Here is a 55,733-nt window from a genome sequence, read left to right as displayed (position 1 = left end):
GGCAAGTTCCTGCCCTATCATCACCGCTTCCAGTTCGGCTCGGTCGCCGATTACCTAGCCGAGACCTTCGGCACCAGAGGCTCGCCGATCTCGCTGTCGACCGCCTGCGCCTCCGGCGCCACCGCCATCCAGCTCGGGGTCGAAGCGATCCGCCGCGGCGAGACGGATGTCGCGCTGTGCGCGGCAACCGAAGGTTCGGTCAATCCGGAAGGGCTGGTCCGTTTCTCGCTGCTCTCGGCGCTCTCCACGCAGAACGATCCCCCGCAGGGCGCCTCAAGGCCGTTCTCGAAGAACCGCGACGGATTCGTGATGGCCGAAGGGGCCGGAGCGTTGGTGCTCGAAAGCTATGATGCGGCGGTCGCGCGCGGCGCCAACATCCTTGGCGTCATCGCCGGCTGCGGCGAACTCACCGACTCCTTCCACCGCACCCGCTCCTCGCCGGACGGCAAACCGATCATCGGCTGCATCCGCAAGGCGCTGGCGGACGCGGGCATGGCGCCGGAGCAGATCGATCACATCAACGCCCACGGCACCGCGACTCCCGAGAACGACAAGATGGAATATATCGGGGCGTCCGCCGTGTTCGGCGAGCACACCAGCAAGATCCCGGTCTCCTCGAACAAGTCGATGGTCGGGCACACCATCTCCGCCGCCGGCGCGATCGAGGCGATCTTCTCGCTGCTGACGCTGGAGCATCAGCGGATTCCGCCGACCATCAACTACGAGGTGCCGGATCCGGCGATCCTGTTCGACGTGGTCGGCAACAAGGCCAGGGATGCGCGCGTCACTGCCGTGATGTCGAACTCATTCGGCTTCGGCGGGCAGAACGCCTCGCTGATCCTGACCCGCGAACCGGCCTGATCGCGCCCGATCGACCGAAATGACTCTGCTGGCCCGGACCAAGGCCCGATTTCGCCAGGCCTCGAAGTCGCTGGGCGCGTCCGCGGTGGGCGCGCTCACGGTCGGCATGCTGCGCACCACGCGCTATTTCGATCCAATCAAGACCGCCGACCTGTTCGCGAGAATCGCCCAGCTGATCGGCCCGCGCTTGCGCGAGCAGCGAATCGGCCGCGACAATCTCAGCGCGGCTTTCCCCGAGAAATCTCCGCAAGAGATCGAGGCCATCCTCGCCGGCGTCTGGGACAATCTCGGCCGGGTCGGCGCCGAGTTTGCCCATATCGACAAGATCTGGGACTATGTCGAGGAGCACCCGGAGGCCAGCCGGATCGAGCTGCCGGATCGCACCTATGAGCTGTTCCACCAGCTGCGGCTCGATGGGAAGCCGGCTCTGATCTTTGCCAGCCATCTTGCCAATTGGGAGATGCCGGCCCTCGCCGCGGTCGCCCATGGGCTCGATGCCGCGATCCTCTATCGCAAGCCGAACATCGCTTCCGCCGACCGCATCATCCAGGAGATGCGGCAGGTGAACATGGGCACGCTGATTCCGGCGGGCCGCAACGCGCCGCTCCAGCTGGCGGAAGCGCTCAGGAAGGGCCAGCACGTCGCGATGCTGGTCGATCAATGGTGGAGCAACGGCGTCGAGGTCACGTTCTTCGGCCGCAAGACCCGCGCCAATCCGACGTTGGCGCGCCTGCTCCGCCAGGTCGAATGCCCCGTGCACGGCGTGCGCATCATTCGCCTTCCGAACCACCGGTTCCGCGCGGAGCTGTCGGAGGAAGTGAAGCCGGTGCGCGACGCGAACGGCGACATCGACATCCAGGGCACCATGCAGGCCATCACCTCGGTCATCGAGGGCTGGATCCGCGAATATCCGGAGCAATGGCTCTGGCTGCATCGCCGGTGGCGATAAGCGACAGAGGAAAATTCCTCCGCAAGGAACGCGCGAGGGCATGTCATGCTCCCTGCCTCCGATCTTGTGCAACAAAATACTTACGCAGCCTCCAACCTCTCGCTACGCTACGCGTGCTGCACGGGCCAGCCGGCGGCGGCGCGCATCGCGATGCTGCGCAAAAACTAACGAAATCACTCCGGTCTCGGAGACACGAAGGAGGAAGTGCGGGATGTTTTCACACGTGATGATCGGGACCAACGACCTCGACAAGGCCAAGGCATTCTACGACAGCCTGCTTGGCACGCTCGGCGTCAAGCCCGCCTGGGTCGACGGCCATCGCATCTTCTATCGAACGCCGACGGGCGTCTTCTCCGTGTCCAAGCCGATCAACGGCCAACCGGCAACGCCCGCCAATGGCGGCACGATCGGTTTTACATCAAGCTCGCCCGAACAGGTTGACGCCTGGCACGCGGCCGGTCTCGCTGGTGGCGGCACGACCTGCGAGGACCCGCCGGGCATCCGCGACGGCTCCACGGGCAAGTTCTACCTGGCCTATCTGCGCGACCTCGACGGCAACAAGCTCTGTGCGGCGCATCGGATGGGGAGTTAGTTTCGACGGTCATTGCGAGGAGCGAAGCGACGAAGCAATCCAGAATCTTGTTGCGGTCCCGGATTGCTTCGCTATCGCTCGCAATGACGACGGCTTGTGGTCACTACCGCCCCGTCTTCACCCGCGTCCAGAGACGGTTGATGACGCGCTGGGTCGCCGAATCGCGCGCGGTGATATCGAACAGTTTCGAAAGCGTCGCCTCGTCCGGATAGATGTTCTTGTCGCTCAGGATCTTCGGATCGATCAGCTTCTGGCTCGCCAGATTGCCGTTGGCATAGGACAGAAAATCCGAATTCTTGGCGGCGACGTCGGGCCGGTAGAGATAGTTGATCAGTTCATAGGCTTCCGCGACATGCTGGGCATCGGCGGGGATCGCGAGATTGTCAAAGAATAGCTGCGCGCCCTCCTTCGGAATCGTGTAGCCGATTTCGATGTTGTTCTTGGCCTCGGCCGCACGGCTGCGCGCCTGCATGACGTCCCCCGAATAACCGACGACAAGGCAGATCTCGCCGGTCGCGAGCGCGCTCAGATATTCCGACGAGTGAAACTTGCGAATGTAGGGCGCAATCTTGCTAATGAGATCTGCCGCCTTCTCGAGGTCCGCCTGTTTGGTCGAATTGGGATCGAGCTTGAGATAGTTGAGCGCCGCCGGGAAGACATCGTCGGCGGCATCCACCATGTGGACGCCGCAATCCCTGAACTTGACGAGATTTTCCGGCTTGAACACAATATCCCAGCTGTCGATCTTGGCGCCGGGACCGAGAATCCTCTCGATCGTCTTCACGTTGTAGCCGATGCCCGTGGTGCCCCACATGTAATTGGCGGCATAGAGATTGCCGGGATCATAGGTGGCGAGATGCTGCACCACGAAGGGCCAGGCATTGGCCAAGTTCGGCAGCTTCGACTTGTCGAGCGGCTGGAAGACCTTGGCCTTGATCTGACGCTGCAGGAAGTAGGCGGTGGGCACGACGACGTCGTAGCCCGACTTGCCGGCCAATAGGCGCGTCTCCAGGGTCTCGTTGGCATCAAAAGTGTCGTAGACCACCTTGATGCCGGTCTCTCTGGTGAAGTCCTCCAGGACTCCCGGCGCCATGTAGTTCGACCAGTTGTAGAAGTTGACGACGCGCTCCTCGGCGCGCGACGGCGGCGCAAGAAGCGCCAGCGCAGCGGCAACGAGAGCGAGAGAAAGCCGTTTGCTGCTGCAGGTCATATCGATCATCCCTTAGCGCCGGTGGATCGCATCGGAGAGACGCTCGAGCGCCGTATCCAGCGTTGCATCCTTCTTGGCGAAGCAGAAGCGCACCACCGAGGTCACCGGGTTCTGCTCATAGAAGGCGGAGACCGGGATCGCGGCAACCTTGTAATCGGTGGTGATACGGCGGCAGAATGCTTCGTCAGTCTCGTTCAGCCCGAGCGGCGACAGATCGACAGTGAGGAAATAAGTCCCCTGCGCCTTCAGCACGGGAAAGCCGAGGCTCTCGAGTCCGGCGGTCAGGCGGTCGCGGCTCCTGGCAAGCTCCGCGCGCATGTTGAGGAAATAGTCATCGGGCTTCGACAGCCCGTAGGCCACCGCGACCTGAAGGTTGGGCGCAGTCGTGAAGGTGAGGAACTGGTGCACCTTGGCAGCGACACGCAGCAGATGCGGCGCGGCGCAGACGAAGCCGATCTTCCATCCCGTGAGCGAGAAGATCTTGCCGGCCGAGCCGACCTTGATGGTGCGGTCGCGCATGCCGGGAATCGTGATCAGCGGGATGTGCTCGCGGCCGTCGAAGGTCACGTGCTCCCAGACCTCGTCGCAGATCGCGACCGCATCGAATTCCTGGCAGTAGCGCGCGAGGAGCTCGAGATCCTCGCGCGGATAGACGACAGCGGCCGGATTGAGCGGATTGTTGAACAGCACCGCCTTGGTCTTGTGGCTGAAGGCCGAGCGCAGCATCTCCTCGGACAACCGCCAATGCGGCGGCTCCAGCCGCAGCAGCTTCGGAATGCCGCCCGCCTGGCGAATGATCGGCAAATAGGAGTCGTAGACCGGCTGGAAGCAGATCACCTCATCGCCCGGCTCGACCACTGACAGGATCGCTGAGGTCAGCGCCTCGGTGCCGCCGGAGGTGACCATCACCTCGGTCATCGGATCAAGCTCAAGCTTGTGCCAATGCGCGTAGTGCGAGGCGATCGCCAGGCGCAGCTCCGGCAGGCCCATCATCGACGGATACTGGTTATAGCCGTTCAGCACCGCATCGGCCGCGGCGCGCCGGATGTCCTCAGGGCCGGGATCGTCGGGAAAGCCCTGGCCGAGATTGATGGCGTTGTTGTCGCGCGCGAGCTGCGACATCGCCTCGAAAATGGTGACGGGCAGGTCGGCGAAGACCTTGTTCTGGGAGATCATAATTGGGAGATCATGAAAGAGGTGTCAGCCGCCGGTCTTCGTCGGCAGGCCCGCAGCCTTCCAGCCGAGCATGCCGCCCGCAAGATGCTTGTCATAGGACAGGCCCGCCGATTGCGCCGCCATCGAGGCGGTCACCGAGCGCTTGCCGGAGCGGCAGGCGAACACGACCTCCTTGCCGGCGGGATCGGGAATGGCCTTGGGATCGAAGCTCGACAGCGGCACGACGATGCCGTCCGGATAGGCCTCCACCGCGACCTCGTTCGGCTCGCGCACGTCGACGAGAAGATAGCGTCCTTCCGCGATCCCCTGCGCCACGTCCTGCGGCGTCAAATCGTGCACCACTGCCACGCCATCCTCCAACCTTGATTGGGGCACTGCAAGCCCCTCTGCTGCTGCCAAACTCGCCCCGGCCGGTTGAAAAATCAAGCTTTACCGCTGCATGGCCGGCGCAGCGCCCCATGCGGCGCGCCTTTCAGATCGCCACGTCAGATCGTGACTTGAGTGCCGACCTCGACCACGCGTCCGCTCGGAATCTGGAAGTAGTCAGTCGCATCATTGGCGGTGCGGCTGAGCGCAATGAAGAGATGATCCTGCCAGCGTGGCATGCCGGAATGCGCCGCCGGCTTCAGGGCGCGGCGCGACAGGAAGAACGAGGTCGACATGATGTCGAACTGCCAGCCGAGCTTGCGCGCAATCGCCAGCGCCCGCGGCACGTTCGGCGATTCCATGAAGCCGAACCGCAACGTCACCTTCGAGAAGGTCGGGCTGACCTGCTCGAGGCGCACGCGCTCCGTGGGATCGATGCGCGGGGTCGTCGCGGTCTCGATGGTGAGGATGACGTTCTTCTCATGCAGCACCTTGTAGTGCTTGAGACTGTGCATCAGCGCGGTCGGCGCGCTCAGGGGATCGCTGGTCAGGAACACGGCCGTGCCGGGCACCCGCTGCGGCGGGCGCTTCTCCAGCATCGCCACGAGATCGGCGAGCGGGAATTCCAGCTTGCGCGACTTCTCGAACAAGAGCCGGCTGCCGCGCCGCCACGTGTACATCAACGTCATGACGAAACCGCCGAGCGCCAGCGGCACCCAGCCGCCTTCCAGCACCTTGAGCAGGTTCGCGGTGAGAAAGGTCAGGTCGAGCAACAGGAACGGTGCGATCAGCGCAGCGGCCGCCACGGGCGACCATCTCCAGACCTTCCAGATCACGACGAAGCCCATCAGTGCCGTGACCACCATAGTCCCCGTGACGGCGATGCCATAGGCCGAGGCCAGCGAGCTCGATGACTTGAACATCAGCACCAGCAGGATCACGGCAATCAGCAGCAGCCTGGTGATGCGCGGGATGTAGATCTGTCCGGAATGCGCCTCCGAGGTATGGCGGATCTCGAAGCGAGGCATAAGACCGAGCTGGATCGCCTGACGGGTCAGCGAATAGGCACCGGTGATGACGGCCTGGCTGGCAATCACGGTCGCCACGGTGGCGAGCGCGACCATCGCGATCAGGAGCCAATCCGGGAACATCAGGAAGAACGGGTTCTCGATCGCCTTTGGGTCGGCGATCACGATGGCCCCCTGCCCCAGATAGTTCAATGCCAGCGACGGCAGCACGATGAACAGCCAGGCGGTCTGGATCGGCCGTTTGCCGAAATGGCCGAGGTCGGCATAGAGCGCCTCGGCGCCGGTCACGGCCAGGAATACGGCGCCCAGCGTGATGAAGCCGATGATGCCGTGATGAAGCATGAACGACACGGCGTAGAACGGATTGATCGCCCACAGCACTTCCGGCCGGCGCATGATGGGTGCGAACGCCGCGATCCCGATCACCAGGAACCAGATCAGCATGATCGGCCCGAAGAAGGCGGCGACCTTGGCGGTGCCGCGCGCCTGCACCGCGAACAGTGCGACCAGAATGAGGACAGTCACGGGCACGACATAGGGGTCGAGCGACGAGGTGACCAGCTTGATGCCTTCGACCGCCGAGAGCACCGAGAGCGCCGGCGTGATCACTGCGTCGCCATAGAACAAGGCGCCGCTGATGATTCCGAGCAGGACGATCGCGCCCGCGCCCCTGGAGATGCCGCGCTGCGCCAGCGCCATCAGCGCCAGCGTGCCGCCCTCGCCATTGTTGTCGGCGCGGAGCAGGATCACGACGTATTTGAGCGTCACCACCACGATGAGCGCCCACAGGATCAGGGAGATGACGCCGAGCACCGCCTGCGGCGTCGCTTGGCCGCCATTGCTCGCCGCGTTCACGGCTTCGCGCAACGCGTAGAGCGGGCTGGTGCCGATATCGCCGTAGACGACACCGATGCTGCCCAACGTAAGCGCCGCGAAGCTGGCGGTCGAGTGGGCTTCGGCATGCCCGTTGGTCGCCGGCGGGGTGTCCGCGGCGGGAGCTGCGACGTTACTCGTCATGGGAAGTGGGGCCTCAAAATCCTGTCACGGCACCATGTGCAATGCGACGGGGCTTATAGCCCTGCGCTTGCTGCATAGCCTAGCCCTATTTTGAGCCATCGGCCTGCATTAACGCATATCTCAGGCGCTCCGGCACGTCCTTCGCCTTAAATCGTTACCTGAGTACCGACTTCAACCACCCGGCCCGTCGGAATTTGAAAATAATCCGTGGCGTCGTTGGCTGATCGGCTGAGCGCAATGAAGAGATGGTCCTGCCAAGCCGGCATGCCAGACTGGGGTGAAGGTTTTAGAGAGCGGCGCGAGACGAAGAACGACGTCGACATGATGTCGAACTGCCAACCAAGCTTGCGCGCCACTGCAAGCGCCCTCGGCACATTCGGCGACTCCATGAAGCCAAAGCGCAACCGCACCTTAGAAAACCTGTCGCTGATCTTCTCCATGCGGACGCGCTCCGCCAGATCGACCCGCGGCGTCTGCGCCGTCTCGATGGTCAGGATGACATTGTGCTCGTGCAGCACCTTGTTGTGCTTGAGATTGTGTAGCAAGGCGGTCGGCACCGAGGCGGGATCACTGGTGAGAAACACCGCGGTCCCCTTCACGATGTGCGGCGGCCGCTTCTCCAAGCTCACAATCAGCTCATTCAGCGGGACTTCGATTTTGCGCGTCTTGAACATCAGCATCGCCGAGCCGCGCCGCCAGGACCAGATGGTCACGAGCATCGCAGCACCGAACAGGAGCGGCACCCAGGCCCCCTCCAGGAGCTTGAGCAGGTTGGCGCTGAAGAAGGTCACGTCAACGATAACGAAGGGCGTGATCACCGCCGCGGCCACCGCAGCACGCAGGTTCCAGAATTTCCAGATCACCACGAAGCCCATGATGCCGTCGGCGACCATGGTGGTGGAAACCGCGATGCCATAAGCGGAAGCGAGATTGCTGGAGGTCCGGAACAGAAAGACCAGCAGCATCACGCCGATCAGGAGCAGCCGGTTCACGCGCGGCAGATAGATCTGCCCAGCATGGGTCTCCGACGTATACCGCACCTCGAAACGCGGCAGGAGGCCGAGTTGCACCGCCTGGCTGACCAGCGAATAGGCGCCGGTGATCACGGCCTGGCTCGCGATCACGGTCGCGGCCGTCGCGAGCCCCACCAGTGGCAGCAGCAGCAGGTCTGGCACCATCCGGTAGAACGAATTCTCGATGGCGCCGGGATCGGACAGGACCAGGGCGCCCTGCCCGAAATAGTTGATCAGCAGCGATGGAAGCACGAAGAACAGCCAGGCCGACTGGATCGGCTTGCGGCCGAAATGGCCGAGATCCGCATAAAGCGCTTCGCCGCCGGTCACTGCGAGAAACACGGCCCCCAGCGTGACCAGACCGACGGCCCCATGCGAGAGCAGAAACTGCACTCCATAATACGGATTGATCGCCGCCAGCACGGAAGGATCATCACTGATGTGGACGATCCCCATCGCGGCCAAAGTCGTGAACCAGACAACCATCACAGGGCCGAAGGCGGATGCCACCAGCGCCGTTCCCTTGCTCTGAACGGCGAACAGCGAGACGAGGATGAAAACCGTAAGCGGCACGACATAGTGCTCGAGCGCGGGCGTTGCGAGCTTCAGGCCTTCGACAGCCGAGAGGACCGAAATCGCCGGCGTGATCATGGAGTCGCCAATGAACATCGAGGCTCCGACGACGCCCAGCGACAACAGGAACAGGCTTCGCCTGCCCAACGCCCGCTGGCCGAGCGCCATCAGGGACAGTGTCCCGCCCTCGCCATTGTTGTCGGCCCGCAGCAGCAGCAGCACGTATTTGGCGGTGACCACGATGAAGAGCGACCACAGGATCAGGGAGAGCACGCCGAGCACGATGACCCGAGAGACCGGCTGGCCCTGAGCAGCGCCGGTGGCAGCCTCGCGAAAGGCGTAGAGGGGCGAGGTGCCGATGTCGCCGAACACGACGCCGATGCTGCCGAGCGTCAAAGCCCAAAAGCCCGATGTGCTCGTGGCTTCGCGTCCGTCGGTCGATGTGGCGCTGACCGTCATGTCGCTCGAGATCGCACGTTCCCCGTCTGGCCCCGCGCGTTTGGACGCATCATGGCCCCAGGTCAATATCTACCATAGCAGGAGCTTGGTTCTTCGGCTGTAACGCCGGAAGCACTTGCCTCATAGTCTCGGTCCGGCCCCGAAGAGCCGCAGACATACTGAGACGAAGATTTAGGTTCGTCCCACTCGCAAGGTGAATTGAAGATCCGGTCAGCCTATCCGCAGGCGCTTCATTGGACCTGAAACCAAAGCCGCACTGCAATCAAAGGCTTGTCAGTGCTTTTATCCAAATTTCGCAAAACGAGCGCACTGCGATACGGCTCGGATGCCGCAGATGCAGCATTACGGCTTCAGATTGGGGGGCAGCGGCGGATCCTCGCGCATCAAGGTGATGGTGACGCGGCGATTGGCCGAGAGCGAGGGATCATCCGGGAACAGCGGCTGGGTATCGGCCTTGCCGGCGACGGCGAAGATGTGGCTCGGCGGCAGACCTTCTCGTTCCAGGATCTGCCGCACCGCATTGGCCCGGTCCGCCGAGAGGTCGAACGCGCCATAGTCGCTCTTGTTCGGGACGAAGCCCGCGGAAGTGTGGCCGGTGATCTGGACGCGCAGCGGGGTCGCCTTCAGCGGCGCGGCGAGCTTCTCGATCAGGCGCCGGGTGCGGTCATAAGGAACCTTGGAGCCGTCGGCGAACATCGAGCGGCCGTCCTGGTCGACGATCTCGAGATTGAGCCCCTGCTTGGTCTCCTCGAACATGATGTGCTTGGAGATCTCCGTCATTTCCGGCATGTCCTGCAGCGCCTGGCGCAGCGAGGCCGCGGCCAGCGCAAACTGGCGATCGGTCTTGATCTTCGCGCCGTTGCTGTATTGCCGCTCCTCCTGTTCGGGGCTCGGCGTGTTCGAGGTCTCCTCGGGCGAGACATGGGCCGCATTCTTCAGCCGCGGGCGGGTCGGCAGGCCATCGGACTCGACAATCCCTGAGTAGCGCGCCTCGCTCTGCACACCGAAGGCGTCGCGCATCGAGCCCGCGACGATCTTGAGCTTGTTGTTGTCCATGGTCGAGAACGCGACCAGCATGACGAAGAAGCTGACCAGAAGGCCCATCAGGTCGGCGAAGGTCACGAACCAGCCGTGACCGCCGCCATGCGCATCGCCGCGTTTCTTCTTGGCCATCGCTCAAGACTCCGAAAGCCCCTGGACGGATCAGGCCGGGACCGGCTCGCCCTCGGCGTGGCGATGCTTCTCGGGCAAATAGGCCAGCAGCATCTCACGCACCAAAGCCGGGCTCTTGGAGTCGCGGATCATCAGGATGCCGTCGATGATCAGCGTGCGGTTGGTCTCCTCATCGAGCAGCTTGCCATGCAGCTTGTCGGCGATCGGCAGACAGATCAGGTTCGCCACCAGCGCGCCGTAGAGCGTGGCGAGCAGCGCGGTTGCCATGAACGGGCCGAGCTTGGACGGGTCGGTCATGTTGGCGAACATCTGCACCATGCCGATCAGCGTGCCGACCATGCCGAAGGCCGGAGCGCAGTCACCGACGGCGCGATAGATCTTGCTGCCCTCGTCGAGATGCATCAGGAAATTGTCGCGGTCGCGCTCGAGATTGTCGCGGATGAATTCGAGATCATAGCCGTCGGCGACGTAGCGGATGCCCTTGGCCAGGAACGGCTCGTCGGTCTCGACCTTTTCCAGGCCGACCGGTCCCTGCTTGCGGGCGATCTCGGCGATGCGGGCGAGTTCGTCGACCAGTTCGCGAGCCGACAGCCGGCTCATCGTGAAAACGTATTTGATGCCGAGCGGCACGCCGTGGAGAATCGCATTCAGCGGGAATCGGATCATGGTGGCCGAGAACGACCCGCCGAAGATGATGATCGCGGCGTGTTCGGAGACGAACATTTCAAGATCGCCGCCGAGAAGCATCATCGTCGCAATGACGATCACGCCCGCCACGAGCCCCGCGCCCGTCATAATATCCATGACTTGAACTCCACCGCGTACGCCAACCCGACCGACCATGCCGGACGGACGCGGCTCATTCTGGAACCGCGCGTGTTGACCCTACGTGGCCGCCATTAAAGACGCGTTACCGGTAGGCATAATGATCGGTAAACAGGACTGCAGCACCGTGCATGCGGCGCGTGTCGCCGATTCAACGTCAGCCAGGAGCTTGCCAGCGGCAACCTCCTTGCGCGCCGTCATAATCCCGTAAGTTTCCGGCTCAGCGCACGCAGCCGCTCGCGCGCGGCCCGATCATAGGCCTGCGGATTGGCGCGCGCCTCCTGCAGTCCATTGAAGAACAATCCGCTGCGGCCGGCGACATCGTCGCCTTCGATCAGGTGCAGGATGGCCTCACCGCCCTGCTCGACAGTCGAAATCGGCGTGATACCGCCGTCACGCACCATCGTGGTGTTCATATAGGTCGCCGGATGCAGGGCGTTGACCGTGACACCGGACTCCTTCAGCTCCGCAGCCAGATCGATCGTGAACATGATCTGCGCCAGTTTGCTCTGCGCGTAGGCGCGGCCGCCGCTGTAGTTCTTCGTGATCATGACGTCATCGAAGTCGATCGGCTGCTGGCCGAGCGAGGCGACGTTGACAATGCGCGACGGCGCTGCCGCTTTCAACAGCGGCAGCAACAAATAAGCCAGCAGGAAGCCTGCGAGATAGTTGACAGCAAAGCGCAGCTCGAAACCGTCAGCGCTCTCGCGCCGCTCGCCGCTGCCCATGCTACGCGAGCCGATGCCGGCATTGCTTACGAATACGTCCAGCTTGTCATGGTCGGCCCGGACCGCGTCCGCAAGCTGCCGCGCGCCGGCCAGCGAGGACAGATCGGCCTGATAGAACACCGGCGCGGCGTGCCCGCCGCGCACGATCTCCTCGATCAGGCTTTGCGCCCGCGCCGCATCGCGGCCGTGAATGAGGACATGGGCGCCTTCGGCCGCGAGCCGCGCTGCGACATAACGTCCGACGCCATCGGTCGAACCGGTGATCAGGATGGTCTTGCCGGTCATGTCCATCGCGAGCGCCTCTGGGTTAGTGAATCTCCGCCGAGCGCCGCAGCGCGTCCTTCAGCTTCTCGAGCGAGAAGTCCTTGGAGCGCGCGATCTCCAGGATCGGCGCCTCGCGGCGCCCGCACAGCTCCGCGGCCTCCGGCACCTTCTCGGCGAGCTCATGCGGGATCACGATCGCGCCGTGGCTGTCGGCGTGGATCAGATCGTCGGAGCGCACCGTCATGCCGGCGACGCGAACCTCGACGCCGAAGCTCTCGGCATGCACCCAGGCATGCGACGGCCCGATCGAGCCGGCCAGCGCCTGGAAGCCGGGCGCCCATTGCGGGACGTCGCGGATCGAGCCGTCGGTGATGACGCCAAGGCAGCCGAGCGCCTTGTGGACGTTGCTCTGCACCTCGCCCCAGAACGCGCCATAGCCGACGTCGGGGCCATCGATGTCCTGGATCACGCTGATGCGCGGGCCGAAGCCGGTGCCGACATATTCGTAATAGTCGATGCGGCGCTTGGCCTGCTCGTCCGCCGGCAGGCTGGACTTCAGCACCGAGCGGATCGTCACGGTGCGCGCATAACCCACCATCGGCGGCAGCTGGGGAAACGGGCAGACCAGCGGCTTGGTGGTGAAGCCGATCAGCCGCCGCTCCGGCGCCACGATCTCCATCGCATTGCAGATCGTCGGCGTGTCGTAGCGCGCCAGCGCTTCGAGAATGGACGGATCAAGCGGGGCAGCAAAACTGGTCACAGGCGTCTCTCCGGATGAGGCGAACGGCATTCATGGGCCGCTCTTGCACAAGCGGTATAGCCGACGCGATCGCCCCCGGCAAAACGCGGACGAGCGCTGCTGCAATGCGCTGACTTCAGTGCAGCCGCTCCGGCGGCCTGTCTTCGTCGGGGCGAGGGGCGACCGGCGGAGTGACCAGCGCGCTGGTCGGTTGCGCCGTGGCGGTGGACGCAGCCGTCGCGCCCGACGCTCCGGCATAGCGCGCGGCCTGGTCGCGATACGACTTGAAGCCCAATGGCAGGCTGAGAATGTAGAGGATCGAGCCCGCGGACAGGATCTGCCAGGGATAGACCACCAGCAGCGCAACAAAGAACACTACGGCTACGAAGACGGGCAGCACCAGCTCGGGCGGCACCCGCATGCGCATCGACTTGCCCGAGAACACTGGCAGGCGCGACACCATCAGGAACGCGATCAGAAGCGTGTAGAACGCGGTCAGGAGCGCCGGAGGCTTGGGGACGCCGAGAAAGCCGAGATAGATCGGCAGTAGGACGGTGATCGCGCCGGCCGGCGCCGGTACGCCGGTGAAGAAGTTCGAGGCGAAGGGCGGCTTGTTCGGATCATCCATGGTGGCGTTGAAGCGCGCCAGCCGCAGGCCACCGCTGATCGCGTACATCATCGCTGCGATCCAGCCGCCGTCGCGCAGCTCGCTCAGCTGCCAGAAATACAGGATCAGCCCGGGCGCCACGCCGAAATTGACGAAGTCGGCCAGGCTGTCGAGCTCGGCGCCGAATTTCGACTGGCCCTTGATCAGGCGTGCGACGCGGCCGTCGATGCCGTCGAGAACCGCGGCGAACACGATGGCGCCGACCGCGAGCTCCATCCGTCCCTCGGTGGACAGCCGGATCGCGGTCAGGCCGGCGCAGATCGCCAGCAGCGTGATGACGTTGGGCACCAGCATCCGCACCGGAATCGGGCGAAACCGGCGGCGACGCAGTTCTGAAGAGGTCGGATCGTAAGCCATCATGACACCGCAATATAGCTGTGAAGCGCCCATTGCACCATGGCGGGCAAAGGCACCATCTCATGGGTCATGCCGGCCCAGCCGGCGGTTCAGATGCTCCGGAACGTCAGTCCCGGATCGGACTGCCTGAAATCGGCCAGGATGGTCTCGCCGGCGAGTGAGGTCTGTCCCTCCGACACCAGCGCCACGGAGCCCTCGGGCAGATAGACGTCGACGCGGGAGCCGAAGCGGATCAGGCCGAAGCGCTCGCCGGTGCCGACGTTTTGTCCCTCGCGGACGAAGGACACGATGCGCCTTGCGATCAGGCCCGCGATCTGGACCACGCCGACACGACCGTGCGGCGTCGAGATCGCCAGCGAGTTGCGCTCATTGTCCTCACTCGCCTTGTCGAGCTCGGCATTGATGAAGACCCCCGGGCGATAGGCGATCCGCTCGATCCGCCCGGTCACCGGGCTGCGGTTCACATGGACATTGAACACGCTCATGAAGATCGAGATGCGCAGCAGCGGCCGGTCGCCGAGACCGAGCTCGGCCGGCGGCAATGCCTGCGAGATCATGGAGATGCGGCCGTCGGCGGGCGCCACCACCAGCCCGTCGCGCTGCGGCGTGACCCGGATCGGATCGCGGAAGAACAGCGCGCACCAGATGGTGAGCACGGTGCCGATCCAGCCGAGCGGCGTCCAGATCCAGAACAGGATCAGGCTGACAAGCGCGAAGCCGCCGATGAACGGATAGCCTTCGGGGTGGATCGGCGGAATCTGGGCACGAATGGAATTGCTGATCGACATGGCCTGTTTCGTTGCGCTGGTGTTTGACCGGCTGTTTCGGGCGCGAACCGTGCAGTGAGTTAGGTGGCCGCTGACAAAAGGTCAAAATGAATCATTTGCAAGGCGCCGCTGCAACCGGCAGGCGAGCGTCAGTCATTCTGCCGCCTCTTCAGTGGACGGCAGCGCGCGGCTGACCGCCTCCTCGGCGTCCTCGCCCATCTGCGCCAGCCGCTCGCGCGCTGCCTCCGCCTCGCGCTGCCGGTTCCACATCCCGGCGTAGAGGCCGTCCCGCGCCAGAAGCTCGGCATGAGTGCCCCGCTCGGCGATCCGGCCCTGGTCGAGCACGATGATCTCGTCGGCCGCGACGATGGTCGAGAGCCGGTGTGCGATCACCAGCGAGGTGCGATTACGCGAGACCCGCTCCAGCGCTTCCTGGATCTCATGCTCGGTGTGGCTATCGAGCGCCGAGGTCGCCTCGTCCAGCACCAGGATCGGCGGCGCCTTCAGCACGGTGCGGGCGATCGCCACTCGTTGCTTCTCGCCGCCCGACAATTTCAGTCCACGCTCCCCGACCTGGGTCTCGTAGCCCTGGGGCGCGATGCGGATCAGGCCGTCGATCTGCGCCAGCCGTGCCGCCTCCTCGACCTCCGCATCGGAGGCGCTCCAGCGGCCGTAGCGAATATTGTAGCGGATGGTATCATTGAACAGCACGGTGTCCTGCGGCACCATGCCGATCTGCGAGCGCAGCGAGGTCTGGGTGACGGTCCGGATGTCCTGGTCGTCGATCAGGATGCGACCGCCTGAGACGTCGTAGAGGCGAAACAACAGCCGCGAGATCGTCGACTTGCCGGCGCCCGACGGTCCGACGATGGCGACCGTCTTGCCGGCCGGCACGTCGAAGCTCAGCCCCTTGAGAATCGGGCGATCCGGCTCGTAGGCGAAGCGCACGTCCTCGAAACGGATGTGACCCGTGCTGACCACAAGCGGCCCGGCATCGGGCGCATCCTTGACCTCGGGATCGCGCGACAGCACGCCGAACATCATCTCGATGTCGATGATCGCCTGCTTGATCTCGCGGTAGACCATGCCCATGAAGTTCAGCGGCTGATAGAGCTGAATCATCATGCTGTTGATCATAACGAAGTCGCCGACCGTGTTGTGCCCACTGCGCACGCCATAGGCGCACATCATCATGGCGGCGGCCAGACCGATGGTGAAGATGACCGCCTGCCCTGCGTTCAGCACGGCAAGCGAGGTGTAGGTCTTCACGCTGGCGCGCTCATAACGCTCCATCGAGCGGTCGTAGCGCTCGGCCTCGCGCGCCTCGGCGCCGAAATATTTGACGGTTTCGTAGTTCAGCAGCGAGTCGATCGCCTTGGTGTTGGCCTCGCTGTCGGAATCGTTCATCCGGCGGCGGATCTCGATGCGCCACTCCGTCGCGTAATATGTATAGCACAGATAGGCTGCGACCATCGCCAGCGTGACCAGCACGTAGCGCCAATCGAATTGCCACAGCAGCACGGCCGATATCAGCGAGACCTCGACGATGGTCGGGATCAGCTGCAGGATCACCATCCGCACGATCGTCTCGATGGCGTTGCGGCCACGCTCGAGCACCCGCGTCAGGCCGCCGGTCTTGCGCTCCAGATGAAAGCGCAACGACAATTCGTGCATGTGGACGAAAGTGATGGTGGCGAGCTTGCGCACGGCGTGCATGGCCACCCGCGCGAAAATCCCGTCGCGCCACTGCGTCAGCACCGCCATCACGATGCGCACCGCGCCATAGCTCGCAGTCATCACGACAGGCGAGGCGATGAGCCACACCATCCAGTTCGAGGAGGCGACCGGCGCGGTGTTGGCGCCCGTCAACGCGTCAGTTGCCCATTTGAAGGTAAAGGGCACCGCCAGGGTCGCGAGCTTGGCAAAGAGCAGCAGCACCACCGACCACATCACGCGCATCTTCAGGTCGGCGCGATCGCTCGGCCAGATATAGGGCCACAGATGTGCCAGTGTCCCCGCCAGGGTCCCCCGCTCCAAGGGCATTCGCGCCGGCTTTCGCGTGTCAGGCGGGTGCGAAGGCAGTTGGGATTGAGCCATCAAGGGACCTTAGTTCGGCGTGGACCACATCTCGTTGCCAGGCAACGCATTCTTGCCGTGAAACGGTGATATAGGGGCTTTATTGGTCGCATGCACGCCTCGTAGGAGACGAATCTTCGCCGCGGCGCGATATTTGCAAGGCAGTTGCAGACACTTGTCCGATCGATTCGCGACGAGCGAATCAAACCGGCTCATCCGCCTTCTCACCGGCTTGACGCCTTTTCGCTGCGATGCGACACCCCAGGAATGACTGAAATCCGCACCGTCTGTGTCTATTGCGGCTCCGGCCCCGGCACCAATCCCCGCTTCATCGAATCCGCCAGCGCGCTCGGCAGGATCTTTGCCGAGAACGGCATCCGGCTCGTCTATGGCGGCGGCTCGGTCGGCATGATGGGCGCGGTCGCGCGCGCCGTGCTCGACCACGGCGGCAACGTCACCGGGATCATCCCGGACTTCCTGGTCAAGAAGGAGGTCATGATGCCGCTGAAGGACCTCATCGTCACGCCCGACATGCATGAGCGCAAGCGGCTGATGTTCGAGCATTCGGATGCGTTCGTCGCCCTGCCCGGCGGCGTTGGCACGTTGGAGGAACTGGTCGAGCAGCTGACCTGGAAGCAGCTCGGCCGGCACGCCAAGCCGGTCCTGCTCGCCGACATCGACGGTTTCTGGGAACCGCTGATCGCGCTGCTCAAGCACATGCAGGAGACCCAGTTCATCCGCCCCGGGCTGTCGATCGATGTGCTCAGGGCCGAGCGGGTCGAGGACATCCTGCCGCGCCTGCGCGATGCGGCAGCGCGCATTGCCAAGGAAGACACCGAGATCGCGCCCGAGATCGCCAAGCGCCTCTGAGGCGCGGAGCTATTCGGCAGGAAAGGTCACCGCCTCGATCCGGTTGCCGTCCGGATCCATGACGAACGCCGCATAGTAGCGCACGCGATCATGCGGCCGCAGCCCCGGCGCACCATCGGATGTGCCGCCGGCTTCGAGCGCCGCCGCATGGAACGCATCGACATCTGCTGCGGACTTGGCACGCAGGCAGATGTGGATGCCGCTCTCCGGCGTCACTTGCGCCATGCCGGCGCGCAGATTGATCCAGAATTCCGGATAGGCCTTGCCAAAGCCGATCGTCGCCGGTCGCGTCAGCAGCCGCGTCAGGCCGAGCGGCGTCAGCACGGCCTCGTAGAACCGCGCCGCGCGATCGAGATCGCTGACGCCGACGGAGACGTGGTCGATCATGACATCGTCTCTCCTCTCCCGTTATCGCGGACGCAGTGACACGCTCAGGTCCGTAGCCCGGATGAGCGAAGCGACATCCGGGCCCCGCGTATCGCTTACGCTCACGCGGGCTACGCATCTGCACGACGTAAACACGATTCACCCCGGCGCGCCCGACTTCACCAGCTTGTAGAACACCGAATCCATCAGCGCCTGGAACGAGGCATCGATGATGTTGGGCGAGACCCCGACCGTGATCCAGCGCTCGCCCGTTTCGTCCTCGCTCTCGATCAGCACGCGCGTCACGGCCCCGGTGCCGCCATTGAGGATACGGACGCGATAGTCGATCAGCTTGAGTCCGTCGATATAGCTTTGATACTTGCCAAGGTCCTTGCGCAGCGCGACGTCGAGCGCGTTGACCGGGCCGTTGCCTTCGGCCGCCGAGATCAGGCGCTCGCCGTCGATCTCGACCTTGACCACGGCGAGCGCCACGGTGACGCGCTCGCCGAGCGCGTTGTTGCGCCGCTCGACATTGACGTCGAACTGCTCGACGCGGAAATAGTCCGGCACGGTGCCGAGCGTGCGCCGCGCCAGCAATTCGAAGGAGGCATTCGCCGATTCATAGGCGAAGCCCGCGGCCTCGCGTTCCTTCAGCTCCTCCACCAGCCGCGTCAGCCTGGGATCGTTCTTCTGGAACGGGATGCCGCCGCGCTCGAGTGCCGCGATCACGTTGGAGCGGCCGGCCTGGTCGGACACCAGCACCTTGCGGTGATTGCCGACGGCTTCCGGCGCGACATGCTCGTAGGTCTGCGGGTCCTTCAGCACGGCGGAGGCGTGAATGCCGGTCTTGGTGACGAACGCGCTCTCGCCGACATAAGGCGCGTGCCGGTTCGGCGCGCGGTTGAGCATGTCATCGAGCGTCCGGGACACCTTCATCAGGCTCGCAAGCTGCTGATCGGATACGCCGATCTCGAAGCGATCGGCGAACTCGGCCTTCAGCTTCAATGTCGGGATCAGCGAGCAGAGATTGGCGTTGCCGCAGCGTTCGCCAAGGCCATTCAGGGTGCCCTGGATCTGCCGCGCGCCAGCGCGCACCGCGGCCAGCGAATTGGCGACCGCCTGCTCGGTATCATTATGCGCATGGATGCCGACATGATCGCCGGGGATGCGCTTGATGACCTCGCCGACGACGGCCTCGATCTCATGCGGCATGGTGCCGCCATTGGTATCACACAGCACGACCCAGCGCGCACCGGCGTCGTAGGCCGTCTTGGCGCAGGCCAGCGCGAACTCCGCATTCTCCTTGTAGCCGTCGAAGAAATGCTCGCAGTCGAGCATCACCTCGCGCCCCGCGGCCCTTGCGGCGCTGACGCTGTCACGGATTGAGGCGAGGTTCTCCTCGTTGGTGGTCTCGAGCGCGACACGAACCTGGTAGGCTGAGGATTTCGCGACGAAGCAGATCGCATCCGCCCTCGCTTCGAGCAGCGCAGCCACGCCGGGATCATTCGAGACCGAACGCCCTGCGCGCCGGGTCATGCCGAAGGCGGTGAAGCGGGCATGGTTGAGCTTCGGCTTCTCGGCGAAGAAGCTCGTGTCGAGCGGATTGGCGCCGGGATAGCCACCCTCGACATAGTCGATGCCGAGGTCATCGAGCATGCGGGCGATCACCTGCTTGTCGGCGAGCGTGAAGTCCACGCCGTTGGTCTGCGCGCCGTCGCGCAAGGTGGTGTCGAACAGATAGAGGCGCTCCTTGCTCATGACTGAGCTCCACCGTCGGCGAAGGCTTTCTTCATGGTGGTGTTGGCGAGCCATTCGCCATTGATGGTGACGCTGTTGCGCTGCTGCGCCGCGTAGCCGCGCTTCCTGAAGAAATCGACCGCAGTGTCGCTGGCATCGACCGTAAGGCTCTTGGCGCCCCGGGCGCCGGCCAGCTTCTCCAGAGCGTCGCACAACAGCGTGCCGACGCCCTGCCCGGCCACGCTCGGATGGACATAGAGCATGTCGATCTCCGTGTTGTCCTTGAGCGAGGCGAAGCCGACCGGCGAGCCCTGCAGGGTCGCAATCAGCGTCAGTTCGGAGGCGAGCTTCTTGCCGAAGCTCTCCTCTTCATCAGCAACCGCGGCCCAGGCCTCCTGCTGCGCCTCGCTGTAGTCGTCGCCGGTCAGCTCCTGGACGCTTGCGACGAAGATCGCCGCCAGCATCGGCGTGTCGGCAGGAAGGAACGGCCTCAGTGCAGGTTTGGGTAGCGATTGGCCCATCGTGCTCACCACATGCCATAGAGTTTCGTGACCAGCGCCACCGCGCCGAGGATCAGCGCAATTTTCAGCACGATGTAATAGAGCCAGTGCCGCGGAAACGGCGTATCGGGCCGGCTCATCGCGCCACCTCCCAGGTCGTCACCGGCTTGCCGTCGGCGCCCTTGCCGTCCTTGATGACGATGCCCATCGCAACGAGCTCGTCGCGAATGCGATCGGACTCCTTGAAGTCCTTGCGAGCGCGGGCTTCGGCGCGCGCTGTGATCAACAGATCCACCTTGTCAGCATCGACGCCGCTTGCCGCCTGCTTGCGGCTTTCCCATTGCGCGGCGCTCTCCGAGAGGAAGCCGAGGAAGCGCAGCGAGCTTGCAAACGAAGCACGATCTGCATCTGCGCCCGCAGCCGCGCGGCCGCGCAGCGCATGCAGTTCCGCGATCGCCTGCGGCGTATTGAGATCGTCCGACAGCGCCGCCATGACGGCCGCGGCCGGCTTGTCGCCCGACGCGTCGGCGGCGACGCGGTACCAGTCATCGAGCGTGCGCGCGCTCTCCTCCACGCCTCTCAAGGTCCAGTCGGCCGGCGAGCGGTAGTGCATCTTCAGCATGTTGAGACGCAGCACCTCGCCGGGCCAATCAGCCAGCAGCTCGCGGATGGTGACGAAGTTGCCGAGACTCTTCGACATCTTCTCGCCCTCGACCTGCACGAACTCGTTGTGCATCCAATAGTTCGCCATCACGTCGGTGCCGTGGGCGCAGCGCGACTGCGCGATCTCGTTCTCATGATGCGGGAAGATCAGATCGAGGCCGCCGCCATGGATGTCGAAGACCTCGCCGAGATAGGCCGCGCTCATCGCCGAGCACTCGATGTGCCAGCCCGGCCGGCCGCGGCCCCACGGACTATCCCAGCCCGGCTCGTCTGCCGAAGACTGCTTCCACAAGACGAAATCGGCCGGGTTTCTCTTGTGCGCATCGACGGCGACCCGCGCGCCGGCGAGTTGCTCGTCGAGCTTGCGGCCCGACAGCGCGCCATAGTCCGGCATCGACCTGACATCGAACAGCACCTCGCCGGCCGCCTCATAGGCGTGGCCGCGCGCGATCAGCTGCTTGATCAGGGTCACCATGTCGGCCTTGCCGTCGGCGCGCGGCAGCACGAAGTCGGTGGCGCGCGGCTGCACGGTCGGCTCCAGGCAGCCGAGCGCGGCGGCATCGGCCAGGAACTGACTTGCCGTGACCTCAGTCACCCTGCGGATCGCTTCGTTCAGCGGCAGGCCGGGAAAATCCAGTGCGGCGCGCGCGTTGATCTTGTCGTCGACGTCGGTGATGTTGCGGACGTAAGTGACGTGGTCCTTGCCATAGATCTGCCGCAGCAGGCGGAACAGCACGTCGAACACGATCAGGGGACGCGCATTGCCGATATGGGCGAAGTCGTAGACCGTCGGTCCGCAGACATACATGCGGACATTCTTGTCATCGATCGGCCGAAACGGGCGCTTCTCCCGCGTGAACGTATCGTACAGCCGCAGTTCCATCGATCACCGCCCCAAAATCCGTCTGACGCCATCAGCCCAATGCACCGCACATACGAAAAACCCGACCTGCCGGCCGGGCGTCCTGATCATCTCTGTTGAGAATAGACGGCCTCAGCCAGCGAATCGCTAGCTCGTAATCTCGCGGCAAATGCAGCAAATGGCGAGGAAACCGTTCATCGCGCCAAGATGGGCCACCCAAGGGTTTCCGTCAAGGGTCGCAAATTGGCCGTTTTCGCCACCCACATCTCGCCTCTCCCCAGCCAAGGTTAATCATTCTTAACCTTTTGATCTTACGCTGAGAGCCTCCTCTCAACGATCGGTGCACCATGCGATTCTCCCCGGCGCTGCTCGCCTGTGTCCTTGTCGTCACCGCGACCGCCGCTTTCGCCGAGAGCCACGTCTTCATCATCGCCAACGAATCCGACGGCTATGGCGTCGACCAGTGCCTGGCGAAGGGTGACAAATGCGGCGCTTCCGCCGCCCGCTCCTACTGCCAATCACGCGATTTTGCGCAGGCCTCCGCCTACCGGCGGGTCGACCCCGACGAGATCACCGGTTCCGTGCCGAAACCGGCCGCGCACTGCGGGACAGGCGGTTGTAACGACTACGTTGCCATCACTTGCCAGCGCTAGTTCTGGAGCGGGACGCGGTTCCCGCCACATCGGTGCCGTGGAAACGACGTGACGCTGCCGAAAGAAGCGGCTAAGGGATGCCGGCAATTGCCGCGATTTTTCCGAATTTTGTGCTAGCTCCGCGGCACCCTATCACCGGAATACCGCATCTTGATCGCTTCTCCGTCTCCACGTCTTCTGGCGTGCACCGCGCTGCTTGCACTGGCGCTGTCGGGCTCCAGTGCCTTCGCCCAGTCCGAGGGCTACCCGCAGCCGAACCCCGGCCAGCCCGCCGTCAACCCGATCTGCCCGCGGCTGGAGGCGCAGCTCGCCTCGATCGACCGCAGCGGCGGCGGCGAGCCGGCGCGCGAGGAGCAGATTCGCCGCTATCAGGACGCGGCCGCCAAGCAGCAGAGCGAGCTCGAGCGCGTCACCATGCAGGCCAAGCGCATGGGCTGCGACAGCTCGGGCTTTTTCTCGCTATTTTCCGGCCGTTCGGCCGAATGCGGCCCGGTCAACAACCAGATCCAGCAGATGCGCTCCAACCTGGACCAGATCAATGTCAGCCTGGACCGGCTGCGCGGCGGCGGTTTCGGCGGCGGTTCCGAGCGCGACAACCAGCGCCGCTCGGTGCTGATCTCGCTTGGCCAGAATAATTGCGGCCCGCAATACCAGCAATACGCCAATGCCGGACGTCCCGGCGGCGGCCCGGGCAACTTCCTCACCAACCTGTTCGGTGGCGGCGATGCCAACAACGCCAACCCGGCGACCTCGCTGCCGCCGCCGAGCGCCGATCTCGCGCCACCCTCAGGCACCTATCGTACCGTCTGCGTGCGCACCTGCGACGGCGCCTATTTCCCGATCTCGTTCGCCACCGTGCCCGGCCGCTTCGCCGACGACGAGCGCGCCTGCAAGGCGCAGTGCCCGGCGACGGAGGCCAATCTCTACACCTATCGCAATCCCGGCGAGGACATGAACCAGGCGGTTTCGGTCAACGGTGCGCCCTACACGGCGCTGCCCAATGCCTTCCACTACCGCACCGAGTTCAACCCGACCTGCTCCTGCAAGGCGCCGGGCCAGACCTGGGCCGAGGCGCTGAAGTCGATCGACGACAAGGCTGAGGCGGCGCAGCAGGGCGACATCATCGTCACCGAGGAGAGCGCCAAGCGGATGCAGCAGCGGCAGACCGGCCGTGCGCCCGCCGCCAAGAAGGGCGCAACGACGCCTGATGCGACCACAACCGCCCCGCCCGCGACGCCGGAACCAACCACAAGCACCGGTCCAGCGACCGACAACAAACAGATCCGCACGGTCGGCCCGACCTTCATCCCATCGACGCGCTGATCGAAGGCGGACGGATCAGCCTACCCTTCGAACGCGTCGATCGAGGCGCGACCGGCGCGTGACACCAGGGTCTCATCGGGCGCCGGCAGCGGTCCGGCGGTATCGCGAAAGCGATTGGTGATGGGATAGCGGCGGTCGCGACCGAAATTGCGGCTGGTGACCTTGACACCGGGCGGCGCCTGCCGCCGCTTGTATTCGGCCCTCCTCAGGAGCTGATCGATCCGCGCGACGGTGGCAGCATCGAAGCCGGCGGCGACGATCTCAGCCAGCGTCTCTTCCTTTTCCACCAGCCGCTCCAGGATTGCGTCAAGCACCTCGTAAGGCGGCAGCGAATCCTGGTCGGTCTGATCCGCGCGCAACTCCGCGCTCGGTGGCCGGCTGATGATCCCAGGTGGGATGACCTCGCCGGAAGGGCCGAACGCGTCATCGGGCCTCCACTGATTGCGCAAGGCGGCGAGGCGAAACACCTCGGTCTTGTAGATGTCCTTGATCGGGTTGAAGCCGCCATTCATGTCGCCGTAGAGGGTGGCGTAGCCGACCGACATTTCCGACTTGTTGCCTGTGGTGACGACCATCGCGCCCGTCTTGTTGGACAGCGCCATCAGCAGCGTGCCGCGGGCGCGCGCCTGCAGATTCTCCTCCGTGGTATCAGCCGGCAGGCCAGCGAAGGGTTTTGCCAGCACTTTTTCAAAACCCTCGACCGCATCCCCGATCGGCAGCACCTCGTAGGCAATGCCGAGATGGTGCGCGAGCGCGGCAGCCTCGTCCAGCGAGACCTGCGCGGTGTAGCGATAAGGCAGCATCACGCCGCGAACCTTGTCCGCGCCGAGCGCATCGACCGCGATCGCCGCGCACAGCGCCGAGTCGATGCCGCCGGAGATGCCGAGCAGCACGCCCGCAAAACCGTTCTTGCGGACGTAATCGCGAAGCCCCAGCACGCAGGCCGCATAGTCGGCCTTGTCGCCCTCAGGCAGGGATGCGAGCGGCCCGTGGCAATGCCAGCCGTCGTCACCGCGCGCGAAGCTCAGCGTCGTGACGTCCTCGATAAAGGCCGGCAGTTGCGCGGCGACCGAGAGATCCGCGTTGAGCACGAAGGAGGCCCCATCGAACACCAGCTCATCCTGGCCGCAGACCTGGTTGAGATAGACAAGCGGCAGCCCGCTCTCGGTGACGCGGGCCACCGCGACCGATAGCCGGAGGTCATTCTTGTCGCGGGCGTAAGGCGAGCCGTTCGGCACCAGGATGATCTCGGCGCCCGTCTCCGCCAGCGTCTCGACCACGTTCTCGTAATCCTCCGACTCCTCGAGCCAGATGTCCTCGCAGATCGGCACCCCGATGCGCACCCCGCGCACGCTCACCGGCCCGGCGGCCGGCCCGCGCGCGAACAGCCGTCTTTCATCGAACGTGCCGTAGTTCGGCAAATTGGCCTTGAAGCGCAGAGCGGCGATGCGGCCGCCATCGAGCAGCGCGCAGGCATTGTAGAGTCTGCCCTCCTCGACCCAGGGCGTGCCGATCAGCACCGCCGGCCCGCCATCTTCGGTCTCGCGCGCGAGCCTCTCCAGCTCGACGCGGCACGCCGCTGCGAAGGCCGGCTTGCGCACCAGATCCTCCGGCGGATAGCCGCACAGGAACAGCTCGGGGAGCAGCAGCACGTCGGCGCCGTCCGCGGTGGCTTTTGCCCGCGCGGCACGCACCCTCGCGGCGTTGCCTTCGATATCGCCGACCACAGGATTGAGCTGCGCAAGCGTGATCCTGAAGATATCGGCGGATGTTGCCATCGATCAGCTCATAGAAATCCAATGCGCTCGGCGAGCGCAAACAGCCAGAAGCCGCCGGACATCAGCAGGGTCACCCCGACCGCGGCCGAGCCGAGATCCTTGACCTGGCCGATCTTCGGATCGTGCTCGGTGGTGAGGCGGTCGGCGAGCTTCTCGATCGCAGTGTTCAGCAATTCCACCACCAGCACCAGCGCCACTGCGCAGACCAGTTCGACCACGCGCATCGCGGTCGCGCCGATCAGACAGGCGAGCGGCAGCGCCAGGATCAGCGCAACGAGTTCCTCGCGGACGGCCTGCTCGGAGCGAACCGCGAAAGCGAGCCCGTTGCGCGAGTTGATGGTGGCGCGCCAGAGCCGCAGCACCTCTAGAGGCCCGCGACGGCCGGCATCGGCGTATCCTTGCCGCCACGCCGCTGCTTCAGAAGCTCGGCGATCAGGAAGGCCATGTCGATCGACTGCTCGGCGTTCAGGCGGGGATCGCAGACCGTGTGATAGCGATCGTTGAGATCCTCGTCGGTGATCGCCCGCGCGCCGCCGATGCATTCGGTGACGTCCTTGCCGGTCATCTCCAGATGCACGCCGCCGGCATGGGTGCCTTCCGCCGCATGGATCGCGAAGAACGCACGCACCTCGGAGACGATGCGGTCGAACGGCCGGGTCTTGTAGCCCGACGTCGAGGTGATGGTGTTGCCGTGCATCGGATCGCACGACCACACCACGACACGGCCCTCGCGCTGCACCGCGCGGATCAGTCCCGGCAGATGATCGCCGACCTTCTCATGGCCGAAGCGGTTGATCAGCGTCAGCCGTCCCGGCTCGTTGTCGGGATTGAGGACGTCGATCAGCTTCAAGAGCTCATCGGGCTTGAGCGACGGGCCGCATTTCAGCCCGATCGGGTTCTTGATACCGCGGAAATATTCGACATGGCCGTGATCGAGCTGGCGGGTGCGATCGCCGATCCAGATGAAATGGCCTGAGGTCGCGTACCAATCGCCGGTGGTGGAATCGACGCGGGTGAAGGCCTGCTCGTAGCCGAGCAGCAGCGCCTCGTGGCTGGTGTAGAAATCGGTGGCGCGCAGCTCCGGGTGGCTCTCCAGGTCGAGGCCGCAGGCGCGCATGAAATTCAGCGCCTCGGAGATGCGGTCGGCCAGCTCCTTGTAGCGGCGCGACTGCGGGCTGTCCTTGACGAAGCCGAGCATCCATTGATGCACGCTGGCGAGGTTGGCGAAGCCGCCGGTGGCGAACGCGCGCAGCAGGTTCAAGGTCGCCGCCGACTGCCGGTAGGCATCCAGCTGGCGGAGCGGATTGGGCGTGCGCGCTTCGGGAGTGAAGGCGGTGTCATTGACGATGTCGCCGCGATAACTCGGCAGCTCGATGCCGCCAACCTTCTCGGTCGGCGAGGAGCGCGGCTTGGCGAACTGGCCGGCGATGCGGCCGACCTTCACCACCGGCACGGCGCCGGCATAGGTCAAGACCACCGCCATCTGCAGCAGTACGCGGAAGAAATCGCGGATGTTGTTGGCGCCATGCTCGGCAAAGCTCTCCGCGCAATCGCCCCCCTGCAGCAGGAATGCCTCGCCCGCGGCGACGCGGCCGAGCGCCTTCTTCAGGTTGCGGGCCTCGCCGGCGAACACCAGTGGCGGAAAGGTGGCAAGCTGGACCTCGACCTCGGCCAGCGCCTTCGGGTCGGGATAGGCCGGCACCTGCTGCACGGGCCTGCTACGCCAGCTATCGGGTGTCCACCGTTCGGACATGACCTCAACTCCTTGAGCAATCACCGCAACTTGTCGCCGCCTGCGGAGGGCCGCTATATACACAGCCTGCCTGACAACCGCCACTTGGATTTAAGCAGGCGCTCCGAGCCTTTGCGGCGCAAGATGAATTGAGATGCCCCCTCCCCGGCTCACCGCGGCTACGGTCCGCGACGTTGCTCCGGATGGACCGACATGTGCTATCGGTTCGAACCATGATCGTCATCTTCGGCTCGCTGAACATCGACCTGGTCGCACGGGTCCCCGTCATTCCCGGTCCCGGGCGCACCGTGCTCGCCCCCTCCTACGAGACCCATTTCGGTGGCAAGGGCGCCAACCAGGCGGTGGCGGCGGCGCGGCTTGCCGGCCCTGGCAACGTCCGGATGGCGGGCCGGGTCGGTCACGACGGCTTTGGCGAGGACGCGATCGGCAACCTCGCCGCCAATGGAGTTGAGACCGGGCTGATCGTCAGGGGCAGCGAGCCGACGGGCTGCGCCTTCATCACGGTCGATGCGAGCGGCGAGAACGCGATCACGGTGGCGAGCGGCGCCAATCTCGCCGCCACGGCCGCCGACCTGCCTAGTGCGATCTTCCGCGCCGACACGGTTTTGGTGCTGCAGATGGAAGTGCCCTTCGAGCAGTCGCTGCGCGCCGCGCGCCTCGCCAAATCCGCCGGCGCCCAGATCGTCTGGAATCTCGCGCCGGTGCCGGCGGCGATGAGCGTGACGATGCTCCGCGACCTGCTCGACGTAACCGGATTCCTGATCGTCAATGAGCACGAGGCGATCGACGCCGCCGCCCGGCTCGGCACGCCGGAGACCAGCTTCGAGGCTGCCGCTGCGCTGCTTGCCAAGGCGGGCCGGCTGACCTGCGTGGTCACCGCCGGTGCCCAAGGCGCGTATGCGGCAACCGCCGACGGGCGCCTCCTGCACGTCTCGGCGCCGACCATTACCCCCGTCGACACCACCGGCGCCGGCGACACGTTCGTCGGTGCCTTTGCCTGCATGCTCGGCGAGCAGGCGCCCTTGCAACTCGCGCTCGAAGTCGGCTGCGAGGCTGCGGCGCTGTCCTGCCTCAGGATCGGCGCGCAGGCCGCCATGCCAGTGCGCAGCGCAGTGACGGCATTGACCGACAGGCGCTGAAAGTTGCGGCGATCATTCTGCATTCCGAAAGTCTCCGACAACGGACACGCCTGCGCAGCCCCGCGACGCGATCGCGTCCGGGTGATGCAGTCAGTCTGCCCTCGATACAAGAGCGAGGGCGCAGGGAAGACCGGGTATCCGCTGATACCCATGGTCCGCGTGCAGCAAGAAAGCACGCGGCAGAACCACAGGTTCAGCCAAATAACCGGCCTTCCCTGCGCGGATGGTTTTAACGCTTATACGCGCTCTCCCCGGGGACCGGCGTTCTTGCCCCCGTCATCGGCACGATGCGCAAGCATCGTCGCCAACTTGGTCTCAGCACCGGGAGACCAGGACCACACGACTTCGCGTGCGCATGGTGTCGTTCGTCCGCGCGAAGTGTCACGCTGCGACCCGATGCGCCCACCGCTCCCCGCCTCCACGTATCGTGACGATCGCGCGTACGCCCCTCTTCATTGAGGCGGGATGGCGACAGACAACCATGATTTCTGAAAAATAGAAAGACAAATATTTTTGCAGAATGGCCGGACAGCGGCCATCCGACTGTCGGCCCACGCGTAATGAGTTTTTGCGCGCAGGCATTCTCGCTGCCCGTCGGGCATGCGAACGCCGTGACGTCGTTCGCGCTCGTGCATTTGATTTGCCCGACCGTCAGGCAGTCTCCGCAAGCGCGATGACACCGGTCCGGGTTGCGTGCTCCTTCGCGGCTGGACTGCGATGCTGTGCCACGCGGGCTTCGACTGATTGAGATTGCCTTGAGCCTCCCTTCTCATACGTCGGCTCGCACTCGCCGATCGACCGAACGGCTGCAATTCAGGACAGCGCCTCAGATCACGCGCGCGCCTCGAACACCATGTTGAACGGCGTCTCGGTCGCGCGGCGGAAGTGCGAGAAACCCGCGTCGGTCACGACCTTGCGCAGTCGGCGCTCGCCGGCCTGGGCACCCAGGCCCAGCGCCACTTCCTGAGACAGCGACGCCGGTGTGCAGATGAACGTCGAGGCGCCGTAATAGACGCGGCCGACCGGGTTCAGATTGTCCTTCAGCTCATCATGAGCAAATGGCTCCACGATCATCCAGACGCCGTCCTTGCTCAGCGCTTCCTTGACATGCTTGCCTGCGCCGACTGGATCGCCCATGTCATGCAGGCAATCGAAGAAGGCCACCAGATCGTAGCCGTCGGCAGGAAAATCCTTGGCCGTGGCTTGCGCGAACGTGGCCCGCTCGCTGACGCCGGCCTCCGATGCAAGTTTCTTCGCGCGTTCGATTGAAGGCATGTGATAGTCGAAGCCGAAGAACTGGCTGTTCGGGTACGCCTTCGCCATCACGATGGTCGAAGCGCCGTGACCACAGCCGACATCGGCCACCTTGGCTCCGGCCTTCAGCTTGGCTTCGATGCCGTCAATGGCAGGAATCCAGCTCGGCACCAGATTGGCGTTGTAGCCCGGCCTGAAGAAGCGCTCTGTGCCCGAGAACAGGCATTTGGAATGCTCGTGCCAGCCGACGCCCTTGCCGGTACGAAAGGCTTCGGCAACCTTCGGCTCGTCCAGATAGGCTGATTGCACGACGTCGAATGCGCCGGCGAAGAATGCCGGTGAATCCTCTATTGCGAAGGCCATCGCCTGTTCTGGTGACAGCGAAAACGCGTTCTTTTCCGGATGGTAATCGATGTAGCCGGCGGCGGCCTGGCCGGACAGCCATTCACGCACGTAACGCTCGTGCAGTCCGGTCTTCTTTGCGAGTTCTGCCGAGGTCATGACCTCGCCGTCGGCCATGGCCTTGTAAAGCCCGAGGCGGTCACCGAGCAAAACGCTCGCGCCCGACATGGCACTGCCGAGATCATTCACCAATCGGCCGACCAGTTCGTTCAGCCTGTCATGATTTGGTTCACGCATGATCGTTCTCCACATCACCATGGATAATGTTGCCTCGTTGCATGTATGGGCAGTTCAAACGCAGATCGCGCACATCATGCATTTCAAAATTGAATGTCGAAATTGCCGAGCCTCTATCCGCGGGCTCGCACTGTAGAAGACTCATCGCAATCACAGGCGCGTCCAGACACAATCGATTGTCCCAAAGGTCCACCTTTCTGTCCTAGTCCGCCTTGGCTCAGATCGACGCTGATCCTATCCTCGCCATGGCTCCGCCGCAGCCTCCGAGAGTAGGACAGGCGCGACAATCGTCTGGCCGCCCATGACAGCGCTCGGCGCCACGCGCTGAATGAGGGGGCGCGCACGATGATGATTGGTCTGGGTAGCGTGCTCCGACCACGCACCTCCGCGGCCCAAACGCGGTGCTCTTCCACACGAGCTTTACCCAGGTAATTTGGCCTTCCCGGCAAGACTCGAACCTGCATCCTCCAAATACGCGATCTGGTGCTCATCCAGTTGAGCTACGGGAAGGAAGCATTCGCGCTGCCAGCCGGATTCGAACCGGCGCTTCGCGGTTAGGTTTGGTGCCCGGAGATGGCTTCGAACCACCGACGCGCACGCCTTCAACGTGCCGCTCTACCGACTGAGCTATCCGGGCGAAGTCGTGCAATGCGCAATTCGAAATTGGTGGGGTAACCGCGGAATCGAACCGCGCACGCGCATAGGCGCAGGTTTTACAGACCCGCTCAGTCACCAGACTTGGCGTTACCCATTGAAGGAAGGCCGGCGACCTCGGATCGGCCGCCGGCACATGAGATCGTGATCCGAATGATCGGATCATGATCTCATGTCTTTGTTTTGAGTATGATCCCCCGCGCAAACGCCTTCGGCGTTTGTCGCGCGGAAAAACCGGATGCCACTTTTCCTGGACATGCTCTCGTCAGTGCTCGAGCTCGACGTCCCAATAGAGGAAGTCGGCCCAGGTCTCGTGCATGAAGTTCGGCGGGAACAGCCGCTGCGCCGCCAGCAAATCGTGCTGGGACGGCTCATAGGGCGCCCGCAGCGGCTTGATGCGCCGCCGGTCCTTGCGCGCGTTGCAAGGGCTGCAGGCCGCGACGATGTTGGTCCAGCTGGTCTGGCCGCCGTCGGCGCGCGGCAACACGTGGTCGAACGTCAGTTCGCCGCGGACATATTGCTCGCCGCAATATTGGCAGCGGAAACGGTCGCGCAGGAAGACGTTGAAGCGCGTGAAGGCGACCCGCGCCGGCGGCCGCACGTAGTCGCGAAGCGCGATCACCGATGGCAGCCGCATCGTCACACTGGGGCTGCGCACGACCTGATCATACTCGGCGACCACGACGTGAGAACCTCGGACCACTGCCTTGATCGCATCCTCCCAAGCGAACAGCGACAGCGGAAAATAGGACAGCGGCTGGAAGTCGGCATTCAACACCAGCGCCGGACTCGCGGCAAACATTGTCGACCTCCTTTCGTCGATCTGATAAGTTAACCGTAAAGCTAAAGACCCTCTCGGATTTAGCGCCCATGACGAGGCCAACGGAGGGACAGCGATGCTGTTTCGTCTCGCATTCGCACTTGTGTCGATGACGGCGCTGGTCATCGATCCCAGAGATGCCCTGTCACAGGATATGCTGCGCAGCGTCGATCTCAACAGTCCCGAAATGTCGGCATCGGAGATGACGCGCGCCGACGTCGAGGCGCTTCTAAAGGCACCGCCTCAAGATGCCGCGGGCCACCGCTCTGCAGACTTGGAGGGAAAGCGGCTGTCGCAGCTCGATCTCTCCGGGCTTGACTTCTCCGGCCGCAGTCTTCGCCTCGCGAAGCTCAACCGGACCAACCTGAAAGGCGCGCGCCTCGATCGGGCGATCCTGAACCAAGCTTGGCTCATCGACGCGGATTTGACGAACGCCTCCCTCGTACAGGCTTCGTTGCTCAGCACCCAGATGCAGCGCGCCAAGCTTGGGGGCGCCGATTTGAAAGGTGCGCGCATCGCCGCCGATCTTTCCGGTGCGACCCTGATCGGAGCCAGGCTTGCGGGCGCCGATTTAAGTGCTGACATGCGCAACCAATCGATGGGCCTGATGCGCGGGGTGCTCAAATCTGCCGATCTCAGGAATGCGGACCTCAACGCCGCCAATTTGTCGCGCGCCAATCTCGAATTCGCGAAGCTGGAGAACGCCAATCTGGCGAATTGCAACCTCAGCCGCGCCGAACTTGCGGGAGCCGACTTGTCCAACGCCAATCTCGCAGGGGCCGATTTCACCGAGACGGATCTGGCGTCGGCCCTGTTGCCGAGCGCAGCCGCTCTGGCGGAGGCCCGCAATCTCGACAAGGCCCGGAATTTGAACCTTGCGAGGCGCCCACCTTAGCGGTTGCCTGGTGCCGGACGATGCCAAGCAGAGATGATTGTCCTGACCGGCGCGATCGGTCCGTCGACGATGATGCCGCAAACGCGCACGGCGCCAACTACAAACCACAAACGGCCGGAGCGAACTCCGGCCAAATCAAGCAACACACGCTGCCGGAAACCAGCCTGACGCCTCACCGAAGAGGACCACTACCGGTCAGCGGATCGCCTTATGCAACAAGGGCGACCATCCTGTCATCGGAAATCAGTTCACGCAGCCGCACTCTGCCGGCGCATCACGCCCCGGCTGGGTTCGGTTGATGTAGTCGAGATAGATCTGGCGGGCCTGCGCCTGCGTGATACCGCGGCGGGCCACGACGATGCGCACGAAGGCAAGCGCGACCGGCGAGCGGAACACCCGCTCCTGATCACACGCTTCAAGTCCTGGCTTGCTCATGTTGCGGGCCATCTCGCCCTCTCCGCTGCCTGTCAGCGGAGGGGAGATTCCCGCCGCCGGTTACGCTCTTGCTGGCATCCCGCGCCCGGATTCGATTGGGCCGTTACCGAGATATTTCAGGCCGCGATACGCAACGCGCAGGCACGACCGATCGCTCGACCAGGTAAACGGTCGTTCGAGGATGGCGGCGTTCGCGATATGTGAGCGCAGGCTCAACACGGTCGTGGTCCTTCCGAGAGCGCCGAGACATTCGGCGATCAATTTGATGGGAAGGGCTTATGCACAGAAACAGACAGCTTCGTCAAGCAGCCATTTCCGCAACTACTCTGTCGAAAGCCTGCGGTGCCGCGCGATGCGCGCCGTGCAAGATCATGATGCGATCAAAAGAACTCGCATCATGATCTCATCTCTTTGATAGAACATGATCTCCGCGCAAGCGCCTTTGGCGTTTGTCCGCGAGAGAAAACCGGTTTCCACTTTTCCGGCTCTAACGGCCGCGCGCCGCTTCGAGCGCCTGACTCAACTCGTGGAGTTCGTAGGGCTTGCGCAGCAGCGGAAACTCCGCGCCGGACTTGCGCACCGCATCGCTGTAGCCGGTCGCCAGGACGATAGGCATCGCGGGGTGGTTCTGCTTGAGATGCCGCGCCAGCCCGAGACCGTCCATCTTACCGGGCATGACGATGTCGCTGAACACGAGATCGATGCCGTTATTCTCGATCTCGTGGATCGCAGCCTCCGCATCCGACACCCATTTGACGCGATAGCCGAGCTCTTCGAGCAAGAGCGTGCTGGAGGTCGCGACGTCCGGATTGTCTTCGACCAAAAGGACCGTTCCTGCCGTCGCAACGTTTTCGACTTCGCGCGCGGCCGAGACGACTTCGCCGCGAGGGAGCGACACGATGACTTCCGTTCCAACGCCCAGGCTGCTTTTGACTCGGACGAATCCGCCGGCCTGGCTGGCAAAGCCATGCACCTGCGAAAGGCCGAGACCCGTGCCCTTGCCTACAGGCTTGGTGGTGAAGAAGGGATCGAACACCTTTGCGATCACGTCGTCCGGAATCCCGACGCCGTTATCCGCCACGGTGATGCAGACATATTCGCCGGAGTACTGGCCGTCGTCGAGCCGCTTGTTCTCGGCAGAAATGCGAACCTCGCCGCCATCGGGCAGCGCATCGCGCGCGTTGAGGGCGAGATTGACGATGGCCGTCTCAAACTCGGCCGGGTCGGCCAGCACCGGCCAGACGCCGTCCGGGACGACGACATCCAGCCGCACCTGGCTGCCGAGCCCGGTCTGCAGCACCTCCTGCACCGATGACAGCACGTCCCGCACATCGAGCAGCACGGGATTGACTTGTTGTCGGCGGGCGAAGGTCAGGAGCTGACGCGTCAGCGCTCCCCCACGTTGAATGCTGGCGTCGATCGCTTCGGCAGCTCTCACGGCGCGGGAATCGACCAGGAAGCGCTTGATGAGACGCAGATTGCCGCTCACCGCCATGAGAAGATTATTGAAGTCGTGCGCGACGCCGCCCGTGAGCTGGCCCAGCGCGTCCATCTTCTGGGATTCGGCGAGCTGCGCCTGCATGCGTTCGAGCCTTTGCTGGGCTTCGCGCCGTTCCGTGATGTCGCGGGTGATCTTGGCGAAGCCGATCAGTTCGCCTGCATCATTGCGGACCGGATCGATGACGACGCTGGCCCAGAAGAAGGTGCCGTCCTTGCGCACGCGCAAGCCCTCCTCCTCGTAGCGGCCTTTCTCGCGGGCGATCTGCAGCGCACGCGCCGGCTTGCCGGCCTCGCGGTCTGCCGGCGTATAAAAGCGCGAGAAATGCTGACCGATGATCTCATGCGGCACATAGCCCTTGATGCGCTGGCCGCCGAGATTCCAGTTCGTCACGCGTCCCTCGGGATCGAGCATGTAAAGCGCGTAGTCGGTGACGTTGCCGACGAGCAGGCGAAACTGGTTTTCGCTCTCGCTCAGTGCCGTGCGTGCCTTCATGCGTTCGGTGATGTCGCGCGTGATCTTGGCAAAGCCGATCAGCTTGCCATCCTCGTAGATGGCATCGATGACGACGGACGCGAAAAACCGCGACCCATCCTTCCGGACGCGCCAGCCCTCGGCCTCGAAGCGACCTGTCCTCCTCGCGGTTTCCAGGGCGACGCCGGGCAGCCCAGCCTCGCGGTCCTCAGGCGGATAAAAGATGGAGAAGTGCTGACCGATGACCTCGTTTGCATCATAGCCCTTGATGCGGGCCGCGCCGGCGTTCCAGTTGACGATAATTCCTGACGGATCCAGCATGTAGATGGCGTAATCCGTGACGCCCTGGACAAGAAGGCGAAATGCTCGCTCGCTTTCGAACAAGCTTCGGTCCGGCGTCGGATTGTCGGTCATTCGCTGTCACCCTCCCGCGAAACATCAGGAAACGCATATCGCGGTCATACGTTCCCTGTTTGCGCTTTACTTCAACGCGTTAGTAACCTGACGTATAGTTATGAGCGAGCTGAGCCTTTGCAAGAAAGCGGGCATGGACATAAGGGCACATGGTAACCACCCGCGCGAACCCCTCGCACGCGATCGCGTTGAGCAGCAGGTAGCAGGGAGCACGACATGAAGCCGCACGTCATCTGCCACATGGCCGCAAGCGTGGACGGTCGCACCCTGCCCAGCCGGTGGCGGCCGCCAGGCCGGGCCGGCGACCTGTTCGAGCGGCTGCACGAGCAGCTCGAAGGTGACGCCTGGCTGATCGGCCGCGTCACCGGCCAGGAATTCGCCAAGGGCACCGCCTATGCGAGCACGACACGCGAAAGCTTGCCGCGAACGGCATGGTTCGCGCGGCGCGACGCCAAGGCTTACGGTGTCGTCCTCGATGCGCAGGGCAAGATCGCGTGGGGCCGCGCCGATATCGGCGGCGATCCGATCGTCGTCGTTCTCACCGAGAGGGTCACGGACGCGCATCTGGCCGGACTGCGGGGCGAAGGCGTATCCTACATCTTCGCCGGCGCGACCGAGATCGACCTTGCGCTCACCCTCGAGATCCTCCGCCGCGACCTCGGCGTGAAGCGGCTACTGCTCGAAGGCGGCGGGGGCGCCAACGGCGCCTTCCTGCGTGCCGGTCTGGTCGATGAAATCAGCCTTGTCATCTGTCCGGCCATCGACGGCGCCAAGGGCGCCCCAAGCATCTTCGATTCGCCGGAAGCCGATTCCGGCCAGCGCGCTCCGGTGACCGCAATGACGCTCGAAAGCAGCACGGTGCTCGACGGCGGCGCCATATGGCTGCGCTACCGGGTGCAGAACGGCTGAGCGTGAAGGCCAACTTCGCAGCACCTGTCAAAAGCACGATTACAGCGTCGTCATTGCGAGCCAACGGGTCCGCGCAAAGCGCGGCCCGATGACAGGCTCCGCGAAGCAATCCAGAACTAAAAAGAAAATCTGGATTGCTTCGTCGCCTTCGGCTCCTCGCAATGACGGAACGGGCGTCGCGGACTCATCGGGCTGATCAGGGTGGTATTATGCATCCCGTTGAGGAGGTTCTTTCGGACTTGACGACCCATAACTCAGCGGTTATGAGAATATCCATAACCACCTGGTTATTGATTGATGTCAGACGCCCACGACATGCTGTTCAGGACGCTTGCCGATCCCACCCGGCGCGCGATCTTCGAGCGATTGTGCCGGCACGGCGAGCAGACGGTCGGCGCTCTGACGGCGCAGTCGGGCGTCTCGCAACCGGCTGTCTCGAAGCATCTCGGCGTTCTCAAGCAGGCCGGCCTGGTGCGCGACCGCCATGAAGGCCGCCAGACCCACTACACGGTCGACCTTCGCGGCCTCTCGCCCCTGATCGACTGGACCAATCAAATGGCGGGCTTCTGGGAAAGCCGGCTCGACGATCTTGAAGATCTCCTCAAAAGGATGGACCAATGAACACTGCAGCGACTGAAACCCGCTCCGTCATCGTCGAACGCGACATTCCTCATGCGCCGGAAAAGATCTGGCGCGCGCTCACCCAGCCGCATCTGATCGCGGAATGGCTCATGAAGAACGACTTCGCAGCCGTTGAAGGCCATGATTTCAAGCTCACCGCCGACTGGGGCTCCGTCGACTGCCGTGTCCTTTCGATCGAGCCGAACAGATCGCTGTCCTATACCTGGGCAGCCTATGGTCTCGAGAGCATCGTCACCTGGACGCTCACGCCAAAAGGTGCCGGGACGCATCTGCGCATGGAGCAGTCGGGCTTCAAGCCGGACCAGCAGCAGGCCTTCCAGGGCGCCCAATATGGCTGGCAAACGTTCTTCGGCAATCTGGAGCAGGTGCTGGCGCGAGCCGATTGAAATCTGCCAGCATCACGCAAGCAGTGACTGAGGACTAGGACAGGCATGAAAACGAGCGCGCAACGGACCAGCGAGTCCCCCTCCCTACTGATCGACGGGCGGATCGAGGAGCTCGGCGATTGGCGCGGCGAGTTGCTGGCCCGGCTGCGCGCGCTCATCAAGGACGCCGATCCCGAGGTCGTCGAGGAATGGAAGTGGCGCGGCGTTCCGGTGTGGGAGCATGCCGGCATCATTTGCACCGGCGAGACCTATAAGAGCGTCGTGAAGCTGACCTTCGCCAAGGGCGCCGCGCTGGATGATCCGACCGGCCTGTTCAATTCCAGCCTCGAGGGCAACACCCGCCGCGCGATCGATTTCAAAGAGGGCGACAAGGTCAATGAGAAGGCGTTCAAGGCCCTGATCCGCGCTGCCGTGGCGCTGAACACGGCGAAGGGGAAGAAGCGCTGAACGCTGGCTCTGTAGGATGGGTATCGCCTCCGCTCAACCCATCCTACGAACGACTACTCGTCGTCGCGGCTGGGACCTGAGCCGGCTTCATCGAGCGCTTCGAGAGCGGCGTTGATCTTCTCCAACAGCCGCTCGATTTCCTCGCGCTCGTGCGGGCCGGCGGCGTCCAATTGCTCGACGAGCTGCTGCTTCTGCGCAAGGAGCTTGGCCATCGTGGTCATGCGCGCCTCCGTCGGTCCGCCCGCGAGGCGGACATTCGCGTGATGCCCTGCGACCGGCTTCCCAGATGCTGACGGAACTGGTCATGAGCATCGCGGTTTGTGATCAGAACCAGAAAGTGGAGGAAACGTTCGATGAAACTCATCATGATCGCCGTGGCAGCGGCCGTCGTCCTGGCAAGTCCCGTCGCATCGGCCCGCAGCCACCACCGGCATCACGGCTGGATGCATTCGTACGGCAGCGCAGCCCGCACCAATCCGAACGGCACCGCCGGCGGGCCGACCAGCGTCAGCGGCACCGGCTCCTCGAAGTTCGGTGGCCAAGTTCCCGGCGCGCCCGGCGTAACCCGGCAGTAATCGATGTTTGTGTAGTCCGTAGCCCGCGTGAGCAAAGGCGACACGCGGGATCAGTGCAACCGCGGGTGTCGCTTAACGCTCACCCGGACGACACACGGCGCCCCTACTCCGCGGCCTGCCGGACGTGGCGCTCGGTCACGGTACGCATCGTCACGAGCTCCTCGGCTGCGGTGGGATGCAGCGCGATGGTCGTATCGAAATCGGCCTTGGTCGCCTTCATCTTGATCGCGATCGCGACCGCCTGGATGATCTCGGCGGCCGTGTCGCCGACGATGTGGCAGCCGAGCACGCGGTCGGTCGATCCATCCACCACAAGCTTCATCAGGACCCGGGTGTCGCGGCCGGACATGGTCGCCTTGATCGGACGGAATGAGGTCTTGTAGATGTCGACGCGGTCGAACAGCTCGCGCGCCTGGGTCTCGGTCATGCCGACGGTGCCGACCTCCGGCTGGCAGAACACCGCCGTCGGGATGTTGATGTGATCGACCTGCACCGGGCGCTTGCCGAACACGCTGTCGGCAAAAGCATGGCCCTCGCGGATTGCCACCGGCGTCAGATTGTGACGATGGGTGACGTCGCCGATCGCGTAGATGCTCGGCACCGACGTTTTCGAGAAATGGTCGACCGCGATGCCGCCGTTCTCCGGATTGATGGCGACGCCGGCCTTGTCCAGGCCAAGATTGGCGACATTCGGATGCCGGCCGATCGCGAACATCACCTGGTCGGAGGCGATGCTCGATCCGTTCGACAGATGCGTGGTGTAGTCCTTGCCGTGCTTGTCAACTTTGGTGACGGTGCAGCCGGTCAGGATAGTGATGCCTTCCTTCTCCATCTCGGCGCGGACATGCGTGCGGACGTCCTCGTCGAAGCCGCGCAGAATGTTGTCGCCACGATAGATCACGGTGACGTCGGAGCCGAAATTGGCGAAGATGCAGGCGAATTCCAGCGCGATATAGCCGCCGCCCTGGATCACGATCCGGCGCGGCAACTCCTTCAGATGGAATGCCTCGTTGGAGGAGATCACGTGCTCGATGCCTGGAATCTCGCGGCCATGATTGGGCGCGCCGCCGGTCGCGATCAGGATGTATCTGGCGCGGACCGCCTCGCCGGTCATCAGGCGCACGGTCTGGGCGTCTTCCAGCACCGCGCGAGTCTTGACGACGCGAACGCCCGCCTTCTCGACATTGGCGGTGTAGGCCGCCTCGAGACGCGCGATCTCCTTGTCCTTGTTGGCGATCAGGGTCGGCCAGTCGAACGTCGCCTCCGGGATGCGCCAGCCGAAGCCTGCTGCATCCTCGATCTCCTGGCGGACATGGGAGCCGATCACGAACAGCTTCTTGGGCACGCAGCCGCGAATCACGCAGGTGCCGCCCATCCGGTATTCCTCGGCGATCATGACGCGGGCGCCGTACCCCGCCGCGATACGGGCGGCACGCACGCCGCCCGAACCACCCCCGATGACGAACAGGTCGACGTCAAAATCAGCCATCTCGATCCTCTGATACGCTGACCCCGACCTGTCCTAAAGAGAAGTCGCGATCAGATCTGCTTGCCGCGCTTGCGCATCTCGGCGCGGAATTGCGCGGTGACGGCCTCGGCAAAGTTCTGCGCCCACTGGTTCATATAGGCCATGCTGCCCTGAATGGCACGGGGCTCGGCGGTGAGCAGCTTCTGGCCGAGCGGCGACTTGTAGAAGGTGACGAGGTCCGCGATCTCCTTGTCGGAGAACTCGCTGCAGTAGATCTGGGCCATGCCCTCGCCGATCTCCTTCTCCTTGCCGGCGAATTCCTTCGCCACCACGACCGCGACCTCGTCGAGGTCCTTCTGGTAGTTCAGATTGGACTGGATCAGCTGCGTCTTGGCCTGCTGCACCACGCCGGGCACGGCATTGGCGTACATCGCCGCGACATTCTTCATCGCCAGAATCTCGCGGGCGCCGGCCAAGCAGGCGGCCGAGGCTGGCTTGGCCGCCGGAGCCTGGCCCGGCTGCTGGGCCGTCGCCGCGCCCGCGAAGGCCAACGCCAGGACGACACCCGCCGCCGGCAAGATTCTGAAAACGGTCTTCATTCCTCGTCTCCCTGAGATTGCGGCCCTAGTGCAGGTTCATTGCACTAGGGCCGCTCGATAACGCGAATTCCCTGCGCGCCAGCCAGAATGACCGTGCCGGCAAGGCCGATGAACAGCCCGTGCTCAACCACCCCGGGTATTGCGCTCAAAAAGCCCGCCAGGCGCGGAGCATCCTGGATTTCCCCAAGGCGGGCATCGACAATCCAGTGGCCGCCATCGGTGACAAAAACGTGGCCGTCGGCCGCTTTCCGGACCACCATCTGCCCGGACACGCCTGATCGCACGAAGGCATCGGCGATCGCGCGCTGCGTCGCTGCGAGCCCGAATGGAACGACCTCGATTGGAAGCGGAAAGCGGCCGAGCGACGCCACCCACTTGCTGTCGTCGGCGATCACGATCATGCGATCGGATGCGCTTGCCACGATCTTCTCGCGCAAGAGCGCGCCGCCGCCGCCCTTGATCAGGTTGAGCTGCGGGTCGACCTCGTCCGCGCCGTCGACGGTGAGGTCGAGATGATCGATCTCGTCCAGCGTGGTCAGCGGCACGCCATTGGCCTTTGCCTGCGCCCGCGTCGCCTCCGAGGTCGGTACGCCAACGACGCGAAGCCCGCCCTTCACCTTCTCCCCTAGCAGTTCGATGAAGTGCTTGGCCGTCGAGCCGGTGCCGAGTCCGAGCTTCATGCCGTCGTGCACGTGCTCGAGCGCCCGCGCTGCCGCCTGCCGTTTCAATGCGTCCATGTCCACGCGGGAAATCCTGCCAAGCCGTGAAATCGCGCGCATATCTAGCGATGTTTTGCCGCGGGCGATAGCGGCAGGCGGCGACCCACCGGATTAAAAAGCCACTGTGGCCCCTTGCCTGACGGCATTGATCCGGCTAGCGAATCCGGTCATGTCCGCCGCCTCCCCCACCATCGTCTTCGATCTCGACGGCACCCTGGTCGATACTGCACCCGACCTGATCAACGCGCTCAACCACATCCTGGTGCGCGAGGGCCTGTCGCCGTTGCCGCTGGCCACCGCCCGCAACATGATTGGCGCCGGCGCCCGCAAGCTGCTGGAACGGGGCCTCGAAGCCGAGGGTCGCTCCATCGATGCGGAGGAGATGAACCGCCTCGCTGCGGATTTCATCGGCTACTATGCCGAGAACATCGCGGTGGAATCGCGCCCTTTCGATGGGCTGGAGGGCGCCCTCGACACGCTCGCCGCGCGCGGCTGCCGGCTTGCGGTGTGCACCAACAAGCTGGAATGGCTGTCGAACCGACTGCTGGATGAGCTCGGCCTCGCCACGCGCTTTGCCGCGATCTGCGGCGCCGACACCTTCGGGGTTGCGAAACCGGATCCGGCCATCCTGCGCCAGACCATCCTGAAGGCCGGCGGCGATATCGCCCGCGCCATTATGGTCGGCGATGCCGGCACCGACATTGGCGCCGCCCGCCGCGCCGGGGTTCCCGTGATCGGATGCACCTTCGGCTATACCGACGTTCCGATCGCCGAGCTCAAGCCGGATGGGCTGATCGACCACATGAAGGACCTTCCGGCTGCTGTCGAGGCTCTCAGAAGCTTTCAGAAAGCCACGTAACTGCCTGACTCTCCAAGGCGATCGGCGAAACGGTAATCCTGAACCAGTTGTTGACGACGGCCTGGGCACGGTTGCGCCATCGTTCCGGCACTCTTATGGTCCCCGCGGGGAATGCGGCCCATCGCCGCAGCTTTTGTCGACCGGGTGGGACAAGTCATGCGTCGTGTCATCGGGATTGCGTTTGCGGCAGCCAGCCTTGGCGGCTGCTCATCCATGTCATGGGATGCGCTCAAGCCGGCGCCGACCATGGTCGACATCCAGCTCGAGTCCAGCCCGCCCGGCGCCGAGGCCAAGACGTCACTGGGTCCGAGCTGCAAGACGCCCTGCTCGGTCGCGGTGCCCGCCCCAGAGAGCAGCTTCTCGGTCGCCTTCAGCATGGACAAGTTCCAGCCCGAGACCGTGCAGGTGCAGGTGATCCGCAATACCGGCGCCTTCAACACCTCGCCGCCGATCGTGTTCGACCCCAATCCTGTGGTCGCCGAGCTGCAGCCCGCCCCGGCACAGCCGAAGGCCGGGAAACCGCATCCCAGGAAGCCGGGGGCGCCCAAGACGGCCGCCGCACATGCTGTGATGCCGGCCGATGCGGCGTACCCCGATCCCAACGCCGCGATGCGCTGAGATCCGGCAGAGCCCTTGGCGCACAACGGATTGTGGCCGCGGCCGATCGTGACTAGATTGGAAGGAGCGTAATTTCGCCGTGCCTTCCGCGCGGCGGTCGTGGCGACGGCGCCACACGAAAGCTTCCTCATGAGCGATGTTTCGTTGACCGACACAGATGTGCTGACGCGCCCCATGACCGACCCGTTCGGGCGAACCATCAGCTATCTGCGTGTCTCCGTCACCGATCGCTGCGACCTGCGCTGCTTCTACTGCATGTCGGAGGACATGACGTTCCTGCCCAAGGCCGACCTGCTGACGCTGGAGGAATTGGACCGGCTCTGCACCGCCTTCATCAAGAAGGGCGTCCGCAAGCTGCGCCTCACCGGCGGTGAGCCGTTGGTCCGACGCAACGTGATGGGATTGGTGCGCTCGCTATCGCGACATCTTTCGAGCGGCGCGTTGCACGAGCTGACCATGACGACCAACGCGACACAGCTCGCCAAGCATGCGGCGGAGCTCGCCGATTGCGGCGTGCGCCGCATCAACGTTTCGCTCGACACGCTCGATCGCGAAAAGTTCCGCACCATCACCCGCTGGGGCGATCTCGACCGCGTTCTGGCAGGCATCGACGCCGCGCAAGCCGCAGGGCTCGCCGTGAAGATCAATGCGGTCGCGCTGAAGGGCATGAATGAGAACGAGCTGCCTGCGTTGATGCAATGGGCGCACGGCAAGGGCATGGCGCTCACCTTGATCGAGGTGATGCCGATGGGCGAGATCGGCGCGGGCCGGATCGACCAGTATCTGCCCCTGTCGCTGGTGCGTGCCCGCCTGGAGCAGCAGTTCACGCTCTCAGATCTGGCGCAGACGACCGGCGGCCCGGCACGCTACGTCCGTGTCGCGGAGACCGGCGGCACGCTCGGCTTCATCACGCCGATGACCCATAATTTCTGCGAGTCCTGCAATCGCGTCCGCGTCACCTGCACCGGCACCTTGCACACCTGCCTCGGCCACGAGGACGCCTCCGACCTGCGCAAGCCGTTGCGCGCCTCCGCCAGCGACGAGCTCTTGAGCGAGACGATCGACCGCGCCATCGGGCTCAAGCCCAAGGGCCACGACTTCATCATCGATCGCCGCCACAACCGCCCGAGCGTCAGCCGCCACATGAGCGTGACCGGCGGCTGAGACTCGGACCGACGTAGCGATTATCCCTCCTCCGAAGGCTCGACCATCGAGCGATCTAGAACATCGAGGCCATGGAATCGGCCCGTCGCAGGACGGATTGAGCTCTCGCCATCTTCAACGCTGTCATGCTCCGCCACCCGGTCCGGCCTTCGGCCGGCCGGATGACAGGCTCCGGCGGAGCATCCAGTACGGCGCGGCAGAAGACATGGAACAGAGACGCCACGGCGTACTGGATCGTCCGCCTTCGCGGACGATGACAGTGGGGGCGTATCACTAGGACCGAGACTTTGGAAACAGGCATCTAGTCTCTAATAGACCAGATCGCTGCCGGCTGGCTGCTCGAGCGCGGCGGCGAGCGAGCGATATTCGGCGCAATCGGTGCCGCAGATCTCTCCGATCCGGCTCAGATGATATTCCGCCGCGTCGCGATTGCCCTGCTCGATCTGCCAGAAACCGTAGTAGTTCCAGGTCAGGACATGGTTCGGATCGGACTGCAGGGCGCGCTCATACCAGACCTGCGAGAGCTTGTAATCGCCGAGCTTGCGATAGGAGTAGCCGATGAGATTGGCCACATTCGCATAATCATCGTGGCCGAGCGCCTTGAGCTGATCGATGGCCGCGGCGTAGTCGTGCCGATCGTAGATCGTGTCGTAGGCCGCGCGGTAATCTTGCCTGAAAGCGGGATCATCGAGAAACGATCGCTTGTCCGCCTTCTTGACCTTGTGCGTGGTCGCCTTCGTGTCCGACCGATTTGGATAGGATGCCGGCGGGCTCGGAGTGGAATAGGCGCCGCCATAGGGATCGCCACCGCCGCCACCCCCGCCGCCGCCTCCGGCTGCGAAGACTGCAGTGAACGAGGACGCGCCCATGAGCGCCGTCAGAAGGATTCCCAACGCGACAAGCCTGATCCGCAGGTTGATCATCTGTGCCTCCCGTTTGCTGACGCGAGCAGTTTCACCCGACGTGTAACTCCGCGGCAGCGGCGGTATTCCAGTTGGAAGTTACCCTGAGATGCAAATGACAAGGGCGACAGATTCTGACAGCGACGTCAGAATTGGGCGCGCTCGGCTGGCCGTCGCTGAAGCAGGGCTCCGCGCGAAGGTGCACTCACTCGAGATCTGCCGGAAGCCCTGCGCTCGCGCGCGGGCTGCTCATGATTGCGGCGAGGACATCAGCAGCCAGGCGCCGGCGACCACACAGGCGACGCCGGCGACACGCGCGATCCATCGCCCAGTCGGCGTAACTTTCTCCAATAGGACCAGCAGGGTCAGCAGCGCGATCCAAAGCACATTCATCACGCCGACGACGAACAACAGCGCCATCAACACCCAGCAGCAACCGACACAATAGCCGCCGTGCCGAAGGCCCAGCAGCAGGCAGCCGTGCACGTCGTTGCGAAAGCCGCCGTGGCGCATCAGGAACAGGAATGGCGACTGGCATTGCGCGAGACAGACGTCCTTCAACGGTGTCCATTGGTAGGCGCCCGCCGCGATCAGCACGACGCCACCGACCAGGTTGCTGTCGAGCACCATCCGGGAATCCAGCAGCGCGGCGCGCTCGATCGCCCATTGGAGCATGGTTGCTGCGAGCGAAAAGCCGCTCCAGGCGAGCAGATAGCCGGCTGCAAACCAGCCGGTCGCGGCGAATGGCTTGCCCTGTGCTCGCCCCTGTCGACCGACGCGGGCGTACATCAGAATCATGGGCGCAGCCGACGGCGCCATCATTCCCACCATCATCACCGTCCACATCAGGAACACATAGGCGAACTCGATCGCATGCCATGGCTCGCTCGCCGGCAACATGATTCCGATCCCGGCCGGAATCATGCGGAAGCCCGTCATGTCCATGCCGCCCATGTCCATGTCGTTGGCGAGCCAGAGAACATAGCTCCATGCCAGCGCGACGATGATCCCGATCGCGCCGCCGATCGTCCAGCGATCGCGGCGCAGGACGGATTCGAGGGGGCTGCCCGTCATGCGCGATGTGGGTTCGCGGCCTTGCCGCAAGCCCGTATCAGGTCGTTTGCATCAGGCCTGGTTCGACCAGTGAATCTGCGCATAAAGACCGTTCCTGCCGGAATTATCCCAGTGCATGCCACGATCGCTGAACGTATTGCCGGCGGCGCCGACGGCCATCGCCATCTTGTCGGGGGCAACCGGATGGCCGATGTTCGCCCAGATCTCCCCGCTCGGATGCATCGTCGGCAGCGGATCGACCGACATGTGCAGAATGCCCGGGATTTCGGCGGACCGCGTCTTGCCATCGATCTGGAATGAGATCGGGACCTTGCTCACGCCGAGATTTTGGCTGATGAGCGGCGTGAACGCGGCCATCGGGCCACCGGCGGCGCCGGTGAAGATCGCGGTTAGGGCCCCGGTCTGCTCGTCGTCTGCGCGCTGGTCGATATAGGTGGCCTGCGACCAGTTTCCCTCTGCCATGACGCCGGGTGCGTGCAGGACCACCAGGACATTGAGCCCATCGAGCGCGATCTCGCCATAGCGGCCGGTTTCAATGTGGAAGATCAGCGGCACGTTGCAAAAGCCCTCGGTCGGGCGTGCGGTGAGCGGAGCGCCCGCCGACACCAGGCACGGGCACACGACGCTGCAACTGCAATTCTCGAAATAGTCACCGGACAGGTGCCATGAGATCTGGTCCGCCATCGCTTCCTCCCGCCGGGGCTGGAAACGCCGCTGATGCGCGCGAACGCGTTTGTCCTGCGCCGGCCGGACGACGCTATCACTCTCGGCCCCGCCAAACAACCTGCGCGCGAACGCGTCCGTGTGCCCTCAGTGCCGAAGGCCGGGGCCATCCGGCCCCGGCCGGTGTCGCTCGCATCGACTGCTTAGATCGATCCGACGACCTGCTGCTGCACGGGCAGCGGGAAATACTGGAAACCATCGCCGGCCTTCGCGACATGCCCGATGCCGGGCCAGGCGAAGTGATAGGCCAGCAGCGGCGTCCGGTTTGCGGCCAGCATGGTCAGCATCCGCACCCGGCTTTCCGCCGACTGCACCGGGTCGGTGTCGAACGCGAACTGCGTGCGCGGACGCTCCAGCAGCAGCACCGGGTGATGCGCCAGATCGCCGATATAGCAAAGCTGCTTGCCGCCCGAATTGATCATGAAAATGGAATGGCTGACCGTGTGCCCCGGCGCGGACAGCACCGTGATGCCGGGGAGAATCTCCTCGTTATCCTTGTAGAAATGGATGCGCTCCTTGAGCGGCAGCAGGTTCTTTCGTGCCTGGGCCAGGAAGTGCGGACGCGCGGGATAGTTGGCTGGGATCTTGGCATCGTCAGTCCAATAGGCGAAGTCCGGCTCGCCGATGAAATATTGCGCATTCGGGAAATTGGGGCTGCCATTGTCCGCGATCAGCCCGCCGCAATGGTCGATATGCGCGTGACTCATCACAATTGCGTCGACACCTGCGGGATCGATACCGGCCTGCTTCAGCGTGGTCATCAGCTTGCCCGTGCCGTCGCCGAACAAGGTGTCCGTACCCATGCCCGTATCGAACAGCACCACGCGATCGCCGAAATTGGCGACCAGCACGTTCTGCTCCAGTACGGCGTTGTCCGCGGGCAGGAAGTTGTCGTGCAACTCCCGCACGATCTCCTCCTTGCTGATGTTCAGGAAGGCAGCAGTGGGATCGCCGAGCGGCAACTGGCCGTCGGAGACGATGGTGCACTCGGCGTCGCCGAGCTTGAAGCGATAGAAATAAGGCGCTTGCGGCTGACCCATCGGCAGTTTCGCATGGGCCAACCCCGACAGCGTCAGCATCGCCCCTGAGGCAGCTATCCCACCGAGCACCGCGCGCCGCGGAATTGAACGTAATGATGTCGTCATCGTCCGTTCCTCCCATTGGTTTTGGTCCGACGTCGTGATGGACTGCATCACCTGTCGGTTGCGCCATGCTAATCCAATCCCATCTTGACCGGAAGTCGAGAGCGCGAGGCATGATGACTGAAGGTAGCACGGCAGGATCCGTTCCTTGCGCGCCAGGCGGCAGCGAACAGAGGACATTTCCGCGAGCGTACGCCATGACCTCACGGCTGATTGATGCAGTCGGACGTCTCGACGGTCGGCCAAATCTGCAGCCCTGCTCGATGCATCCGTCCCTTGGTCGGCCGGGCATTTCGTATGCGGCCATCAGCGCTTGCCGAGCCATCGCCGGCAGATGCGCGGCTTTGCCGCGCATCTGCGTGGGGATCGGCGATTGCATAGCGGGATTATTCTCATTCCGGGCAGCGAACCCGCCGCAACGCGCATGGAACGAAATGCATCAGCGAGGCTCGAGGAATCCATCACAGATGACGTCGGCAAAGGCGGAGTTGGACAGGTACTTCGAGAGGATCGACGCCCGCATGCCGTCGAGGGCCTCCAGGTTCATTCGATGGCTGCGCAAGCCCTCCTCATTGATCGTTCGCTGGCTGATCGCATTGCTGCTGATCGCCGGAGGCATCTTCAGCTTCTTGCCTGTGCTAGGCCTCTGGATGCTGCCGCTCGGTTTTCTCTTCATCGCGCAGGACGTGCCGGTCCTGCAACAGCCGCTCCTTAATACGTTGGAGTGGACCGAGACGAAATGGGAGCGGCTGAGAGCGGCCTGGGAACGGAGACCGTGGCGGCGAACCGAGTAGGACGGCGACTTGTCCGGCGAAGCCGAATGGAAAGGCCGAAGCGATACGCGTCAGTCGAATGAATCATGCCCTGCCCCGCAGATGCGCGCCTGGGTGCCACGCCATCGGCCCCGGGGGTGATCGGAACCCCTGACCGCCCGGTGAGTTGCAGAACCGCGGAGAAGATCGAAGGATGAGCGGTTACGCCGTTCATGGCCGCGGTCTTCCGTTTGGTCATACCTGGACAGAGAGGCGACAATGAAAGCACCCCTTCTTCTTGCTGGCGCAGTGATTATCGGATCTGCCGCCCCGGCGCTCGCTGAAGAGTACTACATCGTGCAAGGACCCAGCCATCGCTGCACGATTACCACCACGCGCCCGGCGGACAAGGAAGTCGTGACGCAGATCGGACCCATGGCCTTCACGAGCCGCGTGGAGGCTGAGGACCGTATCAAGCAGACCAAGGTCTGCGAGGACGAAGGCACTGTCGGCAGCAGCAGCACGACCATCATCAAAGAGCGGCAATAGCCGGCGTCGTGCCAGTTAACGTCCGGCCACGTCAGAGGTCGCGGCCATTCCGTGGCCGCGGCCTTTATTGTTGACAGAGCGTCTTACCCGGCATCCTGCCAGACGGCCGCGCCGGGGGATGCCAACAGGCTTTCATAAAGCGCAGTCTTCTCCAACCGCACTGGGCGCAGGGCGGACTACCACAGCTTGGAGATTCGACAATATCGTCGACGAGATCACGACCAATGATGGGATGTGCAAAAGATCGCGGCGAGTCGTGATACCTAACAGACCGTGGCGGATTACGCTTCGCTCATCCGCCCTGCTATTAATTTATTATCAACGGCCGCCGGGCGTCGACCTACATCCCGTGGCTCTGGAACACGGCTGAGCAGCTCTTGCTCAGCCGGCTGCGATTCTGCGTCAGACACTGCTGGACCGCATTGTCGTCGCCGAGCTGTTGCCGGCAAAAGCGCTTGGCATCGCGTGAGCAGGCCCTCTGCTCCTCTGGCGTGCCCATATGGCCTTGCGCCATCACCAAGGACGGCAGAGCCGAGAGAAACACCGCGAGCGCGAACGACAGCTTCTTCATCGAGAGCCTCCTCCTTGGCCGAGATAAACGTGCGCCGGCCGCATCGGTTCCGGGCGCAGCCGCGTGCCGAGATATCACCGGACCGCTCTGCCGTTGATCGGCGTCGGATGCTCCGCCCGAACCGGCGAGCCATCGACTGCAGATCATATTCGGTGCGCTTCGGCCCATCGCGCGGTGCCAGGATGAAAGCACCCGCACCGAAAAACTCATTTCCCGAGCCGGCTCAAGCAGGCGGGCCATGGGTGCGGCCAGCGCCCGGCATTGCCTGCGCTCTCTTCATCAGGAGGGCACGTCAGGAGGGCACGTCAACAAAGAGAGCTCGGACGCGAACGCGCCGCGCGAGTGCGGTGTCATGTCCAGAGATCGCGCGACGCACGGCATGGCACACAGAGAAGGGTTTCTCTGGAGGTCACAGGATGCGGCAGAGCGACCGGTCTGCCTTCCAAAAGGCCCGGGATTATGGGTCCGGCTCAACGCCGGGACGCCTGCGGCGTGTTTGACTGCCATCCCGGCAGGCAGATGCACGCAGGCCCGGCGCGAACGACCCTCGCCCGCGGCGGAACGTACGCCGTGTTCCATTTCCCGGCCGAATGACCGCCACGGGCATCGCCCGTTCGGTGCGCCGCGGCCAACCGATTTACCAAGGAGCCACAACGCCTTACCGATGCGTCAATATGTCAATTTTCCGATTGACGGCATCAAATCTCGCTGAAATGGTGCCCCCGCTTTCGCGGCCCGTGCCCTCAAGGGCAGCTGTCTCGGGAACAGGCAGATGAACGGGTCGACAAGACCGGGAGCGCCCAAGGGGAGGATATCAGTTGCAATCGCTTTCGACGACGTGCCGCGGCATCACGCATCCGATGCCTGATGGTCACGTGACGCGCTCCGACATTGCAAGCCCCCCGACCCGGCGGCCGTTGCGGAGACCATGATGCGCCCCTTCCTCGCCCTGAGCGCAGCTATCGACCAGATCAACGAGAAGGTCGGCTATGTCTGCAACATCCTAGTGCTGCTGGCCTGCCTGGTCAGCGCCGTCAACGCGATGATCCGCTACGCCTTCAGCATCTCCTCGAACGGCTGGCTCGAGCTGCAGTGGTACATGTTCGCGCTGATCGTGATGTTCGGCGCCTCCTATACGTTCCGCCGCAACGAGCATGTCCGGGTCGAGCTGCTTTATCTCTATCTGTCCGAGCGCGGCCAGCTCTGGCTCGACCTGATTGGCACGCTGTTCTTCCTGATCCCGACCTGCCTGCTGCTGGCCTACCTGTCCTGGCCGTTCTTCCTGCAGTCCTACCATGTCGGCGAGTACTCGCCCAATGCCGGCGGCCTGCTCCGCTGGCCGATCAAGTTCGTGATCCCCGCCGGTTTCGTGATGCTGGCGCTGCAGGGCCTCTCCGAGGTCATCAAGCGCGCCGCCGCGCTGCGCGGCGAGGTGACGATCGACGCCAAATATGAGAGGCCGACGCAATGATCACGCTGGAGATGATGCCGCCATTGATGTTCGGCGGCCTGGTCCTGGCGATGCTGATCGGCTTCCCGGTGGCGTTCACACTGGCGGCGGTCGGGCTCTCCTACGGCTTCCTCGCCATTCATCTTGGGTTCTTCGACCTCAACTTCCTGCAGGCGATCCCGGGGCGCATCTTCGGCAGCGTGCTATCCAACGACCTGTTGCTGGCGATCCCCTTCTTCACCTTCATGGGCGCGATCCTGGAGCGGTGCGGGCTCGCCGAGGACATGCTGGATTCGATGGGCCAGCTGTTCGGCCCGATCCGCGGCGGGCTCGGCTATTCCGTCATCATCGTCGGCTTCATCCTGGGCGCCATCACCGGCACGGTGGCGGCGCAGGTGATCGCGATGGCGCTGATCTCGATGCCGGTGATGATGCGCTACGGCTACAACATCCGCTACATCACCGGCGTGCTGGCGGCCTCCGGCACCATCACGCAGCTGGTGCCGCCCTCGCTGGTGCTGATCGTGCTCGCCGACCAGCTCGGCAAGTCGGTCGGCGACATGTATCTCGGCGCCTGGGGCCCGTCGGTGTTCCAGATCCTGCTGTTCGCGGGCTACACCTTCGTGCTCAGCATCATCAAGCCGAGCCATGTGCCGGCGGTGCCGAAGGAAGCGCGCACGCTGACCGGCTGGGCGCTGTGGAAGAAATGCCTGATGGGCATCATCCCCTCCGCCGTGCTGATCTTCGTCGTGCTCGGCACCATGATGATGGGCCTCGCCACCCCGACCGAGGCCGGCGCCATGGGCGCGGTCGGCGCCATCGTGCTCGCCGTGATTCACCACAAGGATTTCGCGTCGAACGACAAGAAGATCCTGATCGCAGGCGTGATCGCGGCCGGCATCGGCACCATCGTCGGCACGCTGTTTTTCGGCGACGAGGTCGCGGCCTCCCTGCGGGGCCTGATCCCGGTCGCCGCGCCGGTGTTCAAGGTCGCCTTCGCCATCACCTATCTCGCGGTGGCCTGGATCTGCATTCGCGCGATCGGCATTCCCGATCTGCGCGATCTGATCAAGCAGGGCTACGAGACCACCATGCGCATCACCTGCATGGTCACCTTCATCCTGATCGGCTCGACCTGCTTCTCGGTGGTGTTCCAGGGCGTCTCCGGCGGCGAGTGGCTGGAGCACCTGCTCACTTCGCTGCCCGGCGGCGTCTGGGGCTTTTTGATCTTCATCAACGTCTTCATCTTCTTCCTGGCGTTCTTCCTCGACTTCTTCGAGATCGCTTTCATCATCCTGCCGATGATCGCGCCGATCGCGCAGAAGATCCTGGCGCCGGTGGTCGGGCCGGAGGCGGCGCTGATCTGGTTCGGCGTCATGCTCTGCGTCAACATGCAGACCTCGTTCCTGCATCCGCCGTTCGGCTTCGCGCTGTTCTATCTGCGCGGCGTGGCGCCGCGGGAGGTCAAGAGCTCCGACATCTATTGGGGCGCGATGCCCTGGATCGGGCTGCAGGCGATCATGGTACTGTTGGTGATCGCCTTCCCGATCACGGTGACGGGCCTCCTGGACAAGCCGACCAACGTCGACCTCAACAAGGTCAAGATCGAAGTGCCGCAGATCGACATGCCGCCACTCGATCTCGGGCCGCCGAAATAGCGGGCGCCAGGCGTCCGTCCTTGCGAGGAGCGTAAGCGAAGAAGCAATCCAGGATCTTGACTGCGGCGCTGGATTGCTTCCACCGTCGCCCTTCGGGCTATGGCGGACACATCGCTTCGCTCGCGATGACGACAACAAAAAAGCCCGGCCTCTTTCGAGGCCGGGCTTTGTTCTTTTCGGCGAAGCCTCGTTCGATCAGCCGCGGGTGCGCGAACGGATCATGAAGCTGTCGAAGGTGTATTCGGCGACCTGCCACCACAGATATTCATCGGAGCGATAGGCCTGCATCGCGTCGATTGACTTCTTGAAGTCGGGATTCTTGGCGGAGATTTCGCCCCACAGCTCGTTGGTCGCCTTGAGGCAGGCTTCCAGCACCTCGTTGGTGAACGGGCGAAGCTGGGTGCCGCCGGCGACCAGGCGCTTCAGCGCCGCCGGGTTCTGCATGTCGTAGCGCGCGGCCATCCAGGTGTTGGCCGCCATCGTGCCGTTCTGAAGGATGGCCTGGTAGTTCTTTGGCAGCGAATTCCACTTCTCGAGATTGCAGAACGCGTGCACGGTCGGGCCGCCTTCCCAGAAGCCGGGATAGTAGTAGTACTTCGCGACCTTCTGGAAGCCGAGCTTCTCGTCGTCATAGGGACCGACCCACTCGGCAGCGTCGATGGTGCCCTTCTCCAGCGCCGGATAGATGTCGCCGCCGGCGAGCTGCTGCGGCACCACGCCGACCTTCTGCAGCACCTGGCCGGCGATGCCGCCGATGCGGAATTTCAGGCCGGAAAGGTCGGCGACGGTCTTGATCTCCTTGCGGAACCAGCCGCCCATCTGGGTGCCGGTGTTGCCGCAGGGAAAGCCGATGACGCCGAACTTCTTGAAGAACTCGTTGCCGAGCTCCTGGCCGCCGCCCTGGTACCACCAGGAGTTCTGCTGGCGCGCATTGAGGCCGAACGGCACGGAGGCATAGATCGCGAAGGTCGGGTCCTTGCCGACATAATAATAGGACACCGTGTGGCTCATCTCGACGGTGCCGTTGGCGGTCTCATCCAGCGCCTGCAGGCCGGGAACGATCTCACCAGCCGCGAAGACCTGGATCTGAAACTTGTTGTCGGTCATCTCGGCCACGTATTTGGCGAGCTCGGTGGCGCCGCCATAGATCGTGTCGAGCGACTTCGGAAAGCTCGAGGTCAACCGCCACTTGATCTCAGGCGAGGACTGCGCAATCGCCGGCGAGGCGACTGCGGCCGCCGCCGCGGCACCGGTTGCCGAAACTTTCAAAAAATCACGACGCTTCATCAAGGCATCTCCTTATTGGGCATTTTCCCATGAGCAAACAGCGCGCTGCCGGTGACGCGATTTTCCTAAAGCCGGCCTGCCCGCAGCCGCCCATGTCCCGCATCTTGCCGGAGGCGCTCCGGTGTCGGGCCTTTAGCACGGAACCGGTTAAGCGAAAACGCGACGATGGCATGACATCATCGTCTAATAGTCGCAGGGGCGGTGCAGCACGATCATGCCGCGGCGACCGCATCCTTGAGCCCGTCGCGAACGGCGCTCGCAATGGCGCGGTAGATCGCCGCGTGCGGGCCGTCTGGCGCGCTCGCCACCACCGGCTTGCCTTCATCGGAGGTGGTGCGGATCTCGATATGCAGCGGGATCTCGCCGAGGAACGGCACGCCGAGCTTCTCGGCCTCATGCCGGGCACCGCCATGGCCGAAGATGTCCGAGCGGGTGCCGCAATGCGGGCACTGGAAATAGCTCATGTTCTCGATGATTCCGAGCACCGGCACGTTGACCTGCCGGAACATCGCCAGGCCCCGCCGCGCGTCGATCAACGACAGGTCCTGCGGCGTCGAGACGATCACCGCGCCCTTCAGCGGCACGTTCTGCGCCAGCGTGAGCTGCGCATCGCCGGTGCCGGGCGGCATGTCGACCACCAGCACGTCGAGCGTGCCCCAGGCGACCTCGCGCAGCATCTGGGTCAGCGCCTGCATCACCATCGGCCCGCGCCACACCATGGCGCGATCCTCCTCGATCAGGAAGCCGATCGACATGATCGACAGCCCGAAGCGCTCCAGCGGGACCATCTTCCTGTCCGCGGACAGCGCGGGCTTGTCGCGCAAACCAGTCAACCTCGGCACCGACGGGCCATAGATGTCAGCGTCCAAGAGCCCGACCTTGAGCCCGAGATCGCGCAGGCCCAGCGCCAGGTTCAGCGCGGTGGTCGACTTGCCCACCCCGCCCTTGCCGGAGGCGACCGCGATGACGGCGCTGATACCGGGAATCTCGGCCTGCCGCGACATCGGCGACCCCGGCGGGTGCTGATGCGGCCGGTGCCCTGCCGCGGTCGACTGCGCAGCCCGGGGCGGCGGCGCGGCTGGCGCGGCACCTGCCTTGCGCTCGGCTGTCAGTGCGATCATCGCCAAGGTGACTCCGGGAATGGCGCGCACTGCGGCCTCGGCCTGCGCGCGGGTGGTCTCCCAGGCGCGGGCCTCCGTGGCCTCGACATTGATCGAGAAGAACACCTTGCCGTCACCGGCCGTGATCGCCGACAGCACGTTGGCATCAACCAGCGCAACGCCGCGCGGCGTCTTCACCTGTTTCAGGGCGTCCAGAACCTGCTGCTGCGTTACGCTCAAATTCCAATTCTCCCGACGTTGACAGCGCGCGGTATCATCGCGCGCTATCATCTTGACCGAACGCGATCTTCCGGCAGCGGCCGGCTTGCACACGTTCAGAATGACCCGACGGTCCCAATAAGCCGATCCGGTTCAAAAGGCCACCTTCGTTCCGATGTCGGCGGCCGTCTCGACCGGCGCCACGTCCGCCTGCTCCTTGGCCGCCTCGTAATTCAGCTCGATCATCACGCCATTGGGGTCGCGCACGAAGATCTGCCAGAGCTCGCCGCCGGGCACCTGGCGGGCGTCGAACGCCATGCCCTTCTGAGCGAGCTGCGCCTTCATCGCGCCGA

Annotated in this window: 55 protein-coding genes and 2 tRNA genes (2 of these 57 only partly in view); 19 read left to right on the top strand and 38 right to left on the bottom strand. The window is 64.1% G+C overall.

Features of this window, described 5'->3' with window-relative positions:
- From P6U24_RS15900 to P6U24_RS15890, 3 genes are all read left to right on the top strand, one after another.
- Positions 1-861 carry the 3' portion of a beta-ketoacyl-ACP synthase gene (locus tag P6U24_RS15900; RefSeq protein ID WP_407160010.1) on the top strand. The gene continues 420 nt to the left of window position 1, outside the view, so the window shows 861 of its 1,281 coding nt (coding positions 421-1,281); its start codon lies off the left edge, out of view; the stop codon is at positions 859-861.
- 19 nt (positions 862-880) lie between these two features.
- Complete coding sequence (locus tag P6U24_RS15895; RefSeq protein ID WP_407160009.1) at positions 881-1,810, top strand: lipid A biosynthesis lauroyl acyltransferase; 930 nt, start codon at positions 881-883, stop codon at positions 1,808-1,810.
- A 211-nt stretch (positions 1,811-2,021) separates the two neighbouring features.
- On the top strand, positions 2,022-2,402 hold the full coding sequence (locus tag P6U24_RS15890; protein WP_407160008.1) for a VOC family protein: 381 nt from the start codon (positions 2,022-2,024) through the stop codon (positions 2,400-2,402).
- A gap of 103 nt (positions 2,403-2,505) precedes the next feature.
- Here P6U24_RS15890 and P6U24_RS15885 read toward each other — a convergent pair whose 3' ends face one another.
- The 12 genes from P6U24_RS15885 to P6U24_RS15830 form a co-directional block, all read right to left on the bottom strand.
- Positions 2,506-3,612 (bottom strand): polyamine ABC transporter substrate-binding protein, encoded by a 1,107-nt coding sequence (locus P6U24_RS15885; RefSeq protein ID WP_407160007.1) that lies wholly within the window; start codon positions 3,610-3,612, stop codon positions 2,506-2,508.
- 12 nt (positions 3,613-3,624) lie between these two features.
- Positions 3,625-4,788: an aminotransferase gene (locus tag P6U24_RS15880; RefSeq protein ID WP_407160006.1), complete on the bottom strand. Its 1,164-nt coding sequence runs from the start codon at positions 4,786-4,788 to the stop codon at positions 3,625-3,627.
- A 24-nt stretch (positions 4,789-4,812) separates the two neighbouring features.
- The gene (locus tag P6U24_RS15875; protein ID WP_407160005.1) at positions 4,813-5,136 is read right to left on the bottom strand and encodes a rhodanese-like domain-containing protein; all 324 of its coding nucleotides are present in this window, start codon (positions 5,134-5,136) and stop codon (positions 4,813-4,815) included.
- A gap of 137 nt (positions 5,137-5,273) precedes the next feature.
- Positions 5,274-7,199 (bottom strand): potassium transporter Kup, encoded by a 1,926-nt coding sequence (locus P6U24_RS15870; protein WP_407160004.1) that lies wholly within the window; start codon positions 7,197-7,199, stop codon positions 5,274-5,276.
- Between the two features lie 146 nt (positions 7,200-7,345).
- Positions 7,346-9,244, bottom strand: a complete 1,899-nt coding sequence (locus P6U24_RS15865; protein ID WP_407160003.1) for a potassium transporter Kup — start codon at positions 9,242-9,244, stop codon at positions 7,346-7,348.
- Positions 9,245-9,586: 342 nt separating this feature from the next.
- On the bottom strand, positions 9,587-10,417 hold the full coding sequence (locus tag P6U24_RS15860) for a flagellar motor protein MotB (RefSeq protein ID WP_407160002.1): 831 nt from the start codon (positions 10,415-10,417) through the stop codon (positions 9,587-9,589).
- A gap of 30 nt (positions 10,418-10,447) precedes the next feature.
- The gene (locus tag P6U24_RS15855) at positions 10,448-11,221 is read right to left on the bottom strand and encodes a motility protein A (protein WP_407160001.1); all 774 of its coding nucleotides are present in this window, start codon (positions 11,219-11,221) and stop codon (positions 10,448-10,450) included.
- 218 nt (positions 11,222-11,439) lie between these two features.
- Positions 11,440-12,261: an SDR family NAD(P)-dependent oxidoreductase gene (locus tag P6U24_RS15850; RefSeq protein ID WP_407160000.1), complete on the bottom strand. Its 822-nt coding sequence runs from the start codon at positions 12,259-12,261 to the stop codon at positions 11,440-11,442.
- A 16-nt stretch (positions 12,262-12,277) separates the two neighbouring features.
- Positions 12,278-13,024, bottom strand: coding sequence for an RraA family protein (locus P6U24_RS15845; protein ID WP_407159999.1), 747 nt, complete (start codon positions 13,022-13,024; stop codon positions 12,278-12,280).
- 85 nt (positions 13,025-13,109) lie between these two features.
- Positions 13,110-13,997 carry a CDP-alcohol phosphatidyltransferase family protein gene (locus tag P6U24_RS15840; protein WP_407160484.1) on the bottom strand — a complete coding sequence of 296 codons (888 nt, stop codon included), beginning with the start codon at positions 13,995-13,997 and terminating at the stop codon, positions 13,110-13,112.
- Between the two features lie 89 nt (positions 13,998-14,086).
- Positions 14,087-14,785, bottom strand: coding sequence for a phosphatidylserine decarboxylase (locus P6U24_RS15835; RefSeq protein WP_407159998.1), 699 nt, complete (start codon positions 14,783-14,785; stop codon positions 14,087-14,089).
- Between the two features lie 132 nt (positions 14,786-14,917).
- The gene (locus P6U24_RS15830; RefSeq protein WP_407159997.1) at positions 14,918-16,807 is read right to left on the bottom strand and encodes an ABCB family ABC transporter ATP-binding protein/permease; all 1,890 of its coding nucleotides are present in this window, start codon (positions 16,805-16,807) and stop codon (positions 14,918-14,920) included.
- A 300-nt stretch (positions 16,808-17,107) separates the two neighbouring features.
- Here P6U24_RS15830 and P6U24_RS15825 point away from each other — a divergent pair, with 300 nt between their 5' ends.
- Positions 17,108-17,710 carry a TIGR00730 family Rossman fold protein gene (locus tag P6U24_RS15825; RefSeq protein WP_407159996.1) on the top strand — a complete coding sequence of 201 codons (603 nt, stop codon included), beginning with the start codon at positions 17,108-17,110 and terminating at the stop codon, positions 17,708-17,710.
- A 9-nt stretch (positions 17,711-17,719) separates the two neighbouring features.
- Here the strand turns inward: P6U24_RS15825 and P6U24_RS15820 are convergent, their stop codons facing one another.
- The 4 genes from P6U24_RS15820 to cysS all read right to left on the bottom strand — a co-directional run bounded on the left by P6U24_RS15820 (position 17,720) and on the right by cysS (position 21,859).
- On the bottom strand, positions 17,720-18,097 hold the full coding sequence (locus P6U24_RS15820) for a VOC family protein (protein WP_407159995.1): 378 nt from the start codon (positions 18,095-18,097) through the stop codon (positions 17,720-17,722).
- A 138-nt stretch (positions 18,098-18,235) separates the two neighbouring features.
- The gene (gene cimA, locus P6U24_RS15815; protein WP_407159994.1) at positions 18,236-19,834 is read right to left on the bottom strand and encodes a citramalate synthase; all 1,599 of its coding nucleotides are present in this window, start codon (positions 19,832-19,834) and stop codon (positions 18,236-18,238) included.
- Positions 19,831-20,334: a GNAT family N-acetyltransferase gene (locus P6U24_RS15810; protein ID WP_407159993.1), complete on the bottom strand. Its 504-nt coding sequence runs from the start codon at positions 20,332-20,334 to the stop codon at positions 19,831-19,833. The genes cimA and P6U24_RS15810 overlap by 4 nt, the downstream gene beginning before the upstream one ends.
- 115 nt (positions 20,335-20,449) lie before the next feature.
- Positions 20,450-21,859: a cysteine--tRNA ligase gene (cysS, locus tag P6U24_RS15805; RefSeq protein WP_407159992.1), complete on the bottom strand. Its 1,410-nt coding sequence runs from the start codon at positions 21,857-21,859 to the stop codon at positions 20,450-20,452.
- A 326-nt stretch (positions 21,860-22,185) separates the two neighbouring features.
- On the opposite strand from cysS, the gene P6U24_RS15800 reads away from it, so the two are divergent.
- Both P6U24_RS15800 and P6U24_RS15795 read left to right on the top strand, forming a co-directional pair.
- Complete coding sequence (locus P6U24_RS15800; protein ID WP_407159991.1) at positions 22,186-22,491, top strand: hypothetical protein; 306 nt, start codon at positions 22,186-22,188, stop codon at positions 22,489-22,491.
- A 150-nt stretch (positions 22,492-22,641) separates the two neighbouring features.
- Positions 22,642-23,814, top strand: a complete 1,173-nt coding sequence (locus P6U24_RS15795; protein WP_407159990.1) for a DUF2865 domain-containing protein — start codon at positions 22,642-22,644, stop codon at positions 23,812-23,814.
- Positions 23,815-23,834: 20 nt separating this feature from the next.
- On the opposite strand, the gene P6U24_RS15790 is transcribed toward P6U24_RS15795, so the two are convergent.
- From P6U24_RS15790 to P6U24_RS15780, 3 genes are read right to left on the bottom strand one after another with little or no spacing between them, the layout of a single operon-like run.
- Positions 23,835-25,592: an NAD+ synthase gene (locus P6U24_RS15790; RefSeq protein ID WP_407159989.1), complete on the bottom strand. Its 1,758-nt coding sequence runs from the start codon at positions 25,590-25,592 to the stop codon at positions 23,835-23,837.
- Positions 25,593-25,600: 8 nt separating this feature from the next.
- Positions 25,601-25,954 carry a diacylglycerol kinase gene (locus tag P6U24_RS15785; RefSeq protein WP_407159988.1) on the bottom strand — a complete coding sequence of 118 codons (354 nt, stop codon included), beginning with the start codon at positions 25,952-25,954 and terminating at the stop codon, positions 25,601-25,603.
- 2 nt (positions 25,955-25,956) lie between these two features.
- On the bottom strand, positions 25,957-27,345 hold the full coding sequence (locus tag P6U24_RS15780) for a class II 3-deoxy-7-phosphoheptulonate synthase (protein WP_407159987.1): 1,389 nt from the start codon (positions 27,343-27,345) through the stop codon (positions 25,957-25,959).
- 212 nt (positions 27,346-27,557) lie between these two features.
- On the opposite strand from P6U24_RS15780, the gene P6U24_RS15775 reads away from it, so the two are divergent.
- Positions 27,558-28,484, top strand: coding sequence for a ribokinase (locus tag P6U24_RS15775; RefSeq protein ID WP_407159986.1), 927 nt, complete (start codon positions 27,558-27,560; stop codon positions 28,482-28,484).
- An 831-nt stretch (positions 28,485-29,315) separates the two neighbouring features.
- Here P6U24_RS15775 and P6U24_RS15770 read toward each other — a convergent pair.
- From P6U24_RS15770 to P6U24_RS15755, 4 genes are all read right to left on the bottom strand, one after another.
- Positions 29,316-30,377: a class I SAM-dependent methyltransferase gene (locus tag P6U24_RS15770; RefSeq protein ID WP_407159985.1), complete on the bottom strand. Its 1,062-nt coding sequence runs from the start codon at positions 30,375-30,377 to the stop codon at positions 29,316-29,318.
- Between the two features lie 434 nt (positions 30,378-30,811).
- Positions 30,812-30,887: transfer RNA gene (locus tag P6U24_RS15765), tRNA-Arg, on the bottom strand.
- 51 nt (positions 30,888-30,938) lie between these two features.
- Positions 30,939-31,014, bottom strand: a tRNA-Phe gene (locus tag P6U24_RS15760).
- Positions 31,015-31,296: 282 nt separating this feature from the next.
- The gene (locus P6U24_RS15755; protein ID WP_407159984.1) at positions 31,297-31,833 is read right to left on the bottom strand and encodes an HNH endonuclease; all 537 of its coding nucleotides are present in this window, start codon (positions 31,831-31,833) and stop codon (positions 31,297-31,299) included.
- A gap of 94 nt (positions 31,834-31,927) precedes the next feature.
- Here P6U24_RS15755 and P6U24_RS15750 point away from each other — a divergent pair, with 94 nt between their 5' ends.
- Entirely contained in the window at positions 31,928-32,746 is an 819-nt protein-coding gene (locus P6U24_RS15750) for a pentapeptide repeat-containing protein (RefSeq protein WP_407159983.1), read from the top strand.
- A gap of 243 nt (positions 32,747-32,989) precedes the next feature.
- Here the strand turns inward: P6U24_RS15750 and P6U24_RS15745 are convergent, their stop codons facing one another.
- Positions 32,990-33,193 carry a hypothetical protein gene (locus P6U24_RS15745; protein ID WP_407159982.1) on the bottom strand — a complete coding sequence of 68 codons (204 nt, stop codon included), beginning with the start codon at positions 33,191-33,193 and terminating at the stop codon, positions 32,990-32,992.
- Between the two features lie 475 nt (positions 33,194-33,668).
- Positions 33,669-35,567 carry a PAS domain S-box protein gene (locus P6U24_RS15740; protein WP_407159981.1) on the bottom strand — a complete coding sequence of 633 codons (1,899 nt, stop codon included), beginning with the start codon at positions 35,565-35,567 and terminating at the stop codon, positions 33,669-33,671.
- Positions 35,568-35,783: 216 nt separating this feature from the next.
- On the opposite strand from P6U24_RS15740, the gene P6U24_RS15735 reads away from it, so the two are divergent.
- From P6U24_RS15735 to P6U24_RS15720, 4 genes are all read left to right on the top strand, one after another.
- The gene (locus P6U24_RS15735; RefSeq protein WP_407159980.1) at positions 35,784-36,476 is read left to right on the top strand and encodes a dihydrofolate reductase family protein; all 693 of its coding nucleotides are present in this window, start codon (positions 35,784-35,786) and stop codon (positions 36,474-36,476) included.
- Between the two features lie 297 nt (positions 36,477-36,773).
- Positions 36,774-37,097: an ArsR/SmtB family transcription factor gene (locus P6U24_RS15730; protein ID WP_407159979.1), complete on the top strand. Its 324-nt coding sequence runs from the start codon at positions 36,774-36,776 to the stop codon at positions 37,095-37,097.
- Positions 37,094-37,504, top strand: coding sequence for an SRPBCC domain-containing protein (locus P6U24_RS15725; RefSeq protein ID WP_407159978.1), 411 nt, complete (start codon positions 37,094-37,096; stop codon positions 37,502-37,504). Before P6U24_RS15730 ends, P6U24_RS15725 begins: the two co-directional genes overlap by 4 nt.
- Before the next feature lie 45 nt (positions 37,505-37,549).
- Positions 37,550-37,951, top strand: a complete 402-nt coding sequence (locus P6U24_RS15720) for a DUF1801 domain-containing protein (RefSeq protein WP_407159977.1) — start codon at positions 37,550-37,552, stop codon at positions 37,949-37,951.
- 53 nt (positions 37,952-38,004) lie between these two features.
- On the opposite strand, the gene P6U24_RS15715 is transcribed toward P6U24_RS15720, so the two are convergent.
- Positions 38,005-38,172: a hypothetical protein gene (locus P6U24_RS15715; RefSeq protein ID WP_407159976.1), complete on the bottom strand. Its 168-nt coding sequence runs from the start codon at positions 38,170-38,172 to the stop codon at positions 38,005-38,007.
- A 132-nt stretch (positions 38,173-38,304) separates the two neighbouring features.
- On the opposite strand from P6U24_RS15715, the gene P6U24_RS15710 reads away from it, so the two are divergent.
- Complete coding sequence (locus P6U24_RS15710; RefSeq protein WP_407159975.1) at positions 38,305-38,526, top strand: hypothetical protein; 222 nt, start codon at positions 38,305-38,307, stop codon at positions 38,524-38,526.
- Between the two features lie 103 nt (positions 38,527-38,629).
- Here the strand turns inward: P6U24_RS15710 and gor are convergent, their stop codons facing one another.
- Genes gor through rpiA form a run of 3 tightly spaced genes read right to left on the bottom strand, consistent with a single transcriptional unit; the run spans position 38,630 to position 41,336 of the window.
- A complete protein-coding gene (gor, locus tag P6U24_RS15705) occupies positions 38,630-40,015 on the bottom strand; it encodes a glutathione-disulfide reductase (protein ID WP_407159974.1) in 1,386 nt (461 codons plus the stop codon).
- 50 nt (positions 40,016-40,065) lie between these two features.
- A complete protein-coding gene (locus P6U24_RS15700; RefSeq protein WP_407159973.1) occupies positions 40,066-40,593 on the bottom strand; it encodes a DUF2059 domain-containing protein in 528 nt (175 codons plus the stop codon).
- Between the two features lie 44 nt (positions 40,594-40,637).
- Positions 40,638-41,336 (bottom strand): ribose-5-phosphate isomerase RpiA, encoded by a 699-nt coding sequence (rpiA, locus tag P6U24_RS15695; RefSeq protein ID WP_407159972.1) that lies wholly within the window; start codon positions 41,334-41,336, stop codon positions 40,638-40,640.
- A 145-nt stretch (positions 41,337-41,481) separates the two neighbouring features.
- Between rpiA and gph the strand changes: the two genes are divergently transcribed.
- From gph to moaA, 3 genes are all read left to right on the top strand, one after another.
- A complete protein-coding gene (gene gph, locus P6U24_RS15690) occupies positions 41,482-42,171 on the top strand; it encodes a phosphoglycolate phosphatase (protein ID WP_407159971.1) in 690 nt (229 codons plus the stop codon).
- Positions 42,172-42,327: 156 nt separating this feature from the next.
- The gene (locus tag P6U24_RS15685; RefSeq protein ID WP_407159970.1) at positions 42,328-42,789 is read left to right on the top strand and encodes a hypothetical protein; all 462 of its coding nucleotides are present in this window, start codon (positions 42,328-42,330) and stop codon (positions 42,787-42,789) included.
- A gap of 129 nt (positions 42,790-42,918) precedes the next feature.
- Positions 42,919-43,953: a GTP 3',8-cyclase MoaA gene (gene moaA / locus P6U24_RS15680; RefSeq protein WP_407159969.1), complete on the top strand. Its 1,035-nt coding sequence runs from the start codon at positions 42,919-42,921 to the stop codon at positions 43,951-43,953.
- A gap of 308 nt (positions 43,954-44,261) precedes the next feature.
- Here the strand turns inward: moaA and P6U24_RS15675 are convergent, their stop codons facing one another.
- The 5 genes from P6U24_RS15675 to P6U24_RS15655 form a co-directional block, all read right to left on the bottom strand.
- The gene (locus P6U24_RS15675; protein WP_407159968.1) at positions 44,262-44,876 is read right to left on the bottom strand and encodes a tetratricopeptide repeat protein; all 615 of its coding nucleotides are present in this window, start codon (positions 44,874-44,876) and stop codon (positions 44,262-44,264) included.
- Between the two features lie 228 nt (positions 44,877-45,104).
- Positions 45,105-45,929, bottom strand: a complete 825-nt coding sequence (locus P6U24_RS15670) for a DUF2182 domain-containing protein (RefSeq protein ID WP_407159967.1) — start codon at positions 45,927-45,929, stop codon at positions 45,105-45,107.
- Between the two features lie 51 nt (positions 45,930-45,980).
- Entirely contained in the window at positions 45,981-46,613 is a 633-nt protein-coding gene (locus P6U24_RS15665; RefSeq protein WP_407159966.1) for a DUF1326 domain-containing protein, read from the bottom strand.
- Positions 46,614-46,795: 182 nt separating this feature from the next.
- Complete coding sequence (locus tag P6U24_RS15660; protein WP_407159965.1) at positions 46,796-47,797, bottom strand: MBL fold metallo-hydrolase; 1,002 nt, start codon at positions 47,795-47,797, stop codon at positions 46,796-46,798.
- Positions 47,798-48,233: 436 nt separating this feature from the next.
- Positions 48,234-48,413, bottom strand: coding sequence for a hypothetical protein (locus tag P6U24_RS15655; protein ID WP_407159964.1), 180 nt, complete (start codon positions 48,411-48,413; stop codon positions 48,234-48,236).
- A gap of 412 nt (positions 48,414-48,825) precedes the next feature.
- On the opposite strand from P6U24_RS15655, the gene P6U24_RS15650 reads away from it, so the two are divergent.
- Positions 48,826-49,095, top strand: coding sequence for a hypothetical protein (locus tag P6U24_RS15650; protein ID WP_407159963.1), 270 nt, complete (start codon positions 48,826-48,828; stop codon positions 49,093-49,095).
- A gap of 340 nt (positions 49,096-49,435) precedes the next feature.
- On the opposite strand, the gene P6U24_RS15645 is transcribed toward P6U24_RS15650, so the two are convergent.
- The gene (locus P6U24_RS15645; RefSeq protein ID WP_407159962.1) at positions 49,436-49,666 is read right to left on the bottom strand and encodes a hypothetical protein; all 231 of its coding nucleotides are present in this window, start codon (positions 49,664-49,666) and stop codon (positions 49,436-49,438) included.
- A gap of 931 nt (positions 49,667-50,597) precedes the next feature.
- Here P6U24_RS15645 and P6U24_RS15640 point away from each other — a divergent pair.
- Together P6U24_RS15640 and P6U24_RS15635 are read left to right on the top strand one after the other, a co-directional pair.
- On the top strand, positions 50,598-51,137 hold the full coding sequence (locus tag P6U24_RS15640; RefSeq protein ID WP_407160483.1) for a TRAP transporter small permease subunit: 540 nt from the start codon (positions 50,598-50,600) through the stop codon (positions 51,135-51,137).
- Positions 51,134-52,774, top strand: a complete 1,641-nt coding sequence (locus P6U24_RS15635; protein ID WP_407159961.1) for a TRAP transporter large permease subunit — start codon at positions 51,134-51,136, stop codon at positions 52,772-52,774. Before P6U24_RS15640 ends, P6U24_RS15635 begins: the two co-directional genes overlap by 4 nt.
- A 195-nt stretch (positions 52,775-52,969) precedes the next feature.
- Here P6U24_RS15635 and P6U24_RS15630 read toward each other — a convergent pair whose 3' ends face one another.
- From P6U24_RS15630 to P6U24_RS15620, 3 genes are all read right to left on the bottom strand, one after another.
- Positions 52,970-54,061: a TRAP transporter substrate-binding protein gene (locus P6U24_RS15630; RefSeq protein WP_407159960.1), complete on the bottom strand. Its 1,092-nt coding sequence runs from the start codon at positions 54,059-54,061 to the stop codon at positions 52,970-52,972.
- A 212-nt stretch (positions 54,062-54,273) separates the two neighbouring features.
- A complete protein-coding gene (locus P6U24_RS15625; RefSeq protein WP_407159959.1) occupies positions 54,274-55,401 on the bottom strand; it encodes an Mrp/NBP35 family ATP-binding protein in 1,128 nt (375 codons plus the stop codon).
- Between the two features lie 132 nt (positions 55,402-55,533).
- Positions 55,534-55,733, bottom strand: partial view of a VOC family protein gene (locus P6U24_RS15620; RefSeq protein ID WP_407159958.1) — the final stretch only. It continues 247 nt past the right edge of the window; 200 of the gene's 447 nt are visible here — the last part of the coding sequence; its start codon lies beyond the right edge, outside the window; it ends in the stop codon at positions 55,534-55,536.

The organism is Bradyrhizobium sp. STM 3557 (genome assembly GCF_045571465.1).
Taxonomy (GTDB): Bacteria; Pseudomonadota; Alphaproteobacteria; order Rhizobiales; family Xanthobacteraceae; genus Bradyrhizobium.
The sequence above is the reverse complement of the archived record's forward strand: the minus strand, read 5'-3'. Positions and strand labels throughout refer to the sequence as shown.

What these genes read in the sequence shown, in the direction of transcription:
- P6U24_RS15830 (WP_407159997.1), bottom strand. Translation starts at nt 16,807, where the DNA reads ATGCCCTTGGAGCGGGGGACCCTGGCGGGGACACTGGCACATCTGTGG.
- P6U24_RS15820 (WP_407159995.1), bottom strand. Translation starts at nt 18,097, where the DNA reads ATGATCGACCACGTCTCCGTCGGCGTCAGCGATCTCGATCGCGCGGCG.
- P6U24_RS15640 (WP_407160483.1), top strand. Translation starts at nt 50,598, where the DNA reads ATGCGCCCCTTCCTCGCCCTGAGCGCAGCTATCGACCAGATCAACGAG.
- P6U24_RS15855 (WP_407160001.1), bottom strand. Translation starts at nt 11,221, where the DNA reads ATGGATATTATGACGGGCGCGGGGCTCGTGGCGGGCGTGATCGTCATT.
- P6U24_RS15850 (WP_407160000.1), bottom strand. Translation starts at nt 12,261, where the DNA reads ATGGACATGACCGGCAAGACCATCCTGATCACCGGTTCGACCGATGGC.
- P6U24_RS15720 (WP_407159977.1), top strand. Translation starts at nt 37,550, where the DNA reads ATGAAAACGAGCGCGCAACGGACCAGCGAGTCCCCCTCCCTACTGATC.
- P6U24_RS15880 (WP_407160006.1), bottom strand. Translation starts at nt 4,788, where the DNA reads ATGATCTCCCAGAACAAGGTCTTCGCCGACCTGCCCGTCACCATTTTC.
- cimA (WP_407159994.1), bottom strand. Translation starts at nt 19,834, where the DNA reads ATGAGCAAGGAGCGCCTCTATCTGTTCGACACCACCTTGCGCGACGGC.
- P6U24_RS15665 (WP_407159966.1), bottom strand. Translation starts at nt 46,613, where the DNA reads ATGGCGGACCAGATCTCATGGCACCTGTCCGGTGACTATTTCGAGAAT.
- P6U24_RS15710 (WP_407159975.1), top strand. Translation starts at nt 38,305, where the DNA reads ATGAAACTCATCATGATCGCCGTGGCAGCGGCCGTCGTCCTGGCAAGT.
- P6U24_RS15750 (WP_407159983.1), top strand. Translation starts at nt 31,928, where the DNA reads ATGCTGTTTCGTCTCGCATTCGCACTTGTGTCGATGACGGCGCTGGTC.
- P6U24_RS15865 (WP_407160003.1), bottom strand. Translation starts at nt 9,244, where the DNA reads ATGACGGTCAGCGCCACATCGACCGACGGACGCGAAGCCACGAGCACA.
- P6U24_RS15675 (WP_407159968.1), bottom strand. Translation starts at nt 44,876, where the DNA reads ATGATCAACCTGCGGATCAGGCTTGTCGCGTTGGGAATCCTTCTGACG.
- P6U24_RS15725 (WP_407159978.1), top strand. Translation starts at nt 37,094, where the DNA reads ATGAACACTGCAGCGACTGAAACCCGCTCCGTCATCGTCGAACGCGAC.
- P6U24_RS15770 (WP_407159985.1), bottom strand. Translation starts at nt 30,377, where the DNA reads ATGCGTGAACCAAATCATGACAGGCTGAACGAACTGGTCGGCCGATTG.
- P6U24_RS15780 (WP_407159987.1), bottom strand. Translation starts at nt 27,345, where the DNA reads ATGTCCGAACGGTGGACACCCGATAGCTGGCGTAGCAGGCCCGTGCAG.
- P6U24_RS15715 (WP_407159976.1), bottom strand. Translation starts at nt 38,172, where the DNA reads ATGACCACGATGGCCAAGCTCCTTGCGCAGAAGCAGCAGCTCGTCGAG.
- P6U24_RS15735 (WP_407159980.1), top strand. Translation starts at nt 35,784, where the DNA reads ATGAAGCCGCACGTCATCTGCCACATGGCCGCAAGCGTGGACGGTCGC.
- P6U24_RS15745 (WP_407159982.1), bottom strand. Translation starts at nt 33,193, where the DNA reads ATGGCCCGCAACATGAGCAAGCCAGGACTTGAAGCGTGTGATCAGGAG.
- P6U24_RS15635 (WP_407159961.1), top strand. Translation starts at nt 51,134, where the DNA reads ATGATCACGCTGGAGATGATGCCGCCATTGATGTTCGGCGGCCTGGTC.
- gph (WP_407159971.1), top strand. Translation starts at nt 41,482, where the DNA reads ATGTCCGCCGCCTCCCCCACCATCGTCTTCGATCTCGACGGCACCCTG.
- P6U24_RS15810 (WP_407159993.1), bottom strand. Translation starts at nt 20,334, where the DNA reads ATGGGCCAATCGCTACCCAAACCTGCACTGAGGCCGTTCCTTCCTGCC.
- P6U24_RS15775 (WP_407159986.1), top strand. Translation starts at nt 27,558, where the DNA reads ATGATCGTCATCTTCGGCTCGCTGAACATCGACCTGGTCGCACGGGTC.
- gor (WP_407159974.1), bottom strand. Translation starts at nt 40,015, where the DNA reads ATGGCTGATTTTGACGTCGACCTGTTCGTCATCGGGGGTGGTTCGGGC.
- P6U24_RS15790 (WP_407159989.1), bottom strand. Translation starts at nt 25,592, where the DNA reads ATGGCAACATCCGCCGATATCTTCAGGATCACGCTTGCGCAGCTCAAT.
- P6U24_RS15845 (WP_407159999.1), bottom strand. Translation starts at nt 13,024, where the DNA reads ATGCCGTTCGCCTCATCCGGAGAGACGCCTGTGACCAGTTTTGCTGCC.
- P6U24_RS15670 (WP_407159967.1), bottom strand. Translation starts at nt 45,929, where the DNA reads ATGACGGGCAGCCCCCTCGAATCCGTCCTGCGCCGCGATCGCTGGACG.
- P6U24_RS15890 (WP_407160008.1), top strand. Translation starts at nt 2,022, where the DNA reads ATGTTTTCACACGTGATGATCGGGACCAACGACCTCGACAAGGCCAAG.
- P6U24_RS15660 (WP_407159965.1), bottom strand. Translation starts at nt 47,797, where the DNA reads ATGACGACATCATTACGTTCAATTCCGCGGCGCGCGGTGCTCGGTGGG.
- P6U24_RS15860 (WP_407160002.1), bottom strand. Translation starts at nt 10,417, where the DNA reads ATGGCCAAGAAGAAACGCGGCGATGCGCATGGCGGCGGTCACGGCTGG.
- P6U24_RS15840 (WP_407160484.1), bottom strand. Translation starts at nt 13,997, where the DNA reads ATGGCTTACGATCCGACCTCTTCAGAACTGCGTCGCCGCCGGTTTCGC.
- P6U24_RS15650 (WP_407159963.1), top strand. Translation starts at nt 48,826, where the DNA reads ATGAAAGCACCCCTTCTTCTTGCTGGCGCAGTGATTATCGGATCTGCC.
- P6U24_RS15895 (WP_407160009.1), top strand. Translation starts at nt 881, where the DNA reads ATGACTCTGCTGGCCCGGACCAAGGCCCGATTTCGCCAGGCCTCGAAG.
- P6U24_RS15885 (WP_407160007.1), bottom strand. Translation starts at nt 3,612, where the DNA reads ATGACCTGCAGCAGCAAACGGCTTTCTCTCGCTCTCGTTGCCGCTGCG.
- P6U24_RS15800 (WP_407159991.1), top strand. Translation starts at nt 22,186, where the DNA reads ATGCGATTCTCCCCGGCGCTGCTCGCCTGTGTCCTTGTCGTCACCGCG.
- moaA (WP_407159969.1), top strand. Translation starts at nt 42,919, where the DNA reads ATGAGCGATGTTTCGTTGACCGACACAGATGTGCTGACGCGCCCCATG.
- P6U24_RS15835 (WP_407159998.1), bottom strand. Translation starts at nt 14,785, where the DNA reads ATGTCGATCAGCAATTCCATTCGTGCCCAGATTCCGCCGATCCACCCC.
- P6U24_RS15685 (WP_407159970.1), top strand. Translation starts at nt 42,328, where the DNA reads ATGCGTCGTGTCATCGGGATTGCGTTTGCGGCAGCCAGCCTTGGCGGC.
- cysS (WP_407159992.1), bottom strand. Translation starts at nt 21,859, where the DNA reads ATGGAACTGCGGCTGTACGATACGTTCACGCGGGAGAAGCGCCCGTTT.
- P6U24_RS15730 (WP_407159979.1), top strand. Translation starts at nt 36,774, where the DNA reads ATGTCAGACGCCCACGACATGCTGTTCAGGACGCTTGCCGATCCCACC.
- P6U24_RS15755 (WP_407159984.1), bottom strand. Translation starts at nt 31,833, where the DNA reads ATGTTTGCCGCGAGTCCGGCGCTGGTGTTGAATGCCGACTTCCAGCCG.
- P6U24_RS15870 (WP_407160004.1), bottom strand. Translation starts at nt 7,199, where the DNA reads ATGACGAGTAACGTCGCAGCTCCCGCCGCGGACACCCCGCCGGCGACC.
- P6U24_RS15825 (WP_407159996.1), top strand. Translation starts at nt 17,108, where the DNA reads ATGACTGAAATCCGCACCGTCTGTGTCTATTGCGGCTCCGGCCCCGGC.
- P6U24_RS15700 (WP_407159973.1), bottom strand. Translation starts at nt 40,593, where the DNA reads ATGAAGACCGTTTTCAGAATCTTGCCGGCGGCGGGTGTCGTCCTGGCG.
- P6U24_RS15630 (WP_407159960.1), bottom strand. Translation starts at nt 54,061, where the DNA reads ATGAAGCGTCGTGATTTTTTGAAAGTTTCGGCAACCGGTGCCGCGGCG.
- P6U24_RS15740 (WP_407159981.1), bottom strand. Translation starts at nt 35,567, where the DNA reads ATGACCGACAATCCGACGCCGGACCGAAGCTTGTTCGAAAGCGAGCGA.
- P6U24_RS15645 (WP_407159962.1), bottom strand. Translation starts at nt 49,666, where the DNA reads ATGAAGAAGCTGTCGTTCGCGCTCGCGGTGTTTCTCTCGGCTCTGCCG.
- P6U24_RS15655 (WP_407159964.1), bottom strand. Translation starts at nt 48,413, where the DNA reads ATGCCTCCGGCGATCAGCAGCAATGCGATCAGCCAGCGAACGATCAAT.